We start from the raw sequence: 57,671 nt of genomic DNA, 5'->3' as shown, positions 1-57,671 counted from the left end.
TAAGATTTAACCAAAAGCCGCAAATGACCATGAGAATTTTATCTAAGGAAGAAGCCAAACAGTTGCTTGAAAAAATCATATCCTATTCCAAAGCCGATGAGTGTGAAGCAAACCTTAGCGGTGGGCAGGAGGGCAACATACGCTATGCACGCAATACCGTAACTACCAGTGGGTTAGCAGAAAATATAACCGCTTCATTTACTGCCTACTTCGGAAAGCGCTCGGGGACGGTTACTTTCAACGAGTTCGACGCCGAAAGCATAGCCAAGGCAGTGCGCCGCGCCGAAGAGCTGGCTCGCTTGGCGCCCGAAAACCCCGAGCACATGCCGGTGCTTGAGCCGCAACAATACATAGAAACCCCCACTTTTGTAGAGCGCACGGCGCAAATCACCGCCGACTATCGCGCCGACGTGGCAGGAAAAAGTATCGCTTATTGCAAAAATAAAGACCTGATTGCCGCCGGTTTCTTCTTGGATAATGCGCAATTTTCGGCAATCATGAATTCCAAAGGCTTGTTTGCCTATAGACGTTCCACAGAGGTGGAATTTTCGCTGACCGTACGCACGACCGATGGCACCGGCTCGGGCTATGTGGTGCAGGATTTCAATGATGTAGCCAAATTCGATGTTGAATCGGCTACCCGCATTGCCGCACAGAAGGCAATCGATTCGCGCAATCCTAAAGCTTTGGAGCCGGGTAAATACACTGTGATTCTGGAGCCAGCAGCAGCAGTAGACTTATTGCAAAATATGCTTTTCAATATGGATGCGCGCAGTGCCGACGAAGGGCGCAGTTTCTTGAGCAAAGCAGGTGGGGGCACCCGTCTGGGGCAAAAGCTTTTCGATGAGCGTGTAACCATCTATTCCGACCCAGCACATCCCGAAGTGCCTGCTTCGCCTTGGGCTGGCGATGGGCGACCTCAAGAAAAAGTGTATTGGGTAAAAAATGGCGTGGTGCAAAACGTGTATTACTCGCGCTATTGGGCAGCCCAAAAAGGCGTGAAAGCTATTCCGCCCCCTGCCAATGCTATTATGTTGGGCGGTGCTAAAAGCATAGAGGAGATGATACGCTCTACGAAGCGGGGCATACTGGTTACCCGTTTGTGGTACATCCGCACTGTTGACCCGCAAACCCTGCTTTATACAGGCTTGACCCGCGACGGTACTTTCTACATAGAAAACGGAAAGATTATGTTCCCTGTGAAAAACTTCCGTTTCAACGAAAGCCCTGTCATTATGCTCAATAACTTGGAAGAGCTGGGCAAGCCGCAGCGTATTAACGGCAACTTGGTGCCACCAATGAAAATCCGCGACTTTACTTTTACCAGCCTGTCCGATGCCATATGATTTCAAAGGAGGCATCAGGGTTTGATACAAATAGCCCGGCATGGCATTCAAAAGACCGTGCCGGGCGTTTTTGTTTGCCTTTTCCTTTGTGCTTTCGAGTGCAGGGGGCAATTCCCTGCCCAAACGAGCACTTACTTTTGTTTTCTTGCTTCGGCTTGTTGTCATTCGTTTTTATACACCTTCCCGTCTTTCATCACAAAGACCACTTTGCGCAGGGTCGATATGTTTTTCAAAGGGTCTTCTTGCACGGCGATGATGTCTGCCAGCATGCCCTCTTCAATGCTACCGAGGTTATCGACACCCAAGAGGTCGGCAGCGTTGAGCGTGGCTGAACGTATGGCTTCGAGCGGAGGCATGCCTGCTTCTACCATCAATTCAAACTCAATGGCATTTAAGCCATGTACAGAAACGCCGGAGTCGGTACCAAATGCTATTTTTACGCCGGCTTTGTAAGCTTTGGCAAAGGTCTTTTGTATTTGTGGTCCTACTGCCAAGGCTTTAGGCACCACTATGGGCGCATAATATCCGGGCACTTTGGCAGAGTCGGCAACGGTGCGTCCTGCCAAGATGGTAGGCACGTAGTAAGCCCCTGTTTTTTTGAAAAGCTCTATGGCTTCGTCATCCATGTAGGTGCCGTGCTCTATGGAGTGCACGCCTGCGCGTAGGGCTCTTTTCATGCCTTCGGCGCCGTGTGCATGCACAGCTACCTTCATGCCATAGTCGCGGGCAGTTTCTACTATGGCACGCAGTTCTTCGTCGGTAAATTGTGGGGCAGTGCCACTTTTGGCAAGACTCAATACCCCACCAGTGGCTGTTATTTTAATCAAGTCAGCGCCATTTTTGTAGCGTTGGCGCACCGCCTTGCGGCACTCGTCTGGACCATTGGCAACCCCCTCGTAGGGACCCGGGTCGCCCATAAGGTCTTTGCGGTAGCCATTGGTGGGGTCGGCATGCCCACCGGTAGTAGCAATTGACTTGCCTGCGGTGAACACGCGCGGACCGTCTATCAAACCAGCATTGATGGCATTACGTAGTGATATGTTTACGCCTGTGCCGCCCAAGTCGCGCACGGTGGTAAAGCCTGCCATCAAAGTTTTACGGGCGAAGTTTACCGAACGGTAGGCAATGTCGGCAGGGTTGAGGATGAAACGCTCGAGCGTATTGTTCGGGTTGGTTTCTGTTTCAAGGTGCACATGCATGTCCATCAAACCGGGGAGTACGTAATGCTTGCGCAGGTCAATGACCTTTTCGCCCTCTTGAGGGGTTAGATAGCCTTTTTCTATGCTACGGATGGTGTTGCCTTCGATGCGCACGGTAACGCCATCGAGCCATTTTCCTTTTTTCACATCGAGCACATGCCCGCAGTGTAGCAAAGTGGTTTGAGCTAAGGCGTTGCTCAGCCCACACCATAAGAGTAAAAGAGTAATGAGCTGTTTCATGTATATACGAGATTTGGTTTCTGCTAATGAAGATAGCAAAAAAAGTAACTACTTGTTTGAGTGCAGGAGAAAAGCACCCCAAAGGGTAATATGTGCGGCATTGCCGCTGTGCATCGGTGAGAAATATGTTCAAGAAGTTCTTTTGCAATTGCGCTTGCAAGGAGAGAAAAAGAAAGATACTACCTTGTTGAAGCGCCGCGAAGACAGCGTGTAAGTTACGATACTGATTTTTCTTGTTTAAAGGCTGAACACAAGCCCTTGGCTGAACTGATAGATGAAAGGAGTGATGGGGATGAGTGGTAAGCTTTCGTAGGAGGCTGTAAAAGAGGTGTTGAATTTCAGCTTTTTAGAAATAGGAAAGTTGAGGTGTAGCTCGCCATTAAGCCGGTGCCGAAAATTGTTTACTGACTCGTCGTAGCCTGTTTGGTAATAGACCGCCATGACTGTTTTGAGAGCGGGGGTGATTTGCCCGCGCCAGTGCAGGTAGTTAGACGATTTCCAGAGAAAAGGGTTGGCTTCGTAGCTCGTGGATTTGTCGTTCAGCTGCCAGTGTTCGCGTTCTGCCATGATGCCTGTGCCCAGAAAAACATGGTGCTGAGGGGTGTCGAGTAGGCGCCAGCGTATGCCGCCGCCGCCCAAATAGCGCTCTTGCAGCCCGCGCAGCTTATCTACTTGCCATTGTGCAAACAACTCATAGGAAAGAGTGCGTTGCCAGAGTAGATTACTACGCAGGTGCGTGTAGCCGAAGTTGAAAAACTCGGCATCGTTGATTTTTAAATAGCTGTATTGGTTTAGCAGTAGATACAAATGCTTTTTGCCAGCGCGCAATACGTCCACGTTGCCCCGCAGCGAAGTGTAGCGCAGGGGGTTATCCGCAAGAGCCGAGCGGTTGTAAAGACTTAGCGAGGCGCTCAAGTTCAGCATCCAGTAATTGGCAGAGTCGGGCAAAAAGCGCTCTTTTTCTACATTCAGTATTTGGGCATGTAGGTCGGTACGTGCCAAATAAAGCAGCAAAACAAAGTATGCAAAGACAGCAGGAAATGCTGGTTTACTGTGCATTTTTCTCTTCCTGTATTTCTTGATACAACACCTGCAGCACCACTTCCCCCACAGCTTTGAGTGTGTTTTTGTCAATGATAGACAGATTGTCTTTTAAAGTGTGGTGGTAATCGCGAAAGCCGTCTTGATAGTCGATGATGTCGATGCTTGGAATTTTGGCATCTCGGTTTACATAGAAGTGGTCATCCAGAATACCACCAAAGCTTATGTTGGCTTTTTGATTGATGAAATAATTTCCGTAGCCCATCAGTTGTGCTATGTGCCACACTTTTTCCACTATTTGTGGGGCGTATTCCAGAGAGTAAGGCTCTTTGTAGAAACGGGCATTTTGGGCACCTACCATATCCAACAAAATACCATAATAAGCCGAGTAGTTGGGTGTATGAGGATTTTTTGCCCAATACTGAGAGCCCTGACACCAGAACGAGGAAGCGTTGCCCACTGCCTCATCCATGAATTCGGGCACACCGTTGTCTTCCATGTCAAAGAGAATGATGTCCACGCCTACGGCAGGTTGTTCGGCGGTTAGCAGGCGGGCTATTTCCAGTAAGACCGCCACACCGCTTCCTCCGTCATTGGCACCATCTATGGGCTTGCGCCACAGAGAGTCGGCAGCTTCTTTGTCTGCGAAAGCGCGGGTGTCCCAGTGAGCCATGAGTAAGATACGGCGCTTTATGTCGGGGCGATAGCTTGCAATGATATTGCGCCCTACATAGGTTTTGCCGTCGAACGATTGCGCTTCGAATACTTGCATTTGGGTTTGCAGTCCGAAGCCTTGCAGTTTTTCATAGAGCCAGCGCCCGCAGGCATCATGAGCAGCAGCGCCCGGGGTACGGGGTCCGAAATCTACTTGTTTTTTGATATAGGCATAAGCAGAATCGGCATTGAATGTGGGGATTTGTTTAAGGGTAATAGAAGGCTTGGTAGTTTCTTTTTGGCGTTGTTGGTGGTTTTGTTCACAACTGCCCAAGAGGGTGCACCCTATGCAAAGAGCGACGAAAAAAGAGAAATAGCGTTTCATTATCAATAGTCTTTTACTATTCGTTGTAAAAATGGCAGATGGGCTGATAGAACCCATCTGCTACTAAGGGGAGTGTTTTTATTCTTCATAAGCCCAATCGATGCCTTGCTTGCCATCGCGAACGACAATACCCAAGGTTTTCAGGTCGGCACGGATGGCATCTACTTTATCGTATTGCTTTTGGGCTTTAGCTTCGGCGTAGTGTTTCAATATAATGTTGAGCAGGGGCTCGAAAGCTTCGGGGCGTTCCTCTTTCATGCCCAATATATTTTCCCACAACAAAGGCATTTCTGTTTGCAGGCGGGCAAATACTTCGGGCGCTACTTCGCCAATAGCGTCGGCTTTGGTGCGAAACTGATTTACCTTCTTCACCAACGCCTGCAGGTGGGTGAGGCACAGTGCCGTATTCAGGTCATCGTAAAGGGCAGCCCATGCCTTGTTGAGCTCTTGTGTAATTTCTTTTTCAAGTTTTTCGTTGCGTTCTTTGGCAACCTCTGGATAGCGCATCTGCTTCAAATCACGGATGGCGTTCAGCAGCTTGATATACACCTTGCGTGCGGCTTGTAGCGCTTGGTCCGAGAAGTCGAGCGTGCTTCGGTAGTGTGCCAGCAACAAGAACAGGCGCACGGTCATGGGAGTATAAGGCTGCGAGATGAGTGGGCTGTTGCCACTGAACAACTCTTCAAGGGTGATGAAGTTGCCCAATGACTTGCTCATCTTCTTGCCTTCTATGGTAATTAGGTTGTTGTGTAGCCAGTAGCGCACCGGAGATTTGCCGTTGTTGGCGGCTTTGGCTTGTGCTATTTCACACTCGTGGTGCGGAAACACCAAGTCCATGCCGCCGCCGTGGATGTCGAAGGTCTCGCCCAAATACTTGGTACTCATGACGGTACACTCCAGATGCCAGCCGGGAAAGCCAGCGCCCCAAGGTGAGTTCCAGCGCATGATATGTTCGGGGTTGGCTTTTTTCCAAAGGGCAAAGTCAGCGGGGTGGCGCTTTTCTTCTTGCCCTTCGAGGTTATCGCGGCTGTTGGCAAGCTGCTCTTGGGGGTCACGCCCCGACAGCTCGCCATAGGGATGGCTTTGGGCATATTTGGGCACATCGAAATAGACCGAGCCGTTTACTTCATATGCCCATCCCTTGTCTATGATGCGCTGTACCACTTCTATTTGTTCAAGAATATGTCCAGTTGCTGTTGGCTCTATGCTCGGGCGCAGCACATTGAGCCAATCCATCACGCGGTGATATTTCACTGTGTAGCGTTGAACTACTTCCATGGGTTCGAGCTGCTCCAGCTTGGCACGTTGTGCAATCTTATCTTCGCCGTGGTCGCTGTCGTCGGTGAGGTGCCCCACGTCGGTGATGTTGCGCACATAGCGTACTTTGTAGCCCATATGCTGAAGTAAACGGTAGAGCACATCGAAGACTACTGCGGGGCGGGCATTGCCCAGATGTGCGTCATTATATACGGTGGGACCACACACATACATGCCCACAAAAGGAGGGTTGAGCGGTTCGAACAGTTCTTTTTGCTTAGTTAAGGTATTGAAAAAATATAGTTTTTGTTCTTGACTCATAGCTTAGGCTATTTCCCGTTTGTTTTTTTGAATGACAAAGCTAAGAAAAAAGCGCTTGTTATTGGAGGAATCGATTGTATTGCCATGCGCATCATGAGCTGCTTTTGTAGCTTGCTGTCGGTGTAAGGGCATGCAATGTCGGTGCGAGTCCTTCTTCAAGTGTGGCAAATGAAAAGCCACGTGCCAAAGCGGCTTCTATGATGGCAGGCAGCAAGCGTATCATGCGTGGATATGCTTTGATGCTGTCGTGAAAGACAAGGATGCTGCCATGGCGCAACAAGGGCTTTAGTTGGGGTATCAGAGCATCTGCCTGCAGGCGTGGGTCATAATCATGGGTGAGGATGTCCCACATGACGATGGCATAGTCTTTTCGCAAGGCACACAACTGTTTAGGCGTGATACGCCCATAAGGCGGACGAAACAGACGCGGCAAGGCAGTGCCTGCTGTGTCTTCCATCACATGACGGCACATGCTCACTTCTTTGAGGTAATGGGTGAGCGAAGTCTGCCAGCCTTTCACGTGATGAAAAGTATGATTGCCTACTGTATGCCCGGCACGCAGCACTTCTCGGAACAAAGCCGGGTGTTTGCGCACATTGTCGCCTACACAAAAGAAGGAAGCTTTGACACCATAGCGGTCGAGTACATCGAGTACATCGGGGGTAGCTTCGGGCACAGGACCGTCGTCGAAGGTCAAGTACAGCGTAGGCTGCTCATGTAAGGGCTTGGGTATCTGCCAGTAGCAGGAAGGAAACGCATGGCGCAACAGGGCAGGAGTACGAAAGAAGGGCATAGGCTTGTGTGTCAAGGCATTAAAACGAAAAGAGCAAAGGAAGTGACGCAAAAATTGCGCCACTTCGAACATCTTTTACACTACAATATTGATGATGCGTTTGGGTACGATGATGACTTTTTTAGGGGTTTTACCATCCACCCATTTTTGCACCACTTCGTTTTGCAAAACCACCTTTTCTATTTCTTCTTTGGGGATATCCAAAGGCAGGGTGATTTTAGTGCGCATCTTGCCATTGATAGATACGGGATACTCGAAGCTGTCTTCCACCAAATAGCTTTCGTTATATTCGGGGTAGGGGGCATCTACCACCGAACTACTGTGCCCTAAGGCATGCCAGAGCTCTTCGGCAAGGTGCGGGGCATAGGGCGACAAAAGCACCACAAAGGGCTCTAAGATGGCTCTTTTATGGCATTTGAGGCGCTGCAGCTCATTGACCAACACCATGAAACTACTTACCGGTGTGTTGAGCGAGAGCCGCTCGATGTCTTCGCTTACACGTTTGATGGTTTGGTGCAGCACCTTCAGCTCTTCCTTGGCAGGCGCTTCGTCGTTTACTATGAGTTGTCCTTCTTCATCGAAGAATAGGTTCCATACTTTGCGTAAGAATCGGTAAACGCCATCAATGCCGTGGGTATTCCATGGCTTGGAGTGTTCGAGTGGTCCCAAAAACATCTCGTAGAGACGCAGGGTATCTGCACCATACTCGGCAACGATGTCATCGGGGTTTACTACATTATGGCGCGACTTGGACATCTTTTCTATCTCGTAGCCACAGATGTACTTGCCGTCTTCGAGAATGAATTCGGCGTCGGCAAGGTCGGGGCGCCAGCGGCGAAAGGCTTCGGTGTCTAGTACATCGTTGTTTACCAAGCTGATATCCACATGCATAGGTACCGTGTCGTATTGGTCTTTTAAGCCATAAGACACGAAGGTATTGGTATTTTTGATGCGGTACACGAAATTTGAGCGCCCCTGAATCATGCCTTGGTTGACGAGCTTTTGGAAGGGCTCGTCGAAGGGGAGCCAGTGGCGGTCATAGAGAAATTTAGTCCAGAAGCGGGCGTAAAGTAAGTGCCCCACGGCATGCTCGGTGCCACCTATGTACAAGTCCACATTTTTCCAGTAGTCGATGGCTTCGGGCGAAGCAAAGCGTTCGTCGTTGTGTGGGTCGCAGTAACGCAGAAAATACCAAGAAGAGCCTGCCCAACCCGGCATAGTATTTAGTTCGAGGGGATAGCCGTTGGGACTTACCCAGTTTTCGGCACGCCCCAAGGGCGGGTCGCCATTTTCGGTGGGTAAGTATTTGTCTACGGGGGGCAGTTCCAGAGGTAAGTATTGCTCATCGAGCGGGTAGGGAATACCGTCGCGGTATTCTATGGGGATAGGTTCGCCCCAATAACGTTGGCGTGCAAAGACGGCATCGCGTAGCTTATACTGCACTCGGCGGCGTCCCAAGCCACGTTTTTCTATCTCTTCAATGGCTTTTTCTATAGCTGACTGCCAGTCAAGCCCGTTGAGGAAATCCGAGTTGATGAGGCGTCCATGCTTGATTTGGGTAGGGTCTTCGAGCGCTTCGGTGCCTTCAATAACAGGTATGATGGGCAGTCCAAAGTGTTTGGCAAAGCGAAAATCGCGGTCGTCGGAAGAAGGCACCGCCATCACGGCGCCAGTGCCATACCCTGCCAGTACGTAGTCGCCTACCCATACGGGAATAGGCTTGCCTGTGAAGGGGTGGGTTGCATAAGCACCCGTGAAGACCCCCGACACATGTTTGACATCGCTCATGCGGTCGCGCTCCGAGCGGTTTTTGGCTTCCTCTACATAAGCCAACACTTCGTTACGTTGTTCTTCGGTGGTGATGCGCTCGACCAGTTCATGCTCGGGTGCCAGTACCAAGAAGGTAACGCCGAAGATGGTATCTATGCGGGTAGTGAACACCTTGATGAACAGATGTTCTTTACCTTGTAAGGGGAATTTGACTTCGGCGCCAAAGGATTTGCCTATCCAATTGTGCTGCATCTCTTTGACAGCTTCGGGCCAGTCGATGCGTTCTAAGCCTTCAAGTAGGCGTTCGGCATAAGCAGTGATGCGCAGCGCCCACTGCCGCATTTTTTTCTTCACGACAGGGTGTCCGCCACGCTCCGACACGCCGTCTTTTACCTCATCGTTGGAAAGCACCATGCCCAAGGCGGGGCACCAGTTCACGGTCATGTCGTCGAGGTAGGCAAGGCGGTAGTCGAGCAAAATTTCTTGCTTTTTGCGCTCATCGAATGATTGCCATTCTTGGGCTGTAAATTGGGGGGTATCTTCGTTGCAGTGTGCGTTCAGGTGTTGGGTTCCGTGTTTTTCGAAGTGTGCAACGAGGGTTTCTATGGGTTCTGCTTTGTCGGTTTGCTTGTTGTACCACGAGCCAAAGAGCTGGAGGAATATCCACTGCGTCCATTTATAATATTTGGGGTCGGAAGTACGTACTTGGCGGCTCCAGTCATAGGAAAAGCCGATGGAGCGCAGTTGTTCCTTATAGCGTGCAATGTTCTTTTCGGTGGTGATGGCAGGGTGTTGCCCGGTTTGTATGGCGTACTGTTCGGCAGGCAAGCCGAAGGAATCAAAGCCCATAGGGTGTAATACATTGTAGCCCTTGTGCCGCTTATAGCGCGCTATGATGTCGCTGGCTATATAGCCCAGCGGGTGCCCCACATGCAAGCCGGCACCGGAAGGGTAGGGGAACATATCGAGCACATAGTATTTGGGCTTACCGGGTACTTCCTGCACACGGTAAACTTGCTGCTCTTCCCAATATTGCTGCCACTTTTTTTCTATTTCGGCGGGTGTATATGCTTTCATATCTGTGTTTGATGGTCTATGAATCAGGGGGCAAAGTTACAAATAGATTAGAGCTGAAACAAAGCCATGACTTGCTTAAGCCGAAAAGCAATAAATGAAAAAAGCGGTGCAAGAAAGCGCACCGCTGGTGGTATGTATCTAAAAGGGGGTTTTTCCTTAGGCAATAGCCAAACGTTTGAATGCAACTACTTTGGCGGTGGGAGCTGCTTCTTTCAGTACTTGAGCAACCGTTTTTTTATCGTCTTTTACAAACTGTTGGTTCAACAGCGTGTGCTCTTGGAAGAACTTATTTAGTTTGCCCTGAGCAATCTTTTCGATGATATTCTCGGGTTTGCCTTCTTGACGTGCCTGTTCGCGACCTACTTCCAATTCTTTTTCCACGATGGCAGGGTCCACATCGTCTTTGTCGATGGCGATGGGCTTCATGGCTGCGATTTGCATGGCAATGTCTTTGCCGGTTTCGCTGAGGTCTGCACCTCCTACACCTTCGAATACCACCAATACACCTACTTTTTCGTTGCTGTGCAGATATTCGACGATTTTTTCGCCCGTATAAAATACGTAATCGCTGATGGTGAGTTTTTCACCAATTTTACCTATCAACTCGGTGATGGCTTCTTTTGCGGTTTGCCCGGAAGCCAGTGTCAAGTTTTCTACTTCTTCTTTGGTTTTAGGTTTGTTTGCTTTGACGGCTTCCAAGATAGCTTTCCCCAAGCTGCGGAACTCGGTATTTTTGGCTACGGGTTCAGTTTCGCAGCTGAAAGCAAAAGCGGCTGCTTCGGTACCGTTGTTGTAAATAAATACAACGCCTTCTTTGGTTTCGTTGTCGGCACGCTTAAGTGATATTTTCTCTCCTTTCTTGCGAAGAATTTCAATAGCTTTATCAAAGTCGCCTTCGGCTTCTTGCAGGGCTTTTTTGCAGTCCATCATGCCCATGCCTGTCATCTGGCGCAGTTTGTTTACATCTTGTGCTGTGATTGCCATAGTATTTGTTGTTTTTTATGAAATAGTTAAGACTGGGTTTTGTGTTTTAAAAGGCAAGCCCATCAACGTGCAATTGATGGGCAGCCATGTTTATATGTAAAAGAGCATTTGCGGTGTCAATAGAAGGAAGAAAGGTGGCTTATTCTTCCTCGTCATGGCTTTCGGGTGCATTCTCTAAGTCAGCACCTTCATCCATAGCGCGCTTTTTGTTTTCTTCTGCTTGAAGCTTTTGAGCTTCTTTTTCTTGCTTGCGCTCTTGTTGCGCTTCTTCAATGACATCGCCAATGTAGTTGACAATCAATTCGATGGATTTGTAGGCGTCGTCGTTGGCGGGGATGGGGTAGTCCACGCTGGTGGGGTCAGAGTCAGTGTCCACCATAGCAAATACAGGGATACCCAGGCGTTTGGCTTCTGCCAAAGCGATGTGCTCGCGATGGATGTCCACGATGAAGAGTGCACCGGGCAGACGGTTCATTTCCAAAATACCGCCCAATACTTTTTCCATCTTTTCTTTCTTACGCTCCATCATCAAGCGCTCACGCTTGGTCAAGTTTTCGTAAGATTCGCTCTTCATGAGCTTTTCCAAGCTGTTGAGCTTTTTGATGGACTTGCGTATCGTGCTGAAATTGGTGAGCATGCCACCCAACCAGCGTTCGGTTACATAGGGCATGCCGGTACGCTTGGCTACTTGCTCCACGATTTCGCGGGCTTGCTTTTTGGTAGCCACAAAAAGGACTTTCTTGTTGCTGCGTACAACGCCTTTCATTGCTTTGGCTGCCTCGTCAAGAGCAACCAACGTTTTGTTGATATCTATTAAGTGGATGCCGTTCTTCTCCATGAAGATGTAAGGTGCCATTTTGGGGTTCCACTTGCGTTTCAAGTGACCAAAATGCACCCCGGCTGCCAATAGGTCTTTATATTCCAATTTCTTTGCCATATTTCAAGAGTATTTTTAAGTAAGCAGTTTGCAGGATTAACGTTTGGTCCACTGGAAGCGTTTTCTTGCTTTTGCACGACCATACTTTTTGCGTTCCACCATACGGGGGTCACGGCGCAAGTAGCCTTCTTCTTTGAGTGCTGCACGGTACTCAGGGTTGTATTCCACCAGTGCACGAGCAGTAGCCAAACGGAAAGCCTCGGCTTGCCCTGCGATTCCGCCACCGTCCAAGTTGGCTTTTATGTCGAATTTGCCGGCTTCGTTGACCAAGGTCAATGCCTGCATTGCCACTGTGCGCAATACTTCTGTGGGGAAGTACTCCTCGAAGGGGCGCCCGTTGATGGTGATGACACCACTGCCCGGCTTCATATAGATACGCGCTACAGCAGTCTTTCTACGTCCTATTGTATTGATAACTTCCATGATTAGTATTTCAGTTTATATTCCTTAGGTTGTTGTGCTTGATGCGGATGCTCTGCTCCTTCGTATAAATGCAAGTTCTTGAACAACTGACGACCCAAGCGGTTTTTGGGCAGCATGCCTTTCACAGCTTGCTCCACAAGACGGGTAGAAGATTTGGCTTTCACTTGCTTGGCAGTCAAAGCACGTTGCCCCCCCGGATAGCCTGTGTAGCGGATGTAGAGCTTTTCATCCCATTTTTTGCCGGTGAATCGCACCTTGTCGCAATTGATAACAATCACATGGTCGCCACAGTCCACGTGAGGGGTGTAGAGAGGCTTGTGCTTTCCACGCAGGAGATGCACAATTTGGCTTGCCAGGCGACCTACCACGGCGTCGGTAGCGTCCACCACGAGCCACTCTTTTGTAACCGTATTTTTATTTGCCGAAACGGTTTTGTAACTCATGTACTTCACGGTTCTTCTCGTTTTATAGTTTATTTAATAGGTCATACCCTTTCAAAAAAGGACACAAATATAGGCACGTTTGACACTAACATGCAAATTTTCAACTCTTTTTTGCATGTCGGTCAAACATGGGGGCAAATTTACGAAAACTTTTAAGATTTTTACTATGAATGCGTTAAGTTTTTTGCAGGTGTTTGCCTAAGCCTCTCGCCATTGCCCAAAGGCGTGCGGCGCAGGGCATGTGGCTTCGTTTTTTTTGACGTGCTCAAGAATGTGAATTCTAAAAAAAAGAACAAAAGTGGTAACCCAATTATTCTGAGTGCAGAATATTTTTTAAATTAACCCGTAAACACAAAAAAACATTTTAAAAATACCAAAAACACAGTTGCTTATGGACGTGTATATCTATGAAGCCTTGCGCACACCGCGGGGTAAAGGAAAAACCGATGGGGCATTGCATGCCACACAGCCAGTGCATTTACTTACTACTTTGCTGCGTGAGCTGAAAGAACGTCTGCAGTTAGATACTGCCGAAGTGGACGATTTCATTGCCGGTTGTGTAACACCTATTGGCGAGCAAGGTGCTGACATAGCCCGTACGGCAGTGTTGGCAGCCGGCTATGCCGAAACTGTCACTGGGGTGCAAATCAACCGCTTTTGTTCTTCGGGTTTGGAAGCCATCAACATGGCTGCCGCCTATATTGCTTCGGGGCAGGCACAACTGATGATAGCCGGCGGGGTGGAGTCCATGTCGCGAGTGCCTATGGGCTCAGACGGTGGTGCTTTGTTTACAAGTCCCGAGATAGTAGGAGGCTTGCAGATTGTGCCGCAGGGGATTTCGGCAGACCTGATTGCCACCAAGTACGGCTATGACCGCCCTCAGTTGGATGCCTTTGCTGTAGAGTCGCATCAAAGGGCAGCTAAGGCATGGGCAGAAGGTTATTTTAAGCGTTCGGTTGTGCCGATAAAAGACATTTTGGGGCACGTGATACTTGACAAAGACGAAACCGTGCGCCCCGATACCTCTTTAGAAATCATGAGTACGTTGCCGCCTTCTTTTGCTATGATGGGGCAGATGGCAGGCTTGGATGCTCTGGCTATTGAGAAGTACCCTAAGCTTGAGCGCATAGAGCATGTGCACCATGCGGGCAACTCGTCGGGCATTGTAGATGGGGCAGCGGTGGTGTTGTTGGGCAGCAAAGCCATAGGTGAAAAGCTGGGGTTAAAGCCGCGTGCTCGTATCAAGGCATTCACCACCTGCGGTTCGGAGCCAACCATTATGCTGACAGGACCCATACCCGCTACCGAGAAGTTACTCAAACGAACGGGCATGCAAATATCGGACATAGACCTTTTCGAAGTGAATGAAGCCTTTGCGGTAGTTCCTTTGCTTTACATGGATACTTTCAATATTCCGCACGACAAAGTGAACGTCAATGGCGGTGCCATTGCCATGGGGCACCCTTTAGGAGCTACGGGCGCCATTTTGCTCAATACCCTGATTGATGAACTCGAGCGGCGCCAGTTGGCTACGGGCTTAGTAACGCTCTGCATCGGCGGTGGCATGGGCATCGCTACTTTGGTTGAAATGGTATAACCTAAAAAATGCAAGGAAGTCATGATTCAATATACAATCAAGAAAGGGGTAGCCGTGCTCGACATCAATATGGAGGGCTATCCGATGAACGTACTCAATGAGGAATCTATCAAAGCGCTGGGTGAAGTCCTTGAGCGGGCACTCAGCGACGACGCAGCCAAAGGAATTGTGATTACTTCTTCAAGGAAGGAGTTTGTGGCAGGTGCCGATTTGAAAATGTTGCAGCAATCGGCAGATGTGGAAACTACTTACCAGATGATTCGGCAATTGCACAATATCTTTCGCCGCATGGAAACCGGGCGTAAGCCTGTGGTGGCTGCCATCAATGGTACTGCCCTGGGGGGAGGCTATGAGTTGGCTCTGGCTTGCCATCGACGCATAGCGCTCAATCATGAAAAAATACAAATAGGCTTGCCCGAAATACAGATAGGCTTGTTTCCGGGAGGCGGCGGCACACAACGTCTGCCACGCCTGATTGGCATAGAGCCAGCTATGCAGTTTATTTTGCAAGCCAAACGTATGAATCCGCAAGAAGCGCTGAAAGCCGGGCTGGTAGATGAGCTGGCAGACACAAGAGAGGAGCTGTTGCAAAAAGCCATCGACTGGGCGCTGGCAAACCCTTCAGCGTTGCAGCCCTACGACGAAATAGACAAAAAAGGCAAGGTCGTGGGCAAGAAAGACTATAGGATACCGGGAGGCAATGTGCAAAGTCCCAAAGGAGTGCAGACCTTCATGGCAGGAACGGCGCTGTTGGTACAGAAGGTGCATTTCAACTATCCGGCAGCACATGCTGTCATGAAGTGCCTCTATGAAGGGCTGCAGGTGCCCATAGATTTAGGTTTAGACATAGAAGCAAAATATTTTGCTCAAATAGCCCAAACCAAAGAGGCAAAAAACATGATTCGCACCTTGTTTTTTGCCATGAACGAAGCCAATAAAGGGGCGGCAGCCCCCCAAGGAGTAACACCCCGTGAGGTGAAGAAAGTAGGCATCTTAGGTGCCGGCATGATGGGCTCGGGCATAGCTTACGTGAGTGCTATGGCAGGCATTGAGGTGGTGCTCAAAGATGTGTCAGTAGAAAAAGCAGAGAAAGGAAAGGACTACTCCCGCGAATTACTTAAAAAAAGTGTGGCACGTGGCAAGATGAACCGAGAGCAGGCAGACCAAGTGCTGGCGTTGATTCGCCCCACGGCTGATGCTGCAGACTTAGCAGGTTGCGACTTGGTCATAGAAGCCGTATTTGAAGACAGAGAATTGAAATACAAAGTAACGCAAGAGGCAGAAGCATTTCTTGACGAACGGGCTGTTTTTGCTTCCAATACTTCTACCTTGCCCATCACTTCGCTGGCAGAAGCAAGCCGCCGTCCGGAGCAGTTCATCGGGCTGCATTTCTTCTCGCCGGTCGATAAGATGATGCTGGTGGAAATCATCATGGGCGAAAAAACAAACGATTATGCTTTGGCTACCGCCATTGCTTATGTGCAGAAAATTCGTAAAACACCCATTGTAGTCAACGATTCGCGCGGCTTTTACACCTCACGATGCTTTGGCACATACACCTCAGAAGGCATCACCATGCTTGCAGAAGGGATAGTGCCGGCGCTCATAGAGCATGCCGGCGAGCAGGCTGGCATGCCGGTGGGACCTCTCGAAGTAGCCGATGCCGTCAATCTGGATTTGATATATAAAGTAGGCAAACAAACCGAGAAAGATACAGGATTGGCTTTCTCTTCTTTACCCGAAGGCAAGGTGATTATCAAGTTTGTGGAGGAGCTGGGGCGTACGGGGCGCCGCGACAAAAAAGGCTTTTACGAATATCCGGAAAATGAACCCAAGCGTCTATGGAAGGGGCTGCAGGAGCTGTTCCCACCCAAGGCGGAGCAACCACCCATAGAAGAACTCAAAAAACGCCTATTGTACCGGCAGGCGTTGGAAGCAGCTCGCTGCTTTGAAGAGGGTGTGGTGCGCACCCGCCGCGATGCCGATGTGGGCTCGATTCTGGCATGGGGATTTCCGCCTTATACAGGGGGCGCCCTTTCATTTATTGACTACGTAGGCATTCAAACCTTTGTAGCAGAGCTGGAGCGCTTGGCTAAGACTTACGGCGAGCGCTTTACACCTACCGACGCTTTGCGTGAAGCCGCCGCTAAAAATGACTATGCAGGCTATATAAACCGTTGGAAATAAAAGACGCTTGTATTGAACGACCTTTCGTACAGCTAAAAGTGCTGCCTTACGGAAGGTCGTTTTTTTGTTTTAACAACCTGCTGTCTTGGAAGAAACACGCTTGTTTTTTTTGAGCTGAGTACATGTTTTAGGTTGTCGTCTCTTGCTATTTCGAACGAAGTGCAAGCGTAGTGAGCAATCTCGTTATCCCAAGCCATAAAAAGCAGGTAGATTTCTCGCTTGCGTTCGAAATAACAACAAAGGGCGCCCGAAACAACCTTGAAGCGTGGGGGGATAAGATTACAAAAGGAGAGGGGAAGCAAGGGCATGCTTTTGGGCAATGATTTTACCTTAATGCTTGCTTTCTCTGACACTTTTTTATTTTTCCTACTTTTACCATGTAAATCAACTTTTTTAGGTAAGTGGACACATGCAAGAGCGTTTGTATTTTTTTGCGGTGGTGCCACCCGAACCCTTGTACTCGGAGGTGCGGGCAATGAAAGAAGAAATTCGTGATTTGTTTGGCTGCTCGTGGGCGTTGCGTTCACCTGCTCATATTACTTTGTACATGCCTTTTCGCATGAACGAAAGCGAAGAGGCGCAGTTGGTAGCATCGATACGCCGTTTTGCAGCTCCTTTTGAACGCTTCCGCCTGTATATTGACGGTTTTGACTGCTTTCGCCCGCGTGTGTTGTTTTTACATGTAGAGCCATCGGGCGCTTTGCAAGGTCTGCAGGCTTCGCTTTGTGCCTACCTGAAAGAGGCACATGGCATTCATGACCGCCGCATGGAGCGCCCTTTTCACCCGCACATGACCTTGGCGCATCGCGATGTGTCGCCCGCTCAGTTTGAGGAGATGTGGGCTTATTACAAAGACAAACCTTTTTCTGCCAGCTTTGAAGTAAAAGGTTTCTATTTGCTAAAGCATGAACACAAGCAATGGAAAGAACATGTCTTCTTTCCATTTTCCGGTGGGAATTAGGGCAGCAGGTAGGGCAAATACTCGGCAGGGAGTGCCCATTGGGTTGATTCTTCTGCAGTAGGTAGCACCAACAAACCGGAATCAAGCAACTGGTGGGGCTTATGCGAAAAGGCGGCAAGGCATGTGCTTGCTGCAAAGAAGCACAGCCTTTTTCAAATTACTGATGCAAAAGCGCCTGCCTGTATTGTTCGAGCAGCTTCCGGTAGTACTGTTCCGTGCATTGCAGTTCATGACGGGTAAAACCGAGGCAACGAGCTATTTAGTGCCTGTCTTTTTCTGTGGGGCGCTCCCGCGCTTGTTGCAGGCAGGTGAGTGCTCGAATATTCTATGCCCTTGGCAATGTATCGGATTTATTGTTTTCCGTATTATCCTCAGCCAAAAAGTTTTTGTATCGCTGGTAAAGATAGGATGCAATCAGTAGAACACCGCCAGATGCAATAAATAAAATAATGCGGTTGAGTGTGGCTTCGGTGCGGATGTCCATAAGCAATATTTTCAAAACAGAGAGCAATGCAAGCAGAACCCCCAAGCGCCGGCGATTGTAATGCTTTTGACGGACGCCCGTGTAAATCCAAAAAGCCGCAAGCAGCAACCACGACAAGCTCAACACAAAACGCAAGCTGAGGTCAAGATGAAATTGATAAGTTGCATTGTCTGTCGGTTGCATGGCTATCATATAAAAGCCGATGGCTTCCATACTGCATATAAGCAGCAGTCCTATTTCTCGAAGGTAGAAGTTTGCTTGCACATAGGCTTTTGGGTAGTTGCCTTGCGACAGCTGCTTTTTTTGATGAAGCAGCAATCCCCAGAATGCCGCATAAACTGCATAGCGCCACAACCATCCCCAAGGTGAGGCGCCTTTTATGAATATATGCCATGTGATGTTTTCTATGCTTGCAAGGCATCCGATAAAAGCAAAGGTGGCGAGTGCAGGTACCCAGCCATAACGTATGGGCAGCGGAAAGACCAGCCCGGCACGTTTTTCTGCCCAGTGGGTTACGGCTAAATAATAAACCACACTGAAACAAAAGATGAGCGGAGAGCTAAAGGTGTTATCATAGAGGTTATTCAGCAAAGCAAAGTTGATAAATTCAACTGTTGAAAACCAAAAAGTGAAAATGAAGAAAATGGTGAGACCATTTTGCAGTTGGCTGTCTGGTACTGTAAGCCGTCGGCAAAGGTAGCCCATGCTTGCAATGACAGCCCAATGACTCAGTAGTTGCCACCAGAGCAATTTGTTTTCTTCAAACTGAAGGCTTTGTGTTAAACCAGATAGCAGAAAAAGCCCCCCAGTGATGTAGTAGATGACCTGCCAGTAAGTGGCGGTATGGTTATGGGCAATGAAATACAGTGCGGCAGCTCCAAATAAGTAAAGAGAAGTCCACGGAAATAGGCGCCAAAAGTCGTTTTCTACTCCTATGGGTTCGCCCGTAGCAAAGTCAGGCAATAGCAGCAGATGAAGGGTGCCAATGGCAAACAAAGCAGCAAGCAGACGGAAAGCCGGCAGCGAGGCATGCATCAGGCGGGGAAGTGGCAGATAGTGCCAAAGCAATTCGTGCAGCATCAGGAAGGCAGCAAAGGTGGCAGGTACCATCCAGTTGCCCTCATAAAGGGTTATTGTTAAGACAAAAGCCAAGCCTATGTTGGAAAACAAAAACCACAGAGCCAAAGACAACTTCTCTGCTGCGTATCTATAAGTTAAAAGCAAAAATACGACATGATACAGCAGGCTATACCAAAGTACGATGAGGGTCATTGACGTTTTTTGTCCGTATGTGCTGATACCGAAGGAAACTTCGAATATCACCCAAACAAGCAAGAAAAGAGAAGCTATCAGGAAAGAGAGCAGCAGCGTGCGCCACCAATACAGACGCAGGGCAAGCAGCGAAATACCTGTGTTCAAAATGCCTATGTAAGTGAAAATAAGCAAGCTGTCTGCATGCAGTCCTTGTAAGGGGACCAGCACCATATAACCTCCCACAAATCCCAGTACCCCGATAATCTCTTCACGGTAGCGATACGCATACCAGAGAAATACAAGCATATTCACTACCAGTAGAGCGATGCCTCCCCAGTGATTGAGTGCATAATGGTTTACAGCATAAAGCGAAGTAATAAAACTAACTACGGCAGCACCTGCCACCCACACCGAAGCATAGCGGACACTCAAAGGGCGTTGGCGAATGCCGATTGCCAGCAAGCTAAGAGCAGTTACATAGCCCAGCACAATGCGGACAGCCGGGGTAAGCCAGCCGTGGTCTATGGCATAAGCAAGTAGTAAAAGCACCCCCAGCACAAACAGTACGATACCCGCAAGAGTAAAGCCTTTGCGTACGAGTGTTTGCTCCCAGTGGTTTGCCTTGGATTTTGAACTGTTTTCTGGACTGCCTGTGTGGGCGCCATCACTTGTGTTTGCCAGTCGCTCATAGCTTTCTTGAAGACGCGTCAGCTCTTGTGTGATGGCTCTGATGCGCTTTTCGGTTTGAGCATCGGGGGTATCTACTTCCAGTAGCTGTTTGAGCTCCTGGCGATGGTTTTGTATTTTCTGCTTTAGGGCTTCGAGCTGGGATGCTTTCATGGAAAAACGTGATGTTTTAGTACATGAATTTGCACAAAAACAATCAATTAGACAAATCGCTGTGTCTGTGTTGTTTGTTGCCTGTAAAAGATTACCCAAAACAATTTGCTGTTATGCCTTTGCTACCCACGCTGCGTGGTCTTATAGAGAGAATGGCGTTGTAAAGAAGCTATGCCCGAAGCCGACAGTTTCTATATTCGTATCCCTATTACCAGTACATCATCGGTTTGTTCGAGGCTGCCTTTCCACTCATGAAAATTGCTCAGCAAAAGCTGCTCTTGTTCTTGTGTAGGCAGGTCGGCAATTTTGAGGAGCAAATGACGGAAGCGTTTGAGCATAAATTTGCGATTTTCGCTAATACCGAACTGGTCGGCAAAACCGTCGGTAAACAAATAAAGCATATCGCCTTTTTTCAATTCTATACTTGTTTCGGTGAAGCTGAACGAGCGCTTGCCATGCGGAAAACCTACGGGGAAGCGGCTGCCTCGCAGTGTCTGTATCTGCTGGTCGCGTATCAGAATCAAGTCCATGTGAGCACCTGCAAACAGTAATTTTTTCTCTTTCAGATTCAAACGGCACATAGCCATGTCGGCGCTTTGGTTCTGAAGCCTTTTCCCTTTCCAATTGATGGTACGTTGCAGATGAAAATCCAGAACATTAAGAATTTGTGCGGGGGCGCATATTTTACTTTCCTGTACTATTTGGTTGAGCATGGAAAGGCACAGTACGGTCATCAGGGCGCCGGGCACCCCATGTCCTGTACAATCGCCTGCTGCCAGTAAAACCTCGCTGCCTGTTTGCGGAAACAAGCTGGGTACCAAACTCATCCAATAAAAGTCGCCACTGACGATGTCTTTGGGAAGATAAATTACAAACGACTGAGGGAAAGCACTACGAAGCAGCTTGCTGTCAGCCAAGAGGGCTTCCTGCAGGTGGCGGGCATACTGTATGCTTTCGGTGATTTGCTTGTTTTTTATTTGAATTTCTTCATAGGCTTCGCGCAGCTTGATGTTGTTGAGGCGGTACATTTCCGTTTCGTGTTCGGCACGCTCTATGGCAAAACTGATTTGCAAGCGCTTGAGGCGTGTGTTGGCGTCTTCTCCAATCACTTCTTCTTTTAGTTGAATGTACTGTTCTAGATGATAGAGGGCTTTTTTACTGTCATCGATGGCTTTATAGACTTGGGCAAGCAACTCATGGATGCGATACAACTTGGGCTTGGCTTGTATGTTGGATGCTATTTCCAGCGCATGAAACCCTTCTTTTAGAGCCTTGTCGTAGAGTTTTTTATGATAAAAAAGCCAAGCTATTTGCAGCTTGCTGTTGATAATGGAGCCTTTGGCACCTAATTTTTGGCGTATGCTCAGCGACTCTTGGGCGTATTGCAGAGCTTTTTCGTACTGTTTTTGTTGCATGAGAATGTAGGCAATATCATGCAACGAACGGGCATAGCCACTTTGGTCGCCTATTTTCTGTTGAAGGCGTATGGCTTGGTTTTGCATGTGCAGGGCATTGACTATGTCGCCTTCTCTTTGATAAAGCCGTCCCAAGCCGTTGTAGCAGCGGGCAGCACCTCCAGTTTCTTGGTGTTGTTCAAATATAGAAAGAGCTTTCTCGTAGTAGGTCATAGATAAACGGGGCTCCTTTAGTTCTAAATAGAAGCTGGCTAATACATAGCTTGCCCATGCATAGCTTAAGTTGCGCTTATTTTCACATGAATGCATTGCTTCCAATACATAAGCGAGGGCTTTTTCATACTCACCGGTGTGCCAGTAGGTGAGCGCCAGCCGGCTCAGTGTGAGTGCCAAGCCGTCCGAGTGGTTTATGCTTTGAAACAAACGCTTGGCTTGCGACAAGCGACTGATAGCATCTTCGTATTGTGCCAGCAGGAAGTGATAGAACCCCAGATGCATGGAACTCCATGCCAAGCCAAAATCGTAAATGCTGCCGTCCGAAAGGCGTATAGACAGGCGGTTGGCATGTTGTGCTAGTTGAATAGCACGCCGCAGGTCTATATCACGCAAAGACCAGCTAAGCTCATTGAGTAAGTCTATTTGTCGTTTTTCTTCTTGGGTTTCTTGTAGGGCACGCTCCAGTTCAAGAATTTTCTGGTTTATCATAAAGTTGTTGGCTGTTCAATACAGAAAAGTATTTTTTTGTTTTTGCCTTACATTTTATTGATTTTTTGCATAAAAACAAAATTATGTTTTTCTTTTTTTATGTTATGAACTTTGTTATGCAAGGTGTCATTCGTTTTTACAAAATTTAGCCGGAAGATGGCTCATACCTACAGCCTCGATAAATCAGTCTTATGAGTCGGTCGTGCGCTTGTTCTTTCTTTAAACTGCTGTTGGTATAGGTAACCATCCACTCCGTAATTTCTCGAAACGCTCTCCTTTTACCGGATGAAAGAGAGTAAGCGCAAAGCGCTCTTTTCCTGTCAAAATCGTTGTTTACATTCAGCCGTCTTTACGTTGGTGGTATTTTGAATGGGTGCGTGGCTGGTATATTATCGGGTAGGTTTTTGTATGTCGCCATAGAGTACTGCTTCGCTGAGCGGCAGCAAGGCAATAGGAGCAACAGATAGACAATTTTTGTAAATTCAAGCTATCTTATGAGAGTGAATGAAAACAAAGTAATCCTCTTAAAATGCATAAAGGATGAATTTTCAGATGGATTAACCACAATAAAATTATGCGTATCAAACACTTTTCCCTTCCCTTGGCTGCGCAGTTATTTCAGGCATTCTCTGACGAAGCCCGCTTGCGTATCATACATTTATTGTGGCGCAACGGCAAGATGACTCCTTCTGATTTGGAGTTGATTTTAGATTTTTCACAAAGCAAAACCTCGCGCCATTTGGGATATCTGCGCAATGCTGGCATTGCACGTGCCAATCGCATAGACCAATGGGTTTTCTATTCCATGAAGGAAGAGGTGCGTGGGGTAGTGGAGCAACTGCTGTCTTTGGTAAAAGACCCCGTACTCCAGCAAGACCAGAAAATATATAAGACACTGTTTTCGAACCGTGAGCTTTCGCTGTGGAAGGTGGAACCTCACAAGCGTGGGCAGTTCTTTCTCGAAGAGATGAAATTAAACCACTGATTTTATGCATCATGACATCCGCCATATTGTCTTTGACCTAGACCACACCCTGTGGGACTATGAACGCGCTTCGGAAGAAACCCTGTGCGAGCTATTCGAGGAGTATGGAGTGGGGCGCTATTGCCAAGACTTCGAGGACTTTTTGAGGGTTTTCAGGCAGGTCAATCATATGCTATGGCAAGCATACAATCAGGGGCAGATAGAACAGTTCGCACTACGGCGTGTGCGTTTTGTACATATATTTGAGCGCTTGGGCATTCCCTTGGCTTGGGCAGATGATTTTGGGCAGCAATATGTACAGCGTTGCCCCCACAAGCCTTATACCTTGCCTTATGTACCACAGGTGCTCACAGACCTGCAAAGCCGCGGGTATGGTCTGCACATCCTCACCAACGGTTTTGCCGATGTACAGCACATTAAGTTGCGTTCGGCAGGCATCGAGTCTTTCTTTCATACGGTAGTTACCTCCTGCAGGGCGGGGGCAGCCAAGCCACAAGCTCGGGCGTTTCATTATTTCATGGAAACCGTGGGCTGTAGCCCGGAGCAGTGCTTGATGATAGGCGACAACTGGGAGGCAGATGTATGCGGGGCGCTTCAAGTGGGCATGCATGCTTTGTGGTATAACCCCAAGCACTTGGAGTCGCCGCAAACAAGCTTACAGATAAGCTGTTTCAGCCAGCTGCCTTTGTTTTTGAATGAATAAAGAGCCTACGGACTGTCATGCACTTGTTAAGTCTTTGATAATCGCATAATTTTGCGCTTTACAGCAGTGACTCTATGGCAAAGAAAATCATTGTATTAGGTGGAGGCGAGAGTGGCGTGGGGGCAGCCCTTCTGGCAAAACACAAGGGCTATGAGGTCTTTTTGTCCGAAGTGGGACAGCTCAAAGCCGAACAGAAAACACTTCTTGCTCATTTCGGCATTCCTTACGAAGAAGGAGGGCATAATTTAGAAAAAATCTATACTGCCGATGAGGTGATAAAAAGCCCGGGCATTCCTAACGAACTGCCGGTAGTACAAGGCATTGTGGCACGAGGTATTCCGCTCTTATCGGAAATTGAATTTGCTGCACGTTTTACTCGTGGCAAGCTGTTGGCAATTACGGGCAGCAACGGAAAAACCACCACCACCTTGCTGTTGCATCATCTACTCACCCACGCAGGCTTCGATGTCGGTTTGGGTGGAAATGTAGGAGATAGCTTTGCGCGCCGTCTGGTCGAAGAAGGCGACCACGATTATTGGGTATTGGAACTGAGCAGCTTTCAACTCGAACACTGCTACGATTTTCATCCTTATGTGGCTATTCTTACTGGGCTGTCGCCCGACCATCTCGACCGCTACGGCGGCTCTTATGAAGCATATGCCGAAGCGAAGATGCGCATATTTCGTAATCAAACAGCTGCCGACTATCTCATCTTTAATTATGAAAGCAAAGACCTACGCTTTGCCATGGCAAAACACCGCATTGAGGCAGTGCGCATCCCAGTGGCATATACCAAAAAAGAAAATTTGCCTTTTGGGGCATGGGCTACGGCTGCCGGCTTGACGATGGAATTGCCAGACCTACCACCGGCACTTATAGAGTGGAACCACTTGAAATTGTCGGGAAAACACAACCTGACCAATGCTTTGGCGGCACTTGCGGCTGCCATGCTTGTGGGCGCTTCGCCTGAAAAGCTGAAAGAAGGCTTGGCTTCTTTTGGAGGTGTGCCGCATCGTATGGAGTTGATAGCCGAAATACAAGGGGTGCGCTTCATCAACGATTCCAAAGCTACGAATGTGGAGTCTGTATTCTTTGCTCTGGAGGCTTTCCCTGCTTCACCCCATATCATTTGGATTGCCGGTGGGGTGGATAAAGGCAATGATTATAGTATGTTGGATGAGCTGGTGTGTAGCCGCGTGAAACATTTGATATGCTTGGGCATCGACAATGCCAAGTTGCGCGCACACTATGAATCTAAGGTGAAGTGTAGCGAAGCTCGCAGCATGGAAGAAGCCATCTCCTTAGCGGCAAGTATAGCGCAGCCCGGTGATGTAGTACTCTTGTCGCCGGCTTGTGCCAGCTTCGATTTGTTTAAAAATTACGAAGACAGAGGTGAGCAATTCCGGCGTTGTGTACAGCTGCTAAAACCTCTTTATTCAAAAGCATAAACCATGAGCAATTTTAGCAAAAAGATAAACACGAATTGGAAACCGGTGGTAGGCATCACCATGGGGGATTACAACGGCATAGGTCCAGAAATTATATTAAAGACTTTGGAAGACAGCCGTATCTTGCAGTTATGTACCCCCGTGATATATGCTTCTATGAAGGTGCTTTCGCGTTATCGTCGCCTGTTGAACTTGCCCGAGTGGTTTATTCACCAAGTCAAGAGCATCGACGAAATCACCCACAAAAAGGTGAATTTGGTCAATTGTTTTTCGCTGCAAGAAGAAGTGGAACCGGGCAAGGTAACGCCAGCAGCGGGCGAAGCTGCTTTTCTTTGCTTAGAGCAGGCAACCAAAGACCTTTTGCGGGAGCGTCTCGATGCAGTAGTGACCTGTCCTATCAATAAAAAGAACATTCAAAACGAACACTTTCAATACCCCGGGCATACCGAATACTTTGCCGATAACACAGGGCAAAGCGATTATCTCATGTTTATGATTCATGAGCGTATAAAAGTAGCGGTGGCAACCGGGCATGTGCCTATCAAAGAGGTGGCTTCTGTTTTGAATGAAGAAAAACTGCGCACCAAGTTGCAACTCATGATAGAAAGCTTGCGCAAAGACTTCGCAGTACTCAAACCGCGCATTGCCGTTCTGGGGCTGAACCCCCATGCCGGCGATGAAGGCTTGATTGGTGATGAAGAAATCAGAATCATTCGCCCGGTGATTAAAGACCTCAAACGCCAAGGACATTTGGTATTTGGACCCTATCCTGCCGATGGTTTTTTTGCGCAGCATCATTATACCAAGTTTGATGCCGTCTTGGCGATGTATCACGACCAGGGACTGATTCCTTTTAAGAGCATTGCAGGCTTTGAAGGGGTCAACTTTACTGCCGGTTTGCCTGTGGTACGCACCTCGCCTGACCACGGCACTGCCTATGAGATTGCCGGAAAGGGCATAGCTGACCCCACTTCCTTGTTACATGCACTGTTTTGGGCATGCGATATAGCCAAAATTAGGCGCTTTGAACACCTTATTGAAATTTCTGATTAGTTTGCAGTTGCTAAAAAAATGCATAAATTTGCCACTCGCAATTTTTGTGCATGAGCAAAAAAGCAAAATGGTTGACTACTTGAAGAAATATGAAATACCGGTTTTTCATCTCAAAGAGCAGGTTTATACCTACGACTTTGAGGATGATGACCGCTTTTTTGCCTGTTTCGAAAACAGCTTGGTAGAGAAGGGGCGTTTTGTTGCACAATTGCAATTGCGCAAAGACCGTAACATGCTGCACCTGCAGTTTCGAATTAAAGGAAGCACGCAGCTGGTTTGCGACCGCAGCTTGGACGAATTCGAATATCCGTTTGAACTCCAGCGCTTTCACATCGTGCAATTTGGCGATACCGAAACGTTCTATTCCGACGACTTGACTATCTTGCCTTCATCGACCACCAGCATCAATGTGGCACATCATATTTATGAAGAAATATGCTTTGCGGTACCGTTGAAGAAGTTGCACCCGCGCTACGAACAAGAAGAACAACAAGAAGAAGACGACGACCCTTTGCATAATAACAGCCGTCTTTTTTATACAACGCATCCCGAAGAAGAAAAGAATCAACAGCAGCAATCCACTGATGATGAAGATATTGACCCACGTTGGGCTATTTTAAAAAAACTAAAAAATAACCAAAACGAAAACTAACTATGGCACATCCGAAGCGTAAAACCTCGAAGACCCGCAGAGATAAGCGTAGAACTCATTACAAAGCCGCTATGCCTGCGCTTTCCATTTGCCCTACCACCGGTGAGCTCCACTTGCGTCATCGTGCCTATGTGGTAGACGGTAAGCTTTATTACAAGGGAAAAGTGTATATCGAAGACTACGAGCGCATCTAAGGCTCTGCCAGTGGTGAGCTCCGTCGGTTTTTTCTTTTTCCCTAAACTTTATTAGCTAATGAATCAGCCTATTAAAGTCGCAATTGATGCAATGGGGGGCGATTTTGCCCCCGAATCTCCTGTGAAGGGTGCATTGATGGCAGCACAAGAGCGTCCGGGTGATATCGTGATTGTATTGATTGGGCAAGAAGATGCTATCCGGGCACAGCTGCCCGAAGAAGTCCCTGCCAACATTCAGATTGTGCATGCCGACGAAGTGATTGGCATGGCAGAGCATCCTACCAAAGCCATGCAGCAAAAAACACGTTCTAGCATTGCGCTAGGTTATCATCTGCTCAAAGAAGGCAAAGTAGATGTTTTTTGCGGCGCGGGCAATACCGGTGCTATGTATGTAGGCGCTCTGTTCAGTATCAAGGCAATAGAAGGCATCATGCGCCCGGCGTTGATTAGCCATGTGCCTATGGTCAATGGCAATGTTGGTGTAATACTCGATGTAGGTGCTAATGCTGACTGCAAACCGGAAGTGCTGGCGCAGTTTGCTCAATTGGGCAACCTCTACTGCAAATATGTGCTGGAGCACGAACAACCACGCGTAGCTCTGCTTAGCATAGGCGAAGAAGAGCAGAAAGGCAATATTGCCGTACAAGCAGCACACAAGATATTGAAAGAGGCTGAGCACCTACACTTTGTAGGAAACATCGAAGGGCGCGATATCTTTTTAGATAAAGCCGATGTGATTGTATGCGACGGCTTTATTGGAAACATCGTGCTGAAAATGGCAGAGTCTGTTTATGAAATCATGAACAAGCGTAACCTGCACGATGCATTTTTCGATCGCATGAATTACGAAGCTATTGGAGGAAGTCCTATCTTGGGGGTTAACGGAAATGTAGTAATAGGGCATGGTATTTCGTCGCCCCTGGCTATCCGTAATATGATATTACTTGCCGAAAAGTTTGCACAAGCCGAATTAAATTCAAAAATTAAAAACGCATTGCTCCAAAGCATTTGATAGGCAAAGGGGAGGAGCGTCTCCCCTCTTTATGTTTTTCACTAAAAAAAAAGACCCATGGCACCAATCACTGCAGCCATCACTGGTGTAGCAGCTTATACTCCCGATTATGTATTGACCAACAAGGAATTGGAACAAATGGTAGATACCAATGACGAGTGGATTACCACCCGTACCGGTATCAAGCAACGCCATATTCTGAAAGGGGAAGGCTTAGGCGCTTCTTATTTGGGTGTACAAGCCGTGAAAAAACTTTTGGAAAAGACCAACAGCCGCCCTGAAGAGATAGACCTTCTTATTTGTGCTACAGCCACTCCCGACATGATGTTTCCGGCAACTGCCAACATTATTCAATACGAAGCGGGGCTTGTCAATGCTTTTAGTTTTGATTTGATGGCTGCCTGCTCCGGCTTCTTGTTTGGCTTGACCACAGCCGCGCAGTACATTCAAAGTGGACGCTATAAGAAGGTGATATTGGTGGGTGCCGATAAGATGTCGTCGATTGTGGACTACACCGACCGCAGCACCTGTGTGCTTTTTGGTGATGGGGCAGGGGCTGTTTTATTGGAACCCAACACCGAAGGCTACGGTTTGCTAGACCATGTGCACTACACCAATGGTGCTGGTTGGGTGCATCTGCACATGAAAGCCGGAGGAAGCCGTCGCCCTGCTTCGCATGAAACCGTGGAAGCACGCGAGCATTTTGTTTATCAAGAAGGTGCCAATGTCTTTAAACATGCAGTAGTGGGTATGGCTGAAGCCTCTTATGAAATCCTGGAGCGTAATCAATTGAGTAGCGATGACATCGCATGGTTGGTGCCTCATCAAGCCAATAAACGTATTATAGACGCTACCGCCCAGCGTATGGGACTCGACGAAAACAAAGTAATGCTCAACATCGATAAATACGGAAATACCACCAATGCGACCATTCCTTTGTGTTTGAGAGATTATGAGGCACGCCTCAAAAAAGGCGACCTGCTGGTGTTGGCAGCATTTGGTGGTGGTTTCACTTGGGGTGCCAGCCTCGTCAAGTGGGCTTATGACCCCCAAGTTTAACTTTTTAAATACAAAGTTGTATTTTTACCACCTCGAACAAACGAAAGCACTCATGAAAGCGAAAGAATTGAGAGACCTCATCGACTTCATTGCCCAGTCAGGCTTGGCAGAAGTCAATATTGAAACAGAAGAGTTCAAAATAAGCGTAAAGCGTTATACCGAAGCACCGGCAGTAGTACAGCCGTCTGTGCCTGTGCCTCCTCCGGCTGTGGTGCATCAGCAGGCGCCGGTAGCTACACCTGCAGTGCAACAGCCCCAAACCGGAGGGCAAGCACCGGCAGCCGAGCCCAAAAGCAATAAGAAACTGCTCGAAATCAAATCGCCTATGATTGGTACCTTCTACCGTGCGCCCAATCCCGACGCAGAGCCTTTTGTGAAAGTAGGCGATGTGGTGAAGAAAGGGCAGGTAGTTTGTATTATCGAAGCTATGAAGCTCTTCAATGAAATAGAGTCGGAAGTAGAGGGACGTATCGTAGAGGTATTGGTAGAAAACGCTACCCCCGTGGAATATGACCAACCCCTCTTCTTGGTAGAACCGCTCTCTTAATTAAAAGCAGATTTTTTATGTTTAAAAAAATACTGATTGCCAACCGTGGCGAAATAGCCCTGCGTATTATACGCACCTGCCGAGAAATGGGCATCAAGACGGTGGCGGTGTACTCTACTGCCGATAAGGAAAGCCTGCACGTGCGTTTTGCCGATGAGGCAGTGTGTATCGGACCACCTGCCGGAAGAGATTCTTATCTAAACATACCCAATATCATTGCTGCCGCAGAAATCACCAATGCCGATGCCATCCATCCCGGCTATGGTTTCTTGTCGGAGAATGCCAAATTTGCGCAAGCTTGCATCGATCACAACATTAAATTCATCGGTCCTACGCCCGAGATGATTCAAAAAATGGGCGACAAAGCAACCGCCAAAGCCACCATGCGGGCGGCAGGCGTACCGGTTGTACCCGGTTCTGATGGCTTGTTGGAGTCGCTCGAGCATGCCAAGAAGACAGCTGCCGAAATAGGCTATCCGGTGATGATGAAAGCCACTGCAGGCGGTGGTGGCAAAGGGATGCGCATCGTGCGCAGCGAAAATGAACTGGAAAAGGCTTGGGAGTCGGCGCGTCAAGAGGCAGCAGCCGCTTTTGGCAACGATGGGCTTTATATGGAGAAGTTTATCGAAGAGCCGCGCCATATAGAAATACAAGTGTTTGGCGACCAATATGGCAAAGTATGCCATTTGTCGGAACGTGATTGTTCCATTCAGCGGCGCCACCAGAAGCTCATCGAAGAAACGCCTTCGCCCTTTATGACCCCCGAACTGCGTAAAAAAATGGGGGAGGCAGCCATCAAAGGGGCGCAAGCCATCAATTATGAAGGTGCCGGCACCATTGAGTTCATCGTAGATAAAGACGGCAACTTCTACTTCATGGAGATGAACACGCGCATTCAGGTGGAGCATCCCGTGACCGAAGAAGCCACTTTCTTTGACCTGATTAAAGAACAAATCAAAGTTGCGGCAGGTGAGCCCATCTCGGGGCGCAACTATGAGCCGCAGCTGTACACGATGGAGTGTCGTATCAACGCCGAAGACCCCGCCAAAGGATTTATGCCGTCGCCTGGGCGTATCACCAACCTGCATATTCCGGGTGGTATGGGCGTGCGTGTCGATACGCACATTTATGCCGGTTATACCATACCACCGTTTTACGACTCTATGATTGCCAAGCTGATTGTGCGTGCACAAAGCCGTGAAGAGCTGATTGTGCGCACCAAACGGGCATTGCAAGAGTTCGTGATTGAAGGAGTGAAAACAACCATTCCTTTGCTTATTAAAATACTGGACAACGAACAGTTCAGAGCCGGTAACTTTACCACACGCTTCTTGGACAACTTCGATATGTCTGACCTTGCTTAAATTCGCGAAAAACTTCTTGCATATCCTCCGGGTAGCGGTTTTGACGACCGCTGCCCATTTTTCTTATCTTTGATAAAAAAGTCTCGTTTTTATCACTTCGTCCCGTCTGGTTGAATATGAAAGGGAAGCACGCTTTGCCGTTTTCTGTTGACCGTATCATTCGCAGCAAACGGAAAACCATTGCTCTGCAAATCACCGAAGCGGGGGAGTTGTGGGTACGTGCGCCCTACCATGCCAAAGAAAGTGATATTTATAGAGTGCTGTTCAAGCATGTGGCTTGGGTAGAAAAGCACCTGGCAGCTGCCCGACAGCGCAAAATATCTTGCCCTCAAAGGCTATTTGCAGAAGGCGAGTCGTTTTATTATTTGGGACATACTTATCCTTTGTGTTTCAGCACACAAACGCCATACCCTTTACTTTTTGATGGCGCTACTTTTGTAATGCATGCCGGTAGACAAGCCGAAGCGGCTCGCTTGTTTGAAAAGTGGTATATGGAACAGGCGGCAGCTTTTTTACCGGAGCGGGTGGCTTACTGGGCTGCCCGGTCGGGACTGCAGGGGCAGTATGTTGCGGTCAAAGTCAGCCGGGCGCGCAAACGTTGGGGGTCTTGTTCTTCTAAGGGAAGCCTGAACTTTTCTTGGCGCCTGATGATGGCGCCTATAGCAGTAGTAGATTACGTGATAGTGCATGAGTTGACTCACTTGCGCCACCACAACCATAGTGCTGCTTTTTGGCAGGAAGTAGAACGGCAAATGCCTGACTACGCCCTGCATCATCGTTGGCTGCGGCAGCACGGGCACCTGTTGTCTTTATAGCCGTTATCTAATACATAAAGCCAATCACCAGCACGTCGTCGGTTTGGTCTTTGTTACCCTTCCAGTGCTCAAATTCTTTTTCCCATGCGCGCGCCTGCTCTTGAAGTGGAAGGGCGGCGTGTCGTTGTAGCAATTCTCTGAATCGCTTGCTCATATACTTTCGTTCTTTTTCTCCGCCAAACTGGTCAGGGAAGCCGTCGGAGTGGAGGTAGATTTTGTCGCCGGGTTTCAACTCTAACTTATGTAGCGTAAATACCTTTTCCTTGTTATAGATATAAGATTTGTTGCCCAGTGAAATACGAGCGGCATTGAATACAAAAAAGTCGTTATCATGGAAGAGATAAAGGGGGAACTTGGCGCCGGCGTACTCGAGTCGGTTGCCCTCTACAATAAGGATTGCCCCGTCTAAACCGTCTTGTACTTTTTCGTCGGAGAGGGCTTGTTGAATGTGCTGGTCTAATTGTCGCAGCAGTTCGTCGGGGTGAAGATTGTCTTTCATCTCATTTACGAGCTTGTCAATCAAGTTCATGGAAAGCACAGTCATTAGGGCGCCCGGGACACCATGCCCCGTGCAGTCTGCAACAAAAATTACTTTTTTGTTGCCTACCTCTTTGCACCAGTAGAAATCACCGCTGACAATAGATTTGGGGCGGTAGAATATACCTATTTCACGGAATGGGGTGAGTAAAGCCTCTGGTTTGGGTATCATAGCTTGTTGAATGCGGCTGGCATACTGTATGCTGTCTTCGGTGCGTTTGTATTGTATTTCCAACTCACGGTAGAGTGCCTGCAGCTGTTTGTTTAGTTTCGACTTGAAGCGATAACGGTTGAAGAGCAGCAAAACGAGGATACTCAGCATTGCCAGTAGTAGAGTTCCAAGAATAATGTATTGCTGGAGTTGCTCTTCTTTCAACTTCTGTAGTTCTTTTTCTCGTTCCAGCAGTTCTATTTGCTTTTGTTTTTTTTCGATTTCATACTGACTGCTGATGAGAGCGATGCGGCGGCTTGTTTCGACGTCATAGAGTTCTTTTTGCAAACGATTGCTCATTTGGGCATATTGAAAAGCCTGATAGTAATCGCCCATTTGAGCATACACTCGGCTCAGTCCTTGGGTGGCATTTAGCAGTGCCGACTTGGATTCTACGGCAGCGGCTGATTCTAACGCTTTCCGATAGTAATCCAAAGCTACAAGCCACTCTTCTTTTTGCTCGAACAGACGGGCTATGTTGTTGAAAGTGGCGGCAGCTTCTGCTGGGTCATTTTCTTCTTCGTCAATCATAGCTGCCCGGAAATAAAGGTCGAGCGCTTCGTCAAAATTGCCTTTTTCGGCATACAGTATGCCCATGTTGTTGTAAATGCGTGCCATACCGCGCCGGTCTTTTAGTTCTTCGCTGATTTTTAAAGAGCGGTGGTAATAGTCGAACACCTGTTCGTAGCTTTCGGCACTTTGGCTTTGGAGCAGCTTCAGGTGGGTGGCTGCTGCTAAGTTGTTCAATACACCGGCTACGTCTCGCATGCGGCGATGCTTTTCGTATAGGTTCAAGGCGCGGGAGTAGTAGCGTATGGCTTCGTCATAATTGCCCATATTATCATACACAAGCCCTATGCTGTTATAGCAGCGGGCAATGCCTATTGGGTCGCCACAGTCTTCCCGTATTTTCAGGGAATTGGTATGTAGTTCAATAGCTTTTTTGAAGTCCCCCCATATTTGGTACAAGCTGCCCAGTCCGTTCAGGGCTTTGGCTTTTTCGAGGAGCAAGCGGCAATTTTTTTCTTGCTTTGGTGTGAGTGGGGTTTCTATTACCTGCATGTATTGCTCGAAAGCGCTCAGTAGGTCGTTTTGTTCGCTGCGGTAGAGATAGCAGTTGCCTAAGGCAACGCGTGCTGCCATGATGCCATACAAGTAGTTTTTTGTCTCTGCTTTTTGCAAAGCCAAGTGTGCATATTTGAAAGCGCGGTCGAGGTCATAAAACAAATATTCGTTTGTGAGATTTACACAAATATCTATCGCACGCGTATCTCTTGCACGAGCCAACTCTTGTTCAAGTTTGGCTATTTTGTTTTCTACCTCTTCTTGTGCGCAAAGAGGCAACGGAAGATGAAAAAACAGCAGCAAAAGTAAGCAAGCCAATGACAAATGTTTCAGCATAGTTTGTTTTCAAAAAATGGTAAGCAACTTCAAGGTAATAATTTTTTAAGACTCATGCTTGGCGAGTGCTTGCGCCGGTGGCAGAAGGGCTGCTTTGCGGGCAGGTAACCATGCCGAGAGCAAGGAAATTGTCAGAGCAAGGAGGCTTATGGGAATACAGTCCTGCAAGTATATGCTCCAGGGGATGCCGGCTTGCTGACTGATGAAATAGCTGAACAAAGTTCCTACTAAAAAACCAAGTAGGCAGCCGTAAAATCCCATCTGAAGGGTTTCTAGTAGGTATTGCCATTGAATCATGGCAGGGGTTGCACCTACAGCCTTTTGTATGCCTATTTCGCTGCTTCTTTCCATGGCATGGCTGTAAATCATATTCATCATGCCTATGCTGCCCACGATAAAGGCAACCAAACTAATGCCCCACAAGGTAATGCGCAGTGTGCGTTGTGTTTTTAGTTCTTCTGTCACCAAGCTTTCCGGGTTCCAGCTGCGGTAGTCGCTTAAGGGGTAGAGCTGCTTTAGCAGTTTCGGCAGGATGGGCGGCTCGGTGGTGTGCCGGTTGTAGCGGCTTATCCATAGGGGGTGTGTCAGCTTGTTTTTTTCTACGAAAGGCAACAGCCGGTGCAGCAAAGTGCCAGGATTGACGATAATCGCGCCGTTGAGGTCTGGAAGCAATTGATGGTCATTGTTTCGACTGTGTATGACACCTATCACCGTCAAGCAGTTGTTGCCTATGCAAACGACTTGTCCTATGGGTGGATGCTCGGGCGAAAGCAGGGCTGCCGCCAGTCGGTGCCCTATCACGCAGACTGCCGCCGTGCCGGATGAAGCAGACAAAAAGCGCCCTGCTTCTATGTGGATAGGAAGCAGCTGCGGCAGGGTAGAGGCAGAAACCACCAAGGGAACGTTTTGGTGACGCTCATTGCTGCGTGCTTCAGCGGTCAATGTCCACAGAGGGGCAGGTTTTACTGACTCGCTTTGCGAGTATTCGTTCAGCTTTTCAACGGTCAGGTAGGTAGCTTCACTTGCTGCGTTTAGCAACTCAGCAGGCAGACTGTTTTCTTGTGGTAGTTGGTAAAGTGTATTGAGTCCGTAGGCTTGAAGTCGATGGTGTAGTTTTTTCTGTATGCCGCGGTTGAGCGTCCATAGGCTGAATAGGGCAGCCGTGCCTACAACAATACCTATGGTTGAAAGCCATAGGCGCCAGCGATGAGCACGATGGCTTTGCTGCGCTAATTGCCAGCTGCACAATAGTACCTTTTGCCATGCTTTCAGTTTAGAGGGGTGGGGCTTTATAGTGTTTGCCATGGCAATGATTCTATTTGTTCAGGTATAGATAAGCTCACTTGGTCGCCGATTTTCAGACCTTTTTTTACAATTACATGTAGGTCGTCGGCAGCGCCCAGTTGCACTTGCTGCCGCACCATGTGCCTGCCTTTTTTCTTGATAACGTAAGGAATACCCGCAGGGGTATAGTGCACGGCGCTTAAGGGAATAAGCAGTACCTTCTGGTGGAGGCTGCATTCAATGCGGTTGAAGGTACTCATAGTAGGGCGTAGGGCGGGGTCTTGCTTTTTCAAGCGGATATCTACGGCAAAGTAACGCGCTTTGGAGTCGTCGCTTTCGGCAGCATTCGATATGTCGATGACTTCGCCTTGAAAGATGCGGTCGGGAAAGGCTTCTACACGTACCTTGGCGGCTTGTCCCTTTTTGATTTTATGAATGTCCAGTTCGTTGATGCGGGCGGTAGATACCAGCTCTTGCTGTGCCGACAGCTTGACCACTACGGGGTCCCAAGTGCTTACCATGCTGCCGGCTTCTTTTTTGCTGCCGTTCCATCCCTTGTGGTAGATAACGGTACCGTTGGTGGGGGCGTGAAGGGTAAGTGCTTTCAGTGCTTCTTCTGCCATTTTGTATTTTCGCTTGGCTTCGTTGAGTAGCGTATGGATGCCCATCAGTTTGCTGCGGGCTTGTTTTTGTTTGAGCCGATAAGCTTGCTGGGCGTTTTCGTAGGCGTTGAGCGCACGTTCATATGCCAAACGGGTTTTGCTTTGCTCTGCGGGGGGCTCATATTCTGTGCCACGTAGTTGAATCTTTTTCATTTCCAGGTCAAGGGCAAGGTTTTGCAGTTCTTCGCGCGCTTGGCGCAGCGCAAGAGCCGTATCGATTAGTGCCTGATTCCGTTCGTTTTCAAGCTTTTCTATTTCTATGCGCAGTTGCTGCATTTTTTCGCTTAGCTCTTGGTTGTCTAAAGTAGCCAAGTAGTCACCAGCTTTGACTTGGCTACCTTCCGGTATCAAGTCCACTATTTTGATTTGATAAATTTCGAGGCTGCGCAACAGAGCAGGTGCTGTAACCTCAACGGCTTGCCGAGCGGTGAGTTCACCGGTAGCCAGTACTTGCACGCTCAGGTCGCCTTTTTGTACAAGCACCCAGCCTTCTGCTTCGTCGGCAGATGGTGCCAAGAGCCACCATGCCAAGGGCAGCATCAGCAAGGGGAGGATAGTGATGAGTAATTTTCTTCTGGACGGAATTGTAAGCATGCACTATAGAGCTTTATGGAAAAATAAAAGTGGAGAGCTGTTTGCGCTGCAGAGTTTAATGCTAAGTTTGAAATTAGTAATTTGCGCCGAATTTAAAAAACGACATGTTAGGAGAACTATTAGCGACCTATATTTTGCCCTTGGTTTTAGCCTTTATTATGTTGGGCATGGGCTTATCGCTCACTTTTAATGATTTTAAACGAATCATAGCCTATCCCAAGTCGATGTTGCTGGGGCTTAGTCTGCAAATGCTGGGCTTGCCTTTGTTGGCGTTTTTATTGGCATGGGTGGCGCCGTTTAGTCCTGCCATAAAGGTGGGCATTGTGTTGGTGGCTGCTTGCCCGGGAGGAGCGGTGTCTAATCTGATTACTTACCTTTTACAGGGCAACCTGGCTTTGTCTATATTATTGACTTCGGTTAACAGTCTGCTCACCATCTTCACCATCCCTTCCATTGTCAATTTGGCTTTGTGGGTGTTTATGGGAGACCGTTGTGAGCTGAACTTGCCTTTTTGGAATACCTTTCTGCAGATTTTGCTTATTACGGTTGTTCCGGCTGTGTTAGGTATCTATGTGCGTTATCGGGTAGGGAAAAGGCGGGTAGAGCGTTGGCAGGGCTGGCTTAAATACATTCTTCCTTCTTTACTGGGCATTGCCATGGTGTTGACAATTTACTTTAATCAAGACAACAGCTTGTCGTTTCACTGGTATGATTACTTGGCGATTGTGCCTTTTATGCTGGGGTTAAACATAGGGGGCATGTTGTTGGGGTATTATGTGTCGAGAGCGGCAGGCTTGAAGCAAAAGAACTGCCTGACCATTGCTATTGAAGTGGGATTGCAGAACACCGGCTTGGCAATCACCGTAGCGACCAGTGCCACCATGCTCAATAGCCTGGAGGCTGCCATTCCCGCTTCAATATATGCCCTGTTTACTTTCTTCTCGACAATAGCTTTAGCGCTGTTTTTCAGGGAGCGCCTGCCACGCAGAGAGTTAAGGCAGTAGGTGCCGTTGCCATGCGTCTTTTTGTTGCAGAGGCAGCAAGAGCTGGTGCATAGCAGTCGCCCAAGCTGTGCCTATGAGCGCCCCGGCAAGCACATCGGGCAAAAAGTGTTGGTTCAGATAAATACGTGAAAAGCCGACAAGAGCCGCTGCCAACGCCCACAAAATCCCGTTTTTGGGGGTAGAGTGCAATACCAGAAAGGTAGCCAAAGCAAAGGCAGTGGTGGCATGTCCCGAAGGGAAGGAGTGAGTGGTATGTACTTCTACGCCAGCAATATAGTGCAGTTGTGCACCCAATAAGCCTTTAGGGCGCAATACGTCGGCAAAAACCGTGCGCTTGAGTAGCTGCGTAAACAGCCCGGAGGTAGCAAACGAAAGCAAGCCTTCAAAAGCGAGGTAGTAGCTGCGCCATAACGCCATAAACAAAATAACTGTTACGAATGTCAGTCCGTCGCCCAGATGGGTTAGATAGCTAAAGAAAACATCTAAGTATGCCAAGTGGTTAGCATCTACCCACAGTTGCACGGCTTCTTTTGAGCAAAAAAGCAGGATTATGCTGCCTGTAAGCAACACAATGCCCACCGTGCCATAGTATGCAGCGTACTGCTTTAAAAGCTGTTTCACAAGTCCCCGTTTTTTTAACTGAACAACTTAAACAGGTCGTTGAATACGGCAAACGCCATGAGCATCAGCAGTAGGAACATGCCTACTTGTTGGGCTTTTTCAAGTATTTTTTCAGGTATAGGACGCCCACTGATAATTTCCAACAGAAGGAAGACTACATGACCGCCGTCCAATGCAGGTATAGGCAGTAAGTTCATGAATGCCAATACCATAGAAAGCAAACCGGTGATGGTCCAGAAGTGCACCCAGTCCCACACCGAACCGTAAATAGCGCCTATGCCTATGGGACCGGATAGCGACTTGGAGGCAGACACTTCGCCCCTGAAAATCTTTTTAAAACCTTTGATGTTGTCAAAAATTACATTAAAGGCAGTGTAAGTGCCTTTGGCAAGTGCCTCTGTCAAGGTCAACTCTTTGCGCTCATACAAGCTATTGAAGAAAGCAGGTTGAAAGCCCAGCTTGCCGTCTTTGCCTACGGTAGCCGTCAGTTCAATGACCTGCCCTTGGCGCAACACTTTGATGATGACCTCTTGGTTTTTATGTTTTGTCAACACCTCTGATAGCTCATAGAAATGCCGTATGCTGTCTTGGTTTATCCCTACGATTTTATCGCCTATTTGCAAGCCGGCTTTTTCTGCCGGTGAGTTGGGGGCTATTTCCGCTATCTCGTAGTTTGTCAGGTAGGGGATAGGCAAGATAAAACCCTCTTTATTGTCGATGACTTTGTCTGCCAAGTCGTTAGGAAGTAGCACTTGCAAGGTATCGCCCGAGCGCACTACTGTAAATACCACGTTGTGCCCCAAAAGTACCTCGGAGCTGAACAAATCATTGAAACGTTCTACGGGCTTGCCGTTCACAGCAATGACCTTATCGCCGGTGCGCAACCCTACCGATTCGCCTATTGTGCCTACAATGATGCCATCTACGCGCTCGCTTGGAATATAATTTTCGCCCTGTTTGTAGCTGAGCAGGAAGAAAATGAGAATGCCGGTGATGACATTCATGAGGATTCCGCCCAGCATCACGATGAGGCGTTGCCATGCGGGCTTGGCACGGAATTCCCAAGGCTCCGGCTCTTTCGACAGCGCACTGGCATCTTGCGTTTCATCTATCATGCCGGCGATTTGCACATACCCGCCAAAGGGAATGATGCCAATGCCAAATTCAGTTTCACCTATTTTTTTGCTCCATAGCTTTTTGCCCCATGCGTCGAAAAAGATGAAAAACTTGCGTACCCGCATGCCGAAGACACGCGCAGCTATGTAGTGCCCAAACTCGTGCACTGCTACTAAAATGGACAGCCCCAGGATGAGCTGCAAAATCATAACGATAATTTCCATGAAATGTATGTTTTTGGGGTAATTGGTATTTGAAACAAAATTACAAAACTTAAACGTGTTTGAGGGCTTCTTTTGCGTATTGGCGTGTTTGCTGGTCGGTGGCGAAGTAGTCTTCGGGCGCAGGGTTGGCAATGTAGTCCATGCGCTGCATGCATGTTTCGATGAGTGCGGGAATATCCAAAAAGTTGATTTGGTCTTGAAGGAAAGCAGACACAGCTACTTCGTTGGCAGCATTGAGCACACAAGGCATGTTGCCCCCTTGTCGTAGGGCTTCATAAGCCAGTTCGAGGCAAGGGAAGGCTTTAGTGTCGGGTAGCTCGAATGTGAGCTGTGGATATGCCCTAAAATCGAAGCGGGGAAATGAAGTGGGATGACGCATAGGATAACTCAAAGCAAATTGAATGGGCAATTTCATGTCGGGTAAGCCCATTTGCGCTTTAATAGAGCCGTCTTCAAATTGCACCATAGAGTGTATGATGGACTGCGGGTGAACGATTACTTCTATTTGTTCGGGCGAAAGCCCAAAGAGCCACTTAGCTTCGATGACTTCGAGCCCTTTGTTCATGAGGGTGGCTGAATCAATGGTTATCTTGGCGCCCATATTCCAGTTGGGGTGTTTGAGGGCTTGTTCTTTGCGTACGCTGGCAAGTTGTTCGCGGCTATAACCACGGAAAGGACCGCCCGACGCCGTCAATATGATTTTTTCTATGGGGTTGTGAAATTCGCCCACTAAGCACTGAAAAATAGCTGAGTGTTCCGAGTCCACAGGGTAGATGTTTACGCCCCGTTCACGCGCCAAGCGGGTGATGTAGGCGCCAGCAACGACCAAGGTCTCTTTGTTTGCCAGCGCAATAGGCTTGCCCGCCTCTATAGCATGGATGGTGGGGCGCAAGCCCGCAAAACCTACCATAGCCGTCAGCACAATGTCTATGCTCTCCATTTCCACCACTTGGCACAAGGCTTTTTCTCCCGCATATACTTTGATGGGATAAGGTGCCAGTGCTTCTTTTAGCTTCGGATAGTGCTCAGGGTTGCTAATGACTACGGCATTGGGTTGAAAGGCAATGCTTTGTTCTATCAATAAATCTACATTGTTGTTGGCAGTGAGCACTTCTACTTCCAAATAATCGGCTTGTTCACGGATTACCTCCAAAGCTTGTGTGCCTATGGAGCCCGTAGAGCCCAGAATAGCCACTCTTCTTTTATGGTGCTGTGTACTTGTATTCATAGAACGTTTGTATCTATTATTTTTTCCTTTGGGATGCTTTGCCCGTCAGTTGAGATGGTAAACTACTTCGGCAAACAACAAACCGGCAAGAAACATAAGCATTGCTTTTCACAACATTTTTGCAAAAATTTTATTTTACAAATAATCTTCAATCTGTTCAATCGTATAACTTAACTGGCTCTATGCTCATTTTCCGTTTTGCAGGCTATTGTTTGATAGCTCTTTGCTTGGGTGCATGCACGAGCCGCTCTCTTGTTTCTTCTACCCAAACGATAGGTTTTCGCATAGCTCAGAGTTACAAGAGAAAGGCAGTGGTTCCTTTCAATTTGTATGGCAATTTGATTGTGGTGCCTGTTTTCGTCAACCGTGCCAAAGATACTTTAAATTTTGCAGTTGATACGGGGGTGAATGGCATTCTTGTTTTAACCCCTTCTTTGGATACTTTGTTTTCTCCCCATGGCAACAGCACACGCATTCCTGTGCGGGGCTTGGGTTCGCCAGAGGTATTTTGGGCGCATGTGTCTTCGCTCAATCATTTGCGTGTGGGCAGTAAATTGATAAACGAAGCTGCCAACGTCATGGTGATGGATGACTCGGTGTTTAACTTGTCATCTTATGCGGGCAAGCCCATTCACGGCTTGTTGGGCTCTGCTCTTTTTGAGCATTTGGTGGTGAAAATAGATTACCAGCGCCAGCGGCTGACTTTCTACAACCGGCAGTACCGCCGTTGGCGGCGCCAGTTGAAAGGTTACCACGTCGATACCTTATTTTTGCATGGCGAAAAACCCTATATGCCTCTGTGGATACAGCAAGCCGGCGAGCGCAAGCTGCAACCGCTCCGTGTGTTGCTCGACAGCGGGGCAGGGCATACCCTGCTACTGGAAATAGCTGCTGACTCTTCTTTGCGTCTTCCACCTCAATACATCGAAGGACGTATCGGCGCCACTCTTTCCGGCGATTGGTATGGCGCTGTGGGGCGTTTGCCACGAGTGCAAATTGCACGCTGGCAGATGGAAAATGTGTTGGCAGGCTTTCCCGACACCACTCACTATGTGTATCGAAAACCCAAAGGCATAGAAGTGCAAGGCGCTATAGGGTTTGGCATGATGTCGCGTTTTCACTGGGTTTTCGACTATCGGAACCGCCGGGTGTGGTTGTATCCGAATAAAAACGCCAAAAAGCCCTTTGAATATAGCTTTACGGGGATTGATTGGGTGGTACTCCCGCCTGACTTTCGTACTTTCATGGTGAGCGAGGTACATCCCCTGTCCGAAGCATGGAAAGCAGGCTTGCGCCCCGGCGATATTCTATTGGGGGTAAATGAATTTTCAGCATCGGAATTGACACTGAACCACTTATATAAAATTACCGAAGAGGAAGGCAAAGAGATTGTTCTGCTGGTGCGGCGCAACAACAATCTTATGCTTATCTGTTTTACTGCCAAGCGTCTTATTTAGGTATGAACATTCAGTAAGAGTAAGTTGATGAAGAAAGTAGTAAGCAGTAAAGCTCGCAAAGCATTTGCTTGACCGCCGTTTGGCGTGCCTGCTGTGCCAGACGGAAAGCGGAGAGCTGGGCTTTCATAAAGTAGCTGTACAAAAGCGGTGTATATGCGTGGCAGAACCTTTTGTGGATAGATGTACGTCGCAAGCCATGTAGCGGCTTTAGTTGCTGGGTGTAGTTTCTTGGTCTTGTGGTTACTTTCGCGAGTGATGGTTGGGAATGATGACACGGAAGGTAGTACCTTTGCCTACTTCACTTTCTACTTCTATGTTTCCATGCAGCTGTTCCACGCAGCTTTTTACTATATAAAGTCCCACACCCGTGCCTTTGGAGTCTGGGTTGTATTTAAAAAACAAATCGAATAAACGGTCGTGAGCTTCTTTCGGGATACCGACGCCCTCGTCTATTACCAAAAGAAGACATTGCCGGCTGTTACTGCTAATAATTACATCTATATAGGCTGTCTCTTCGAGCTTTTTCCTTTGACTCAAACCGTGTATCAGGGCATTTTCTATGAGATGCTGCAAGATAGTGTAAATAAGACTGTGGGAAGCAAAAAAGGGTTGTTTGCTATCAATTTGGCTGCGTATTTTTACATTTAGCTTGTTACACAGGCTATTGTATTCATTGCGCAATTGAAACAGCAACTGGTGAAAGTCTATCAGCTCTATCTCTTGAGTGGCATAGCGAATTTTGACTACCTTCTGCAGCCCTTGCACTATCTTTTGCAATTTGCCTATGTTTTGCATCATCTTTTCCACGTAGTCAAGTGCTGTGGGGTCGTTTATGTCTAAGCGTGCCAAATTGCCGAGCCCTTGCAAGGAAGCCACTGGACCTTGTATGTCGTGGGAGAGTTTGTAGAGGAAGCTGTCCAAGTCGGCTTGCAGCTTGCTTGCTGTTTTTTTTAAGGACACTTGTCCTTCGAGTGCTTCGGTCAGTTCCTTGTAAGCCTCGAGCAACTCTTCTTTGCTTTCTTCTAGCTCTTGCTCCAGCAGGCGGCAACGCTGCAAAAGAGCATGAAAACGTTCTTGCCATTTTTGTATTTGCAGTGGAGTGTGATGCAGTTTTACTACTCTGAGCAGGGCTTGTTCTATAGCTTTCAGAATCACGGGCGAGGGTGTGTGCTCGAAATCAAAGACGTACCATACGCCATTCTGATAAAGTTGCAGCTGGTGCTTGGCATCCAACCCGTAGCCTCCGCTAAATATAGGTACTATTTCCTTGCTCAGTTGCAGGCTTTGAGCTACTTTGTGAATAAGCAGGGGCGTGTCTTTCTCTTCTGCATGCACCGGGATGAACAAAGCAGATTTTTCTGGAAGTTGTTCTACAGCTTGCAACAACTCTTCTTTTTGGTGAAAAACATTTATACGCCAATCGCTATTGGATGCTTGTACGTTTTTTCGCAGTTCATCGACCAGAGCATGTAGCGTCGAAGAACCGGCAGGTAAATAACAAACGATGTGCAAGTGATGAGGCATGATGCAGTGCAGGTCAGTCTTCCCAATTTTACGCACTTTATCTTTATCATTCAAATGATACGTCGTAAGCGAAAGTTTCGATTTGCAGGCAATGACTATATTTGTAACAAGCAATGGTACTTTTAAAATTGCGAAACCTTGAAGTTAGCAGCTATAGACATCGGTTCTAATGCCGCCCGACTGCAAATATCGAGTGTCATCAACAATGAACTCGACGGGGTGTACTTGAAAAAGGTCGAGTACGTACGTTTTCCACTGCGTTTGGGCATCGATGTGTTTAAACACGGACACATAACCCCCTACAAGGAAGCCCAAATCTTGAAATTGCTACATGCCTACCGTCTTTTGATAGACCTACATGAAGTGCATGATTACATGGCGGTGGCTACATCTGCCATGCGCGAAGCTGCCAACAGCTCAGAAATAGTCGAAAGGGTGCGTCAAGAGACAGGCATTCAGTTGCAGATTATCAGTGGCGACGAAGAAAATCACTACGTCAATGTGGCTTTGTTGCGCCACTTAGACCTTAAACCCTATTTGCATATAGACGTAGGCGGCGGAAGCACCGAACTTACCCTTATCATCGGGGGGCAGGCAGTGGCTTCTCGCTCGTTCGAAATAGGCTCTATCCGCCTGTTGGAAGGAGCAGTTGAGCCTACTTTGTGGAAGGAAATGCAAAAGTGGGTGGAAAAACACTGCAGCAAAGTGGATAAATTGACCGCAGTAGGCGTAGGAGGGAACATCAACAAATTGGTAACCTATGCCAAGAAAAAGGGGAACGCCATCACCATCAAAGAATTGGCAAAGATTAAAGAAAGAATAGAAAGCTATACCTACGAAGAGCGTATTGCCATGCTGGAAATGAACCCCGACCGCGCCGATGTCATCGTCCCTGCGGCTCATATTTATCTGTCGGTGATGCGCTGGGCAGGCATCAAAGAAATATTGGCGCCAGGGGTGGGGCTGCGTGATGGCTTGTTGGAAATGCTACTCGAAAAACACGGATTTCGTAAAAATAAAATGCTATTTGACAGTTAATCTTGCTTTATGTCTTCTCAGAAAATAGCCGTTGAAATTATCAATATCGGTGATGAGCTACTCTATGGCAGCATTGCCAACACCAATGCTCAATGGATGAGCGAGTACCTGAGCGAAGCTGGTTTTCGTGTGCTTCGCCACATGGTCATAGCCGACGAGCAAGAGGCGATTGTGCAAGCTTTGCAAGAAGCTATGCAGCGTGCGCAGGTGGTGCTGCTCACCGGCGGTTTGGGACCTACCAAAGACGATGTTACCAAGTTGGCGCTTTGTCGCTTGTTCGGTACAGAACTGCGTCTTTACCCCGAAGCCCTTGCCCATCTCAAAGAGATGTTTATGTTGCGTGGGCGTTCGCTTTCAGCCTTAAACGAACAACAGGCAGCTTTGCCCGCCGGAGCAATTTACCTACAAAACGAAAAAGGAACAGCCCCCGGCATATGGATGAATGACTCTGCCGGACGGGTGGTGGTGGCTATGCCGGGCGTGCCACACGAAATGCAGCACCTCATGCAAGAGCAGGTGGTGCCCCGTCTGTTGAAGACTTTTGCCGTAGAACCACTGCTTCACTTTCATGTCAAGACCGTGGGTATTGGCGAGTCTCAACTGGCAGAACAAATTGCTACTTGGGAAGAGGCTTTGCCTGCGCACATCAAGCTGGCTTATTTGCCTTCTTTCGGGCAAGTAAAGCTGCGCCTGACGGCAACAGGCAAAGACAGAACGCTTTTACAAGAAGACATCAAAGAGCAGTTGAGGCGCTTGTTGCCGCTCATAGATAAGTACGTATTCGGTTTTGAGCAAGAAACCCTTGAGGAGGTAGTGGCGGCTCTGTTGCGCAAAAGCGGTAAGACCATTGCAGTAGCCGAGAGTTGTACTGGCGGCTATCTGGCGCACAGTTTTACCAAAATACCCGGCAGCTCTGCCTATTTTCAAGGAGGCGTGGTAACGTATAGCAACCGTGCTAAGATAGATATTTTGGGGGTGTTGCCCAGCACCCTTGAAAAAGAGGGGGCTGTGAGCGAAGCTACCGTTTTGCAAATGGCAACAGCGGTGCGTGCGCGTTTTCGTGCAGATATAGGACTGGCAACCAGTGGCATTGCCGGACCGGGAGGCGGTACCACCACCAAGCCCGTAGGTACTATTTGGGTTGCCTATGCCGATGCAGAGGCTGCCAAGGCAGCATTGTATCGTTTAGGCAATGACCGCCTTTTCAATATAAAAGTAACCACAGCTTTGTTGCTTGACTGGCTGCGTAAAAAGTTGGGAGGTAGAGCCCATGAATTTGAAGATTTTTTCGTATAATTTCGTTTGGAGAATACCGTAAAGAAATATGAGTTTTTGGAATAAAATATGGGGTAGGCATCGCCGTCTTCCGCTGCCACAAGTCAAACGCTATGCACTCAACTACGAAGACATAAAAACAGTAGGTATCTTATTCAACAGTACGGACGAGGAATGTCATGGAGCTCTCAATTACTGGATAAAAATACTCAAGCAAGACGGCAAGAAGGTGCGTGCCATGGCTTACTTCGAAGAAAAGCATTCCAATCCTTACGATTTTAAGTTTGATTTCTTTACAAAAGAAGACCTCAGGCGTGGCGAGCAGGTCAGTACCCGAGAAGTAGAGTCTTTCATACAAGAGCGCTTCGATTATTTGTATTGTGTGAGCTTGCAGCACTTCAAGCCTTTCGATTATATCATGCGCCATTCGCATGCCAAATGCCGTATTGGCTCGTTCTATGAAGACGATACCGAGCGCCCTTATGAGTTGATGATAGCCATTCCTCAAGGGCAGAAGCGCGACGTTGTTACCTTAACCCTTCAAATGATGCACTACACCAAAGGCTTATTGGTGAACAACCCGCCGCCTTCTTTTTTCGAGCCAGACGCCTTAGACCGTCGCAGCAAAAAAATAACCTCCTCTTAGCTTGTTTGCTGCTTGGTGAAGGTAAAACCCACGCCTTCTTCCGTTTCTTCGTAGTCTATTTGCACGTCGAGAAGGTAAAGAAAGTGTTTTTTGGAAATATAAATATCGATGCCCTCCAGCTGATAAACAGCATCATCTTCTTTGAGATGGTCAAAGCCTAAAAGAAACTGGGCACCGCCGCAGCCCCTTCCGCCTTTTACGCCAATGCGCAAGCCATAGTCTGCTGGAATGCCTTTGTTGGCTTTGATGTCTTTGATGGCTTCAAGGGCTTGAGGTGTGATTTTTACGGGCAGTTCTTCAAACATAGTTTGCACTTTGAAAAGTATCCTTATCTTTGAAACACTTCACAAAAAAAATGAATTCTGACAAATGGAAGTACTTCTTGATTTGCTGAAAGTGAGTATCCCTTTGGCTATTGTGAGTTATGCATTCTACACTACCGTGCGCGCTTTCTTGCAAAAAGACTTTGAAAAAAAACTTGCCGAGTTGCGATTGAAATACAGCGAAACGGCGCTGGAACACCGCCTGCACGCTTACGAGCGGATTTGTTTGCTGCTCGAGCGCATCTCTCCGCCGCAACTGCTTTTGCGTATTCAATTTCAGGACTTGACTGCCGGTGAGCTGCGCCATATTTTGCTACACGAAATACAGCAAGAATTTTCTCATAACCTATCCCAACAGCTATACATGAGCATTGAGGCGTGGGAAGAAGTGAAAAAAGCAAAGGAAGGGGTGGTTACGCTTATCAACAACACGGCAGCCACTGTAGAGCAAGACGCAAAGGCTTTGGTGCTTGCCAAAGCCATCCTGAATAACTTAAATGAATACAACATAGACCCAGTGGAGCCGGCGTTGCGTTTCGTGAAACAGGAAGCACAAAGTTTTTTTGCTTGAGAAACAAGTTTGTTTTTGCTTGGAAGAGTTCGGCTTTTGTTTTCTAAACGCACAATATTAGCAAAATATGAAAGGCAGCCACAAGGCTGCCTTTTGCTCATTTTCGAGAAGGCTTATTCTGTCAAAAACGGATAGTCTTCTTGCACATACACATCCTTGAAGATGTCGGAGGGGGCAGGATAAGGCGACTCCTCGGCAAACTGTACGGCATCTTCTACGATGGCTTTTACCTCTTGCTCTACCTGCTGGAAGTAGGCTTCATCGCCGAAGCCTTTTTCCAACATGCGCTTTTTCACTTGCTCTATGGGGTCTTGCTGCTTGTAGGCTTCTACTTCTTCTTTGGTGCGGTATTTGGCGGGGTCAGACATGGAGTGCCCTTTGTAACGGTAAGTGCGGAACTCCAACAAAGTAGGACCCTCGCCTTTGCGGGCGCGTGCAGCGGCGCGTGCCACAGCCAAATGCACCTCTTCTACCACCATACCGTCCACAGGTTCGGAAGGCATGTCGTAGGCTTCGCCCAAAGTGTAAAGGTCAGTTACGTTGGACGTACGCTTCACCGAAGTGCCCATGGCGTAGCCGTTGTTTTCTATTACAAAAATAACGGGCAACTTCCAGGTCATCGCCATGTTGAGGGTTTCATGAAAAGCCCCTTGCCGTACGGCACCATCGCCCATATAACAAATGCATACGTTTTGAGTGCCCATATATTTTTCGGCAAAGGCTATGCCTGCGCCTAAGGGGATTTGCCCCCCTACGATGCCGTGTCCGCCAAAGAAGTTTACTTCTTTATCAAATATATGCATAGAGCCGCCTTTTCCCTTCGAACAGCCGGTTACTTTGCCATATAGCTCTGCCATGACCGCGCGTGCCGAGGTGCCCAACACAAGCGGGTGGGCATGGTCGCGATAGGCAGTAATCCATTTGTCGTCTTTGGTGAGGGCAGTGGCGGCACCGGCTACACAGGCTTCTTGTCCTATGTAAAGATGACAAAAGCCGCGTATCTTCTGACGCCCGTATAATTGTCCTGCCTTTTCTTCGAAGCGTCGCGCCAGCAACATTTTTTCATACCAGAAACGGTAAGTCTCCTGCGAGAAGTCGTAAACCTCTTGCTTTTTATCGGGCGTCAACGAATATTGGTTTTGTGCGCCCTGTTTGTCGATTTCCTCTTTCTTCTGAGCCATGCTTAGATAGGTTTGCCGCTAAAATACCAAAATATCTGTTTCGAATGCAACTACTTACTGCCCAAACTTCGCACGCAGAGCCGCTAACTTGGCAGCCATGTCTTCTGCTTCTTGCTTGCGCTCTTTGCGTTTGTCTTGCTTCTTGGGAGGTGGGGCATCTGTTTTCATCGAGAGGGCAATGCGCCGGCGGTTCAGGTCTACTTCAAGCACCGTAACCATCACTTTCTGATGCACCTTTACCACTTGCGCCGGGTCGCTTACATATTCGTGCGACAGCTGGCTGATATGCACCAGCCCGTCTTGATGCACGCCGATGTCCACAAATGCGCCAAATTTGGTTACGTTGGTAACGATGCCTGGCAGGCGCATGCCCGGCTGCAGGTCTTCGATGCTGTGTACTCGCTCATCGAACTGAAACACTTCGAATTCTTGGCGTGGGTCGCGTCCCGGCTTGGCAAGCTCATTCATGATGTCTTGCAAAGTAGGCAAGCCTATTTTGTCGTTTACATAACGCTCTATTTGAATTTGCTTGCGCAGCGAAGCATCACGCAGCAGGTCTTCTATGCGGCAGCCCAAATCTTTTGCCATTTGCTCCACCACAGGGTAAGATTCGGGATGCACGGCACTGGCATCGAGCGGATGCTCACCATGGCGGATGCGCAAGAAACCGGCTGCTAGCTCGAAGGTCTTTGGACCAATGCCCGGCACGCGTTTGAGTTCTTCGCGACTGCGGAAGCCGCCGTATTTTGTCCGGTAGGCGATGATGTTGTCGGCAAGGCGCTCGTTCAAGCCCGATACATAAGCAAGCAGCTGCTTGCTGGCGGTATTCAATTCTACACCTACGGCATTTACGCAACTGATAACCACGTCGTCAAGGCTCTTTTTCAAAGCTTTTTGATCCACATCATGCTGATATTGCCCCACACCAATGGATTTAGGGTCTATTTTTACCAGCTCTGCTAAGGGGTCTTGCAGCCGCCGCCCTATAGAGACCGCCCCGCGTACGGTTACATCTTTGTCGGGGAACTCTTCCCGTGCCACTTTCGAAGCAGAATATACCGATGCACCGCTTTCATTGACCATAACTACCAAAACGCCCGGAATGTGCAGGCTTCGCACAAACTGCTCGGTTTCTCGGCTGGCGGTGCCGTTGCCTATAGCAATGGCTTCCACCTTGTATTGCTGGCAAAGCTGGCGCAGCAGCTGCCCGGCTGCTTCTTTTTGGTTTTGTGGTTCATTCGGATAAATCACATCGTCGTGAAGCAGCTGCCCGTGTTCGTCGAGTACTACCACTTTGCAGCCTGTGCGGAAGCCGGGGTCAATAGCCAAGACGCGTTTTTCGCCAAAGGGAGAGGCTAAGAGCAGCTCGCGCAGGTTGTCGGCAAATACCTTAATAGCTTCTTCGTCGGCACGTTGCTTGGATTCTAGGCGCATTTCTGTTTCGAGCGAGGGGCGCAGCAAGCGCTTGTAGGCATCGGCGATGGCTTGGCGCACTTGTTCGGCAGCAGGGCTTTGGTTTTTCAAAAGGAGATGCTCTATTAGGGCAATGGCTTCTGCCTCGTCTGGTTCTATGCTTACGGAAAGAATCATCTCGCTTTCGCCCCGGCGAATAGCCAACAGCCGATGCGATGGAATGCTTTTGAGTGGCTCTTCCCATTCGAAATAATCCCGGAATTTTTGCCCTTCTTCTTCTTTCCCCTTGATGAGCTTGCTTTTGATAACAGCTTTTTCTTGAAAAAGTGTACGCAAACTTGCGCGTACCTCTTGCCTTTCATTGACCCATTCGGCTATGATATGGCGGGCACCTTCAAGGGCTTCTTCTATGCTGTTCACTCCTTTTTCTGCATCTACAAACGCTTGAGCGGCTGTTTCGGGAACAAGCGTTTCTGGCTGTTCATATAGCTGTTGCGCCAGTGGTTCCAGCCCCTTTTCGCGTGCCATCGTGGCTTTGGTGCGTCTTTTGGGGCGATAGGGCAAGTAAAGGTCTTCCAGCACACTTATGGTGTCGGCAGCCAAGAGGGCAGCTTTCAGCTCGTCGGTGAGCTTGCCCTGCTCTTCTATGCTTTTGAGAATGGTTTCTCGTCGTTTTTCCAGCTCGCGCAGGCGCTCTATTTCGTCCCGCACTTGTGCTATTTGCACCTCGTTTAGCCCACCTGTAGCCTCTTTTCGGTAACGAGCAATAAAAGGGATGGTGGCGCCTTCGTCCAACAATTGAATGGTAGCTTCGATTTGCTTAATTCGAAGCCCTAGCTTCTCAGATAAGCGTATTACTTCTTCGACCATGCGTATTTGTTCTATTTCTTACAATGCCTTCAAAAATACTACAATTTTTGCTTACTTAGAGTATATGTGCCGGCATGCCGGTGCGTATATGCTTTTTTTTAAAAAAAACTTGTATATCTGTTTACCAAATCGCAAAAAACCATATTAATTAATAAATCAAAGAAAGTTTTGTTATGAAATGTAACCATAGATGGAGATTACTTCTGCTTGTTTGCAGCTTCCTTTGGGCAAGCGAAGCTTTGGCACAAGCAACTTTTACGTGGACAGGTGCATCCAGTACCGCATGGAATAACTCTGCCAACTGGATAAGGGTGGGGATTGATGATGATAACGATGGCATCCCTGATGCGAATGATGATGTAGTATTTACAGGGGCGAATAATTGCACACTCTCTCGCAATGAAGCCTGTAAAAACCTGACCTTTGCGCTTACCTACACGGGCAGGCTAAGTTTGGGTACTCATACCCTGGAGGTGTACGGCAACTGGACACATATTGCTTCCAGCAATGTATTTCAGCCCAATACGGGTACAGTGGTGCTCCGTGACGGAGGGGCTGTGTCTTACCAGATAACAATGAACACTTCGTATAATGACTACTTTTATACGCTCATTTTTGACAGAGGTAGCAAGACTACGGACATAGGTCCTGCTTTTGGGGGTGTACGCATGGTAGGTCGTGAGTTGATAATGGAGAGTGGTACACTCACAGCCGCAGGTACAGGCTCTTTACCAGTGGCTAACTTGCGTGTGCGTAGCGGAAGCTCTTCTTTTGTCGGCTCGCGAATTTTGCAAGTACAGGGTAATACGGTTGTAGAAAGTGGAGATTTTACCCTTGGCAGTGGGGCTTACTTGAGCATTCAAGGCGACTATACGCAGACAGGAGGCTTTATTATAGGTAACCAGGCAATTGCTGCCGGCTCTGCGCCTGTGCGCTTCGACGGCAGTGCTGATAGCAGAATATTGAATGCTAGTGCCGTAGCCATTCGCTCAGCGGTGCGCATCAATAAGTCTGGTGGAGCAAAAGTAATATTGAGTTCGGGCATTGCCTCTATAACCATAGGCACGATTGCAGCCCCTAAAAACCTGTTTGTAGAAAATGGTTCGCTCCGTATCGAAACAGGTATACCATTAGTAGTGTATGGGGATATCGTTTTACCAGGGGCAGGTTATATCGATGCCTATAATGCAGGCTCTATCATTCGTTTGTCGGGTTCATGGAATAGCGAAAATTGTACGGCAGCCAACCCCTTGCTCACTGCCAGCACCTCCTCTGTACAGTTTATTGGAGGAGGGAATGTAGAGATACGTCCATCGACCTCTACCCGTTTCGATGAAGTAATTATTCAGAAAAGCGCAGGCAATAAAGTAACGCTTTATAGCAACCCTCTAGTGATTGACCGCTTGTTGAATATCCTTCCGGGTTGCGGACTAGTGGTAACCAATGTAATCAATGGTAATGAGCTTACTGTAAATAAACCAAGACATAACCCGGGCGGAGGTGCCGATGCATACGATATTCCTAAAGCAGATATTGATGTGAGAGATATCGTTATTGAAAATAACGCTTTCTTGGACCTATATACGAATGAGCCGGCAGGTAGTAATGTGATTACACTGTTTTTACGAGGGAACTTAGTGGACAACAATACTGCTTATCCTTCTGCTTCAAAGGGATTTTATGTAACGCCTTCAAATGTCTCAAATGCTGGAGGAGCAACTTGGCAAGGAGATAACAACCGTCTGCCTATGGTGGTATGTATAGGCAACTTGAATCAAGTACTCAATGGCAACACCATTGGCTTGAAAAACCTTGCCAATTCGCCTATTGCCGGGCTATCGGGGATTTACTTACCCAATGTCATTATCTACAAGGATAATAAAGACCAGTTTGTTGAATTTCCTACTGGCAAGGGAGGACGAGTCATGGGGAACATGACTATTTTGCAGGGGACCTTCCGTCTCCCTGAGGCTACTTTGTTGTATGGCAATACTTCAACAGATGAACTTCGAGTTTATGGGGTTTTTGAATTACAAGCAGGCTCTCGCTTGAGTATCTGTACGGGTGGCGACCCTCAAGGTGCATTTGTAAAAGTATGCAATGGGGGGTTACTTTCTTTCTTGGGAACGCCTTCCAAGTCCGTGCAGGTCGATAGAGACGGTAATACTGGGCAGTATTATCGCATGGAAGCCTGGCCCGGTGGAAGGGTAGAAGCCGCTTTTACCAATTTTAACTACCAAGGTGCTACTAATGTTGGTTTTCTACATAATGGAGGTCTGAATAGTAATGGAGGCTTTAAGTTGCACTATGCTTCAGAGCTGGCTCCACCCACTCAAGGTTTTCCCGACATTTACGACTACGACAATGATGGAAATACCGTAGAACTTGGTCCGCGCTATCAATTGGTAAATGGAGAACCCATCTATTATAATTTCAGCTATTGTTCCTTTGCGCAAGGTGCTTCGGGATATACAGCACTGACCATCAATACCGGGCAAACTATGACTATCAAAGGAGCTCGTTTTACTGGTTCAGGCAATATATCAGCAGATAGGAATATTGTAGCCAGCACATCGCTTTCAGCCAGTGCTTTGGGGTATACTGGGGCTACAAACTGCCCATCCCCTGTTTCTCCCGGTGATTTTTGTGGAGTGATCACCATGGTTGCTTCATCTGGTGCTATCGGCGGCTCCAACGGTGAAGGATGGGATGGAGGCATCAATGACAATGGTGCCCCCGAGCTTGACCGCATCAGATGGATCGAGTTTGCCCCCATATATTGGGTAGGGGGGTATTCAAGAAATTGTGGTGGACCACCCAACGTCTGGAAAGCAGACCCTGATGGTGCTAATCTGAATGGAGGAGTTGACCAAGGTTGTGTAGGAGTGGGTGGTATAGATCAGAGCAGCTGGGCTCATTGGCAGAACTGGTCTCTGAAAAATGATCGTTACTACAACCCCCTGCGCATTTACCCCGGTATGCCCAAGAGTGCCTTTTCGGCACCAGAGTTGCGAGCTGTTGACTTCCAGGAGTTTATCTTGGCAGGGCTGCGGCAAGATGAGTTGGCAGCCATCGATACAGACGGAGACGGTAACTACATAGAGCACTTCGATACAGACGGAGACGATGATGTGGCAGACGATGTAAATATCTTAACGGATACTCGCATACCGAACGACATCTTTGAGCGTTTCAATGTGTATTTGTCACATACAGCACCAAACAGTGTGGTTATACCTTCCAACATTGTAGGAGTGAATGGGGTAGGTCATATAGAAATAGAGGGACTTCTGGTAATCAACGGGCAGAGCACGGGCTCTGGCGGGCAACAACCGCAAGACTTGAAGCCGCAGAAGGATAACGAAAATAACACCAAGCTTACTTTACAAGGTGACATCACCCTTAGCGTGAAGAAGTCTATCATTGTCGAGAATAGACTGGGAAACACCAATACTCCTTCAGAGTTGGAGGCTCAGGGGAATGCGCAAATATTTGTGGGGCAGAATTATGTGGTTAGAGGAAATGAATCCGGGAATGGAACCAATAATTTTGGAGGACCGGGCTCGGTGGTTACCTTTACGCTCAATGGTCCTGGGGAGCAAGAGGTAAAATATGACAACGATGATAATTGGGAGAATTTTGTGATAGATAAACCATCCGGGACTGTTATCCTTCAGGGCTTGGGTGACAACTTAGATTGCTTTAAGTTTCACATGAAACAGCCCAATGGCACTGCCTCTTGCCGTCTTTCTAGCGGCTCGGATCTGACCACGCGCGATGACTTTATTCTGGATGGTGGTACTTTTATCTTCGATAACGGTGAAGTGATAGTAGGGGGCAGCTGGCTGAACAATGGAGGGTATGTAGATGAAGTGATATTGAATGCGGCGGCAGCCGTACGATTCCGCCCTACTACTCCGGGCAACTACATCATCCGCACACGGGGACAGGTATTCTACCAAGTATTCTTCGATAATGCCGGTGGCGGGACCAGTACTTACACCATAGAAGATGGCATGCGTGCCTTGGCACAAACTACCATTGGTAACAGATACGTAGTGCAGACCGCCAACGTACCCATAGGCACCACCGTATCGCTGCAGCTTACGGGGCTTACTGTACAGAGTGGTGGAAAAATAGATTTGAATCCCGGTGCCGAGCTGCTTATGCAGACCGATGCTTCTAAAATCACGGCTCAAGGAAGCAAAAACTTGATTATAAACGGAGAATTAGAAGCCATCGGCACTCAAGACCACTATGTCCGTATTTCCCGCATGGGCAACGATTACTACCGCTTCGATATCAACGGGCGGGCAGCCGTGCGCTTCTATAACATTCAGTTTACAGATGAATTCGGCGTGGACATGCGTGATGGAACGCCCAAAAGCCCCGGCATTACGCTATTTGGTAGTGGGTGTCCAGTATTGGCAGTGGGTACTTTCAGCGATGGTACTTTTGCTAATGGGAAAGATGTAAACAATGCTACTTACTTATGGCTACCAGGAAATTACGAGTCGCAAGACGTGTTTAATGTCAACTTCCCCGTAGCACTTACTTCTCCGGGGGCTTCCAATGTGCGCAGAGAGGGCGCCAATGGTAGCAACGCCTATGTGAATACGGTGGCTATCGATGACCCACCTGTGGGGGAGCTTCCGGGAGATACTTCTGATATCCGCTATCAAAAAACCCGCTTCATCAACGCTACTGGTGTGTTTGCTGGCGAGCTGTTTGATAGAGAAACCGCAGGTACATGGACAGGACCGGTAGATTCTATCATCGTATGGTCTGGTAAAATCAAATATTGGGATGGTGGAGGCGATGGAGTTAGCTGGCATGACCGTTTTAATTGGACGGATGATGCGCTACCTACCATTCAAGATGCCGTGGTAATAGATCACCGCTATATACCCGGTACTATAAACATACAAGTAAATGGTGCCTCCTTATCAGATAACCATACCCCCATAGTGGGAGGATTTACTAATGCCCCCAATGGGATACCTGAAATCGCCTGCCGAGATTTGATTATAGACACTGGCGGGGGTAATCCCATCAATTTGGATATTTCTGGGAATGTTGAAGTCCTCATACAGCGTTCATCGCCTTGCCCTGGGGGTACGGAGTATGGCGGCGACCTTACCGCAAGCAGGGGGGTAACTATCCGTGCGGGTAACGGATTTGAGACCATCACCGTTGGTAAAGGGTGGAGCATGGCAGGTGCCTTCGACTATGACATGGAAGACGACGGCATAGACCGGGCACGTGTAGTATTTAATCAAAACGTAGGATCTCGAACCATCACCACAGGACCTACCTTCAGCCACTTCTGGGATGTTGAGTTTCAAGGTGGATACACTGAAAACAACGACGCGCTTTTTGTAGATAATGACTTCGTTATTAAGAAACCAGCAACAGCGACGTATACACCTGTGTATGATGCCTCTGATGTGAGTGGAATCAAGATTTATGTGGGAGGTAATTGGATTAACGACAATGGGGTGTTTGTGCCTCGCACAGGAGAAGTGGTATTCAATGGCTCCGGACCGCAGACTATTACGCGACTCAGTGCCGCAGGACCGCTGCAAGCTTATGAAAAGTTCTATGATTTGCGTATTCAAAAACCGACAGAGAACGGTACTGTAACCTTGAACAGCCGTGTGCTGGTCGAAAACTTGTTGAGTCTGGATCAAGGCATCTTTAAGACGAGCGAAGACAACGGCACTGGTAACGGTAAGGAAATTATCATTGGTCTAAAGGGCTCATGGGTGCGTTCTATCTTGGCAAGTCCGAATACCGCGTTTGTGGATGGTCCCGTAGGACGTATATTCCAAGGTTCTTCAGTGCTTTCCAACGCTTTGAACTTCCCCATTGGACGCTCCGGATACGCCTATACCGGTGGCAATAGCCCTGCCGGCTCTGATGGCTATGCCTTGCAGGTGAAACTTACCAACAACAATCCTACGGCTTTTACTATGCAGATTATGGAAGGCAGGAACCCAGAAGATGAGGATGAAGACGGTATATACGAACCGGGAGGAGATGATGGCGTGGACCACAAGATACTCCCTTATGCGCCGAGAATCAATATGGTTACCAATCAGCGCTATTGGAAAATAAAGAATATCGGTTTCCCTTCTGCTTTGCCATTAGATGCAACACCGGCGGTAGCTGCCGGCGATTTGAAGGAAGCAGTTGTTACCTTGCGCTTTAATGCATTGCAAAACACCATTGCAGCTCCGCCGCCTTTGGATGCGCAGTATCCCAATGTGATGGCAGACCTTAGTTTGGTAGGGCAGTTGAGTATTCTGCAGGATTACTCCGATGAAGACTTGTCTTATGCTCGTCA

The 57,671-nt window shown here is 48.1% G+C and carries 45 protein-coding genes (2 of these 45 running past the window's edge); 23 read left to right on the top strand and 22 right to left on the bottom strand.

Translation table 11 applies throughout. From position 1 onward, the window contains the following. Together FHS56_RS05050 and FHS56_RS05045 are read left to right on the top strand one after the other, a co-directional pair. On the top strand, positions 1-10 hold the 3' end of the coding sequence (locus tag FHS56_RS05050; protein ID WP_166918759.1) for a TldD/PmbA family protein. 1,637 nt of this gene lie to the left of the window's left edge; only the last 10 of its 1,647 coding nucleotides appear in the window; the start codon falls outside the window, past its left edge; the stop codon is at positions 8-10. Positions 11-29: 19 nt separating this feature from the next. After that, the gene (locus tag FHS56_RS05045) at positions 30-1,346 is read left to right on the top strand and encodes a TldD/PmbA family protein (RefSeq protein WP_166918758.1); all 1,317 of its coding nucleotides are present in this window, start codon (positions 30-32) and stop codon (positions 1,344-1,346) included. Between the two features lie 161 nt (positions 1,347-1,507). Here FHS56_RS05045 and FHS56_RS05040 read toward each other — a convergent pair whose 3' ends face one another. The 10 genes from FHS56_RS05040 to rplM all read right to left on the bottom strand — a co-directional run bounded on the left by FHS56_RS05040 (position 1,508) and on the right by rplM (position 12,879). Beyond that, positions 1,508-2,785: a metal-dependent hydrolase family protein gene (locus tag FHS56_RS05040; protein ID WP_166918757.1), complete on the bottom strand. Its 1,278-nt coding sequence runs from the start codon at positions 2,783-2,785 to the stop codon at positions 1,508-1,510. 237 nt (positions 2,786-3,022) lie between these two features. Further along, on the bottom strand, positions 3,023-3,844 hold the full coding sequence (locus FHS56_RS05035; protein WP_166918756.1) for a DUF481 domain-containing protein: 822 nt from the start codon (positions 3,842-3,844) through the stop codon (positions 3,023-3,025). After that, positions 3,834-4,865 (bottom strand): M28 family peptidase, encoded by a 1,032-nt coding sequence (locus FHS56_RS05030; protein ID WP_166918755.1) that lies wholly within the window; start codon positions 4,863-4,865, stop codon positions 3,834-3,836. The genes FHS56_RS05035 and FHS56_RS05030 overlap by 11 nt, the downstream gene beginning before the upstream one ends. 78 nt (positions 4,866-4,943) lie before the next feature. Continuing rightward, positions 4,944-6,443 carry a cysteine--tRNA ligase gene (cysS, locus tag FHS56_RS05025; protein WP_166918754.1) on the bottom strand — a complete coding sequence of 500 codons (1,500 nt, stop codon included), beginning with the start codon at positions 6,441-6,443 and terminating at the stop codon, positions 4,944-4,946. A 91-nt stretch (positions 6,444-6,534) separates the two neighbouring features. Then, entirely contained in the window at positions 6,535-7,236 is a 702-nt protein-coding gene (locus FHS56_RS05020) for a polysaccharide deacetylase family protein (RefSeq protein WP_166918753.1), read from the bottom strand. A 75-nt stretch (positions 7,237-7,311) separates the two neighbouring features. Next, positions 7,312-10,083: a leucine--tRNA ligase gene (gene leuS, locus FHS56_RS05015; protein ID WP_166918752.1), complete on the bottom strand. Its 2,772-nt coding sequence runs from the start codon at positions 10,081-10,083 to the stop codon at positions 7,312-7,314. 156 nt (positions 10,084-10,239) lie between these two features. Further along, on the bottom strand, positions 10,240-11,067 hold the full coding sequence (tsf, locus tag FHS56_RS05010; RefSeq protein WP_166918751.1) for a translation elongation factor Ts: 828 nt from the start codon (positions 11,065-11,067) through the stop codon (positions 10,240-10,242). Between the two features lie 139 nt (positions 11,068-11,206). Further along, positions 11,207-12,004, bottom strand: coding sequence for a 30S ribosomal protein S2 (rpsB, locus tag FHS56_RS05005; RefSeq protein WP_166918750.1), 798 nt, complete (start codon positions 12,002-12,004; stop codon positions 11,207-11,209). Positions 12,005-12,040: 36 nt separating this feature from the next. Further along, complete coding sequence (gene rpsI / locus FHS56_RS05000; protein WP_038030024.1) at positions 12,041-12,427, bottom strand: 30S ribosomal protein S9; 387 nt, start codon at positions 12,425-12,427, stop codon at positions 12,041-12,043. Between the two features lie 2 nt (positions 12,428-12,429). Then, entirely contained in the window at positions 12,430-12,879 is a 450-nt protein-coding gene (gene rplM, locus FHS56_RS04995) for a 50S ribosomal protein L13 (protein ID WP_166918749.1), read from the bottom strand. 382 nt (positions 12,880-13,261) lie between these two features. On the opposite strand from rplM, the gene FHS56_RS04990 reads away from it, so the two are divergent. From FHS56_RS04990 to FHS56_RS04980, 3 genes are all read left to right on the top strand, one after another. Beyond that, on the top strand, positions 13,262-14,467 hold the full coding sequence (locus FHS56_RS04990; RefSeq protein ID WP_166918748.1) for an acetyl-CoA C-acetyltransferase: 1,206 nt from the start codon (positions 13,262-13,264) through the stop codon (positions 14,465-14,467). A 21-nt stretch (positions 14,468-14,488) separates the two neighbouring features. Further along, complete coding sequence (locus tag FHS56_RS04985; RefSeq protein ID WP_166918747.1) at positions 14,489-16,654, top strand: 3-hydroxyacyl-CoA dehydrogenase NAD-binding domain-containing protein; 2,166 nt, start codon at positions 14,489-14,491, stop codon at positions 16,652-16,654. A 409-nt stretch (positions 16,655-17,063) separates the two neighbouring features. Then, a complete protein-coding gene (locus FHS56_RS04980) occupies positions 17,064-17,615 on the top strand; it encodes a 2'-5' RNA ligase family protein (protein ID WP_166918746.1) in 552 nt (183 codons plus the stop codon). Between the two features lie 325 nt (positions 17,616-17,940). Here the strand turns inward: FHS56_RS04980 and FHS56_RS04975 are convergent, their stop codons facing one another. After that, on the bottom strand, positions 17,941-20,193 hold the full coding sequence (locus FHS56_RS04975) for a DUF2339 domain-containing protein (protein WP_166918745.1): 2,253 nt from the start codon (positions 20,191-20,193) through the stop codon (positions 17,941-17,943). Positions 20,194-20,384: 191 nt separating this feature from the next. Then, positions 20,385-22,313: a tetratricopeptide repeat protein gene (locus FHS56_RS04970; RefSeq protein ID WP_166918744.1), complete on the bottom strand. Its 1,929-nt coding sequence runs from the start codon at positions 22,311-22,313 to the stop codon at positions 20,385-20,387. A gap of 574 nt (positions 22,314-22,887) precedes the next feature. Here FHS56_RS04970 and FHS56_RS04965 point away from each other — a divergent pair. The 11 genes from FHS56_RS04965 to FHS56_RS04915 all read left to right on the top strand — a co-directional run bounded on the left by FHS56_RS04965 (position 22,888) and on the right by FHS56_RS04915 (position 32,145). Then, positions 22,888-23,298, top strand: coding sequence for an ArsR/SmtB family transcription factor (locus tag FHS56_RS04965; RefSeq protein WP_166918743.1), 411 nt, complete (start codon positions 22,888-22,890; stop codon positions 23,296-23,298). 4 nt (positions 23,299-23,302) lie between these two features. Continuing rightward, positions 23,303-24,001 (top strand): YjjG family noncanonical pyrimidine nucleotidase, encoded by a 699-nt coding sequence (locus tag FHS56_RS04960; protein WP_166918742.1) that lies wholly within the window; start codon positions 23,303-23,305, stop codon positions 23,999-24,001. Positions 24,002-24,075: 74 nt separating this feature from the next. Beyond that, positions 24,076-25,449 (top strand): UDP-N-acetylmuramoyl-L-alanine--D-glutamate ligase, encoded by a 1,374-nt coding sequence (murD, locus tag FHS56_RS04955; protein ID WP_166918741.1) that lies wholly within the window; start codon positions 24,076-24,078, stop codon positions 25,447-25,449. A gap of 3 nt (positions 25,450-25,452) precedes the next feature. Next, a complete protein-coding gene (pdxA, locus tag FHS56_RS04950) occupies positions 25,453-26,502 on the top strand; it encodes a 4-hydroxythreonine-4-phosphate dehydrogenase PdxA (protein WP_166918740.1) in 1,050 nt (349 codons plus the stop codon). A gap of 67 nt (positions 26,503-26,569) precedes the next feature. Next, on the top strand, positions 26,570-27,154 hold the full coding sequence (locus FHS56_RS04945; RefSeq protein WP_166918739.1) for a YceD family protein: 585 nt from the start codon (positions 26,570-26,572) through the stop codon (positions 27,152-27,154). A 2-nt stretch (positions 27,155-27,156) separates the two neighbouring features. Beyond that, positions 27,157-27,348 (top strand): 50S ribosomal protein L32, encoded by a 192-nt coding sequence (rpmF, locus tag FHS56_RS04940; RefSeq protein ID WP_166918738.1) that lies wholly within the window; start codon positions 27,157-27,159, stop codon positions 27,346-27,348. A gap of 70 nt (positions 27,349-27,418) precedes the next feature. Further along, on the top strand, positions 27,419-28,360 hold the full coding sequence (plsX, locus tag FHS56_RS04935; protein ID WP_166918878.1) for a phosphate acyltransferase PlsX: 942 nt from the start codon (positions 27,419-27,421) through the stop codon (positions 28,358-28,360). A 57-nt stretch (positions 28,361-28,417) separates the two neighbouring features. Next, on the top strand, positions 28,418-29,419 hold the full coding sequence (locus tag FHS56_RS04930) for a beta-ketoacyl-ACP synthase III (RefSeq protein WP_166918737.1): 1,002 nt from the start codon (positions 28,418-28,420) through the stop codon (positions 29,417-29,419). Between the two features lie 52 nt (positions 29,420-29,471). After that, positions 29,472-29,966 carry an acetyl-CoA carboxylase biotin carboxyl carrier protein gene (accB, locus tag FHS56_RS04925; protein WP_166918736.1) on the top strand — a complete coding sequence of 165 codons (495 nt, stop codon included), beginning with the start codon at positions 29,472-29,474 and terminating at the stop codon, positions 29,964-29,966. Between the two features lie 17 nt (positions 29,967-29,983). After that, the gene (accC, locus tag FHS56_RS04920; protein WP_166918735.1) at positions 29,984-31,330 is read left to right on the top strand and encodes an acetyl-CoA carboxylase biotin carboxylase subunit; all 1,347 of its coding nucleotides are present in this window, start codon (positions 29,984-29,986) and stop codon (positions 31,328-31,330) included. A 134-nt stretch (positions 31,331-31,464) separates the two neighbouring features. After that, the gene (locus FHS56_RS04915) at positions 31,465-32,145 is read left to right on the top strand and encodes a M48 family metallopeptidase (RefSeq protein WP_208409629.1); all 681 of its coding nucleotides are present in this window, start codon (positions 31,465-31,467) and stop codon (positions 32,143-32,145) included. 7 nt (positions 32,146-32,152) lie between these two features. Here the strand turns inward: FHS56_RS04915 and FHS56_RS04910 are convergent, their stop codons facing one another. Genes FHS56_RS04910 through FHS56_RS04900 form a run of 3 tightly spaced genes read right to left on the bottom strand, consistent with a single transcriptional unit; the run spans position 32,153 to position 36,834 of the window. Further along, the gene (locus FHS56_RS04910) at positions 32,153-34,294 is read right to left on the bottom strand and encodes a tetratricopeptide repeat protein (RefSeq protein ID WP_166918733.1); all 2,142 of its coding nucleotides are present in this window, start codon (positions 34,292-34,294) and stop codon (positions 32,153-32,155) included. Positions 34,295-34,339: 45 nt separating this feature from the next. Further along, a complete protein-coding gene (locus tag FHS56_RS04905) occupies positions 34,340-35,599 on the bottom strand; it encodes an ABC transporter permease (RefSeq protein WP_166918732.1) in 1,260 nt (419 codons plus the stop codon). Then, the gene (locus FHS56_RS04900; protein ID WP_166918731.1) at positions 35,584-36,834 is read right to left on the bottom strand and encodes an efflux RND transporter periplasmic adaptor subunit; all 1,251 of its coding nucleotides are present in this window, start codon (positions 36,832-36,834) and stop codon (positions 35,584-35,586) included. Before FHS56_RS04900 ends, FHS56_RS04905 begins: the two co-directional genes overlap by 16 nt. Before the next feature lie 104 nt (positions 36,835-36,938). On the opposite strand from FHS56_RS04900, the gene FHS56_RS04895 reads away from it, so the two are divergent. Continuing rightward, positions 36,939-37,838: a bile acid:sodium symporter family protein gene (locus FHS56_RS04895; protein ID WP_166918730.1), complete on the top strand. Its 900-nt coding sequence runs from the start codon at positions 36,939-36,941 to the stop codon at positions 37,836-37,838. Here FHS56_RS04895 and FHS56_RS04890 read toward each other — a convergent pair. From FHS56_RS04890 to FHS56_RS04880, 3 genes are read right to left on the bottom strand one after another with little or no spacing between them, the layout of a single operon-like run. Beyond that, entirely contained in the window at positions 37,827-38,459 is a 633-nt protein-coding gene (locus FHS56_RS04890; protein WP_166918729.1) for a phosphatase PAP2 family protein, read from the bottom strand. The two genes, FHS56_RS04895 and FHS56_RS04890, sit on opposite strands and share 12 nt — an antisense overlap. 14 nt (positions 38,460-38,473) lie before the next feature. Beyond that, complete coding sequence (gene rseP / locus FHS56_RS04885) at positions 38,474-39,799, bottom strand: RIP metalloprotease RseP (protein WP_166918728.1); 1,326 nt, start codon at positions 39,797-39,799, stop codon at positions 38,474-38,476. Positions 39,800-39,848: 49 nt separating this feature from the next. After that, positions 39,849-41,027 (bottom strand): 1-deoxy-D-xylulose-5-phosphate reductoisomerase, encoded by a 1,179-nt coding sequence (locus tag FHS56_RS04880; RefSeq protein ID WP_166918727.1) that lies wholly within the window; start codon positions 41,025-41,027, stop codon positions 39,849-39,851. A 311-nt stretch (positions 41,028-41,338) separates the two neighbouring features. On the opposite strand from FHS56_RS04880, the gene FHS56_RS12040 reads away from it, so the two are divergent. Next, a complete protein-coding gene (locus tag FHS56_RS12040; RefSeq protein WP_166918726.1) occupies positions 41,339-42,484 on the top strand; it encodes a PDZ domain-containing protein in 1,146 nt (381 codons plus the stop codon). 240 nt (positions 42,485-42,724) lie between these two features. Here FHS56_RS12040 and FHS56_RS04870 read toward each other — a convergent pair whose 3' ends face one another. Further along, positions 42,725-44,008 (bottom strand): sensor histidine kinase, encoded by a 1,284-nt coding sequence (locus FHS56_RS04870; protein ID WP_166918725.1) that lies wholly within the window; start codon positions 44,006-44,008, stop codon positions 42,725-42,727. A gap of 138 nt (positions 44,009-44,146) precedes the next feature. Here FHS56_RS04870 and FHS56_RS04865 point away from each other — a divergent pair, with 138 nt between their 5' ends. Genes FHS56_RS04865 through FHS56_RS04855 form a run of 3 tightly spaced genes read left to right on the top strand, consistent with a single transcriptional unit; the run spans position 44,147 to position 46,967 of the window. Continuing rightward, entirely contained in the window at positions 44,147-45,046 is a 900-nt protein-coding gene (locus FHS56_RS04865) for a Ppx/GppA phosphatase family protein (protein ID WP_166918724.1), read from the top strand. A gap of 9 nt (positions 45,047-45,055) precedes the next feature. Further along, positions 45,056-46,342 (top strand): competence/damage-inducible protein A, encoded by a 1,287-nt coding sequence (locus FHS56_RS04860; protein WP_166918723.1) that lies wholly within the window; start codon positions 45,056-45,058, stop codon positions 46,340-46,342. 28 nt (positions 46,343-46,370) lie between these two features. Then, positions 46,371-46,967, top strand: a complete 597-nt coding sequence (locus FHS56_RS04855) for a DUF6913 domain-containing protein (protein WP_166918722.1) — start codon at positions 46,371-46,373, stop codon at positions 46,965-46,967. Here FHS56_RS04855 and FHS56_RS04850 read toward each other — a convergent pair. Beyond that, entirely contained in the window at positions 46,964-47,272 is a 309-nt protein-coding gene (locus FHS56_RS04850; protein ID WP_166918721.1) for a HesB/IscA family protein, read from the bottom strand. The genes FHS56_RS04855 and FHS56_RS04850 overlap by 4 nt on opposite strands. A 64-nt stretch (positions 47,273-47,336) precedes the next feature. On the opposite strand from FHS56_RS04850, the gene FHS56_RS04845 reads away from it, so the two are divergent. Continuing rightward, positions 47,337-47,861 carry a DUF7935 family protein gene (locus tag FHS56_RS04845; RefSeq protein ID WP_166918720.1) on the top strand — a complete coding sequence of 175 codons (525 nt, stop codon included), beginning with the start codon at positions 47,337-47,339 and terminating at the stop codon, positions 47,859-47,861. Between the two features lie 113 nt (positions 47,862-47,974). Here FHS56_RS04845 and pdhA read toward each other — a convergent pair whose 3' ends face one another. Together pdhA and FHS56_RS04835 are read right to left on the bottom strand one after the other, a co-directional pair. Beyond that, positions 47,975-49,042, bottom strand: a complete 1,068-nt coding sequence (pdhA, locus tag FHS56_RS04840) for a pyruvate dehydrogenase (acetyl-transferring) E1 component subunit alpha (protein ID WP_166918719.1) — start codon at positions 49,040-49,042, stop codon at positions 47,975-47,977. A 54-nt stretch (positions 49,043-49,096) separates the two neighbouring features. Then, a complete protein-coding gene (locus FHS56_RS04835; protein WP_166918718.1) occupies positions 49,097-51,325 on the bottom strand; it encodes a Tex family protein in 2,229 nt (742 codons plus the stop codon). A 173-nt stretch (positions 51,326-51,498) separates the two neighbouring features. Here FHS56_RS04835 and FHS56_RS04830 point away from each other — a divergent pair, with 173 nt between their 5' ends. Continuing rightward, a protein-coding gene (locus FHS56_RS04830) for a T9SS type A sorting domain-containing protein (RefSeq protein ID WP_166918717.1) crosses the window boundary here: on the top strand, positions 51,499-57,671 show its 5' portion. It continues 748 nt past the right edge of the window; 6,173 of the gene's 6,921 nt are visible here — the first part of the coding sequence; its start codon is at positions 51,499-51,501; the stop codon falls past the right edge of the window.

Source organism: Thermonema lapsum, from assembly GCF_011761635.1.
GTDB classification, from domain to species: Bacteria; Bacteroidota; Bacteroidia; order Cytophagales; family Thermonemataceae; genus Thermonema; species Thermonema lapsum.
The sequence above is the reverse complement of the archived record's forward strand: the minus strand, read 5'-3'. Positions and strand labels throughout refer to the sequence as shown.

Coding starts and splice junctions, on each gene's coding strand:
- leuS (WP_166918752.1), bottom strand. CDS start 10,083: ATGAAAGCATATACACCCGCCGAAATAGAAAAAAAGTGGCAGCAATAT.
- FHS56_RS04905 (WP_166918732.1), bottom strand. CDS start 35,599: ATGGCAAACACTATAAAGCCCCACCCCTCTAAACTGAAAGCATGGCAA.
- accC (WP_166918735.1), top strand. CDS start 29,984: ATGTTTAAAAAAATACTGATTGCCAACCGTGGCGAAATAGCCCTGCGT.
- FHS56_RS04850 (WP_166918721.1), bottom strand. CDS start 47,272: ATGTTTGAAGAACTGCCCGTAAAAATCACACCTCAAGCCCTTGAAGCC.
- FHS56_RS04985 (WP_166918747.1), top strand. CDS start 14,489: ATGATTCAATATACAATCAAGAAAGGGGTAGCCGTGCTCGACATCAAT.
- FHS56_RS04895 (WP_166918730.1), top strand. CDS start 36,939: ATGTTAGGAGAACTATTAGCGACCTATATTTTGCCCTTGGTTTTAGCC.
- FHS56_RS04855 (WP_166918722.1), top strand. CDS start 46,371: ATGAGTTTTTGGAATAAAATATGGGGTAGGCATCGCCGTCTTCCGCTG.
- FHS56_RS04880 (WP_166918727.1), bottom strand. CDS start 41,027: ATGAATACAAGTACACAGCACCATAAAAGAAGAGTGGCTATTCTGGGC.
- FHS56_RS05020 (WP_166918753.1), bottom strand. CDS start 7,236: ATGCCCTTCTTTCGTACTCCTGCCCTGTTGCGCCATGCGTTTCCTTCC.
- rpsI (WP_038030024.1), bottom strand. CDS start 12,427: ATGGAAGTTATCAATACAATAGGACGTAGAAAGACTGCTGTAGCGCGT.
- tsf (WP_166918751.1), bottom strand. CDS start 11,067: ATGGCAATCACAGCACAAGATGTAAACAAACTGCGCCAGATGACAGGC.
- rpmF (WP_166918738.1), top strand. CDS start 27,157: ATGGCACATCCGAAGCGTAAAACCTCGAAGACCCGCAGAGATAAGCGT.
- FHS56_RS04835 (WP_166918718.1), bottom strand. CDS start 51,325: ATGGTCGAAGAAGTAATACGCTTATCTGAGAAGCTAGGGCTTCGAATT.
- pdxA (WP_166918740.1), top strand. CDS start 25,453: ATGAGCAATTTTAGCAAAAAGATAAACACGAATTGGAAACCGGTGGTA.
- FHS56_RS04970 (WP_166918744.1), bottom strand. CDS start 22,313: ATGATAAACCAGAAAATTCTTGAACTGGAGCGTGCCCTACAAGAAACC.
- FHS56_RS04845 (WP_166918720.1), top strand. CDS start 47,337: ATGGAAGTACTTCTTGATTTGCTGAAAGTGAGTATCCCTTTGGCTATT.
- FHS56_RS04910 (WP_166918733.1), bottom strand. CDS start 34,294: ATGCTGAAACATTTGTCATTGGCTTGCTTACTTTTGCTGCTGTTTTTT.
- FHS56_RS04930 (WP_166918737.1), top strand. CDS start 28,418: ATGGCACCAATCACTGCAGCCATCACTGGTGTAGCAGCTTATACTCCC.
- FHS56_RS04990 (WP_166918748.1), top strand. CDS start 13,262: ATGGACGTGTATATCTATGAAGCCTTGCGCACACCGCGGGGTAAAGGA.
- FHS56_RS05045 (WP_166918758.1), top strand. CDS start 30: ATGAGAATTTTATCTAAGGAAGAAGCCAAACAGTTGCTTGAAAAAATC.
- FHS56_RS04860 (WP_166918723.1), top strand. CDS start 45,056: ATGTCTTCTCAGAAAATAGCCGTTGAAATTATCAATATCGGTGATGAG.
- FHS56_RS05035 (WP_166918756.1), bottom strand. CDS start 3,844: ATGCACAGTAAACCAGCATTTCCTGCTGTCTTTGCATACTTTGTTTTG.
- murD (WP_166918741.1), top strand. CDS start 24,076: ATGGCAAAGAAAATCATTGTATTAGGTGGAGGCGAGAGTGGCGTGGGG.
- rseP (WP_166918728.1), bottom strand. CDS start 39,799: ATGGAAATTATCGTTATGATTTTGCAGCTCATCCTGGGGCTGTCCATT.
- accB (WP_166918736.1), top strand. CDS start 29,472: ATGAAAGCGAAAGAATTGAGAGACCTCATCGACTTCATTGCCCAGTCA.
- FHS56_RS05040 (WP_166918757.1), bottom strand. CDS start 2,785: ATGAAACAGCTCATTACTCTTTTACTCTTATGGTGTGGGCTGAGCAAC.
- FHS56_RS04980 (WP_166918746.1), top strand. CDS start 17,064: ATGCAAGAGCGTTTGTATTTTTTTGCGGTGGTGCCACCCGAACCCTTG.
- FHS56_RS04965 (WP_166918743.1), top strand. CDS start 22,888: ATGCGTATCAAACACTTTTCCCTTCCCTTGGCTGCGCAGTTATTTCAG.
- FHS56_RS05030 (WP_166918755.1), bottom strand. CDS start 4,865: ATGAAACGCTATTTCTCTTTTTTCGTCGCTCTTTGCATAGGGTGCACC.
- FHS56_RS04945 (WP_166918739.1), top strand. CDS start 26,570: ATGGTTGACTACTTGAAGAAATATGAAATACCGGTTTTTCATCTCAAA.
- rpsB (WP_166918750.1), bottom strand. CDS start 12,004: ATGGCAAAGAAATTGGAATATAAAGACCTATTGGCAGCCGGGGTGCAT.
- FHS56_RS04900 (WP_166918731.1), bottom strand. CDS start 36,834: ATGCTTACAATTCCGTCCAGAAGAAAATTACTCATCACTATCCTCCCC.
- FHS56_RS04975 (WP_166918745.1), bottom strand. CDS start 20,193: ATGAAAGCATCCCAGCTCGAAGCCCTAAAGCAGAAAATACAAAACCAT.
- pdhA (WP_166918719.1), bottom strand. CDS start 49,042: ATGGCTCAGAAGAAAGAGGAAATCGACAAACAGGGCGCACAAAACCAA.
- FHS56_RS04960 (WP_166918742.1), top strand. CDS start 23,303: ATGCATCATGACATCCGCCATATTGTCTTTGACCTAGACCACACCCTG.
- FHS56_RS04870 (WP_166918725.1), bottom strand. CDS start 44,008: ATGCCTCATCACTTGCACATCGTTTGTTATTTACCTGCCGGTTCTTCG.
- cysS (WP_166918754.1), bottom strand. CDS start 6,443: ATGAGTCAAGAACAAAAACTATATTTTTTCAATACCTTAACTAAGCAA.